59 protein-coding genes and 1 other RNA gene (2 of these 60 only partly in view) are annotated in these 55,468 nt (G+C 64.3%); 20 read left to right on the forward strand and 40 right to left on the reverse strand.

The features are described from left to right. The 15 genes from R3C13_RS11070 to R3C13_RS11140 form a co-directional block, all read right to left on the reverse strand. Positions 1–87 carry the 5' portion of a hypothetical protein gene (locus tag R3C13_RS11070; protein WP_371310886.1) on the reverse strand. Its footprint begins 840 nt before the window's first position, so 87 of the gene's 927 nt are visible here — the first part of the coding sequence; the start codon lies at positions 85–87; its stop codon lies off the left edge, out of view. Positions 88–205: 118 nt separating this feature from the next. Then, entirely contained in the window at positions 206–622 is a 417-nt protein-coding gene (locus tag R3C13_RS11075) for a Fur family transcriptional regulator (protein WP_371310887.1), read from the reverse strand. A gap of 15 nt (positions 623–637) precedes the next feature. Beyond that, entirely contained in the window at positions 638–1,834 is a 1,197-nt protein-coding gene (locus R3C13_RS11080; protein ID WP_371310888.1) for a winged helix-turn-helix domain-containing protein, read from the reverse strand. Beyond that, positions 1,831–2,376, reverse strand: a complete 546-nt coding sequence (locus tag R3C13_RS11085; protein ID WP_371310889.1) for a methylated-DNA--[protein]-cysteine S-methyltransferase — start codon at positions 2,374–2,376, stop codon at positions 1,831–1,833. The genes R3C13_RS11080 and R3C13_RS11085 overlap by 4 nt, the downstream gene beginning before the upstream one ends. A gap of 42 nt (positions 2,377–2,418) precedes the next feature. Next, complete coding sequence (locus R3C13_RS11090) at positions 2,419–3,303, reverse strand: dienelactone hydrolase family protein (protein WP_371310890.1); 885 nt, start codon at positions 3,301–3,303, stop codon at positions 2,419–2,421. Positions 3,304–3,414: 111 nt separating this feature from the next. Further along, positions 3,415–3,870, reverse strand: a complete 456-nt coding sequence (gene rimI, locus R3C13_RS11095; protein WP_371310891.1) for a ribosomal protein S18-alanine N-acetyltransferase — start codon at positions 3,868–3,870, stop codon at positions 3,415–3,417. Continuing rightward, entirely contained in the window at positions 3,867–4,511 is a 645-nt protein-coding gene (gene tsaB / locus R3C13_RS11100; RefSeq protein WP_371310892.1) for a tRNA (adenosine(37)-N6)-threonylcarbamoyltransferase complex dimerization subunit type 1 TsaB, read from the reverse strand. The genes rimI and tsaB overlap by 4 nt, the downstream gene beginning before the upstream one ends. A 9-nt stretch (positions 4,512–4,520) precedes the next feature. Further along, the gene (locus R3C13_RS11105) at positions 4,521–5,120 is read right to left on the reverse strand and encodes a malonic semialdehyde reductase (RefSeq protein WP_371310893.1); all 600 of its coding nucleotides are present in this window, start codon (positions 5,118–5,120) and stop codon (positions 4,521–4,523) included. Between the two features lie 40 nt (positions 5,121–5,160). Beyond that, complete coding sequence (locus R3C13_RS11110; RefSeq protein ID WP_371310894.1) at positions 5,161–5,733, reverse strand: NifU family protein; 573 nt, start codon at positions 5,731–5,733, stop codon at positions 5,161–5,163. 89 nt (positions 5,734–5,822) lie between these two features. Further along, complete coding sequence (locus R3C13_RS11115) at positions 5,823–6,884, reverse strand: hypothetical protein (protein ID WP_371310895.1); 1,062 nt, start codon at positions 6,882–6,884, stop codon at positions 5,823–5,825. Between the two features lie 192 nt (positions 6,885–7,076). Then, a complete protein-coding gene (locus R3C13_RS11120) occupies positions 7,077–7,547 on the reverse strand; it encodes a copper chaperone PCu(A)C (RefSeq protein WP_371310896.1) in 471 nt (156 codons plus the stop codon). A gap of 84 nt (positions 7,548–7,631) precedes the next feature. Continuing rightward, on the reverse strand, positions 7,632–8,684 hold the full coding sequence (trpS, locus tag R3C13_RS11125) for a tryptophan--tRNA ligase (RefSeq protein ID WP_371310897.1): 1,053 nt from the start codon (positions 8,682–8,684) through the stop codon (positions 7,632–7,634). A gap of 24 nt (positions 8,685–8,708) precedes the next feature. Beyond that, positions 8,709–10,265 (reverse strand): murein biosynthesis integral membrane protein MurJ, encoded by a 1,557-nt coding sequence (murJ, locus tag R3C13_RS11130; RefSeq protein WP_371310898.1) that lies wholly within the window; start codon positions 10,263–10,265, stop codon positions 8,709–8,711. A gap of 22 nt (positions 10,266–10,287) precedes the next feature. Next, on the reverse strand, positions 10,288–13,137 hold the full coding sequence (locus R3C13_RS11135; RefSeq protein ID WP_371310899.1) for a [protein-PII] uridylyltransferase: 2,850 nt from the start codon (positions 13,135–13,137) through the stop codon (positions 10,288–10,290). 32 nt (positions 13,138–13,169) lie between these two features. Further along, a complete protein-coding gene (locus tag R3C13_RS11140; RefSeq protein WP_371311036.1) occupies positions 13,170–13,640 on the reverse strand; it encodes an Lrp/AsnC family transcriptional regulator in 471 nt (156 codons plus the stop codon). Positions 13,641–13,750: 110 nt separating this feature from the next. On the opposite strand from R3C13_RS11140, the gene R3C13_RS11145 reads away from it, so the two are divergent. Next, complete coding sequence (locus tag R3C13_RS11145) at positions 13,751–14,953, forward strand: methionine gamma-lyase (RefSeq protein ID WP_371310900.1); 1,203 nt, start codon at positions 13,751–13,753, stop codon at positions 14,951–14,953. A gap of 144 nt (positions 14,954–15,097) precedes the next feature. Here the strand turns inward: R3C13_RS11145 and truA are convergent, their stop codons facing one another. The 9 genes from truA to R3C13_RS11190 all read right to left on the reverse strand — a co-directional run bounded on the left by truA (position 15,098) and on the right by R3C13_RS11190 (position 23,125). Further along, the gene (gene truA / locus R3C13_RS11150; protein WP_371310901.1) at positions 15,098–15,835 is read right to left on the reverse strand and encodes a tRNA pseudouridine(38-40) synthase TruA; all 738 of its coding nucleotides are present in this window, start codon (positions 15,833–15,835) and stop codon (positions 15,098–15,100) included. 4 nt (positions 15,836–15,839) lie between these two features. Next, complete coding sequence (locus tag R3C13_RS11155) at positions 15,840–16,331, reverse strand: GNAT family N-acetyltransferase (RefSeq protein ID WP_371310902.1); 492 nt, start codon at positions 16,329–16,331, stop codon at positions 15,840–15,842. Next, the gene (fmt, locus tag R3C13_RS11160; RefSeq protein WP_371311037.1) at positions 16,328–17,269 is read right to left on the reverse strand and encodes a methionyl-tRNA formyltransferase; all 942 of its coding nucleotides are present in this window, start codon (positions 17,267–17,269) and stop codon (positions 16,328–16,330) included. The genes R3C13_RS11155 and fmt overlap by 4 nt, the downstream gene beginning before the upstream one ends. Positions 17,270–17,294: 25 nt before the next feature. Then, positions 17,295–17,825: a peptide deformylase gene (gene def, locus R3C13_RS11165; protein ID WP_371310903.1), complete on the reverse strand. Its 531-nt coding sequence runs from the start codon at positions 17,823–17,825 to the stop codon at positions 17,295–17,297. Between the two features lie 45 nt (positions 17,826–17,870). Next, a complete protein-coding gene (rmuC, locus tag R3C13_RS11170) occupies positions 17,871–19,211 on the reverse strand; it encodes a DNA recombination protein RmuC (RefSeq protein WP_371310904.1) in 1,341 nt (446 codons plus the stop codon). A 72-nt stretch (positions 19,212–19,283) separates the two neighbouring features. Next, complete coding sequence (locus tag R3C13_RS11175; RefSeq protein ID WP_371310905.1) at positions 19,284–20,240, reverse strand: alpha/beta hydrolase; 957 nt, start codon at positions 20,238–20,240, stop codon at positions 19,284–19,286. 8 nt (positions 20,241–20,248) lie between these two features. Beyond that, the gene (locus tag R3C13_RS11180; protein WP_371310906.1) at positions 20,249–20,572 is read right to left on the reverse strand and encodes a YbaB/EbfC family nucleoid-associated protein; all 324 of its coding nucleotides are present in this window, start codon (positions 20,570–20,572) and stop codon (positions 20,249–20,251) included. An 11-nt stretch (positions 20,573–20,583) separates the two neighbouring features. After that, positions 20,584–22,293 (reverse strand): DNA polymerase III subunit gamma/tau, encoded by a 1,710-nt coding sequence (locus tag R3C13_RS11185; protein ID WP_371310907.1) that lies wholly within the window; start codon positions 22,291–22,293, stop codon positions 20,584–20,586. A 52-nt stretch (positions 22,294–22,345) separates the two neighbouring features. After that, positions 22,346–23,125, reverse strand: a complete 780-nt coding sequence (locus R3C13_RS11190) for a tyrosine-protein phosphatase (RefSeq protein WP_371310908.1) — start codon at positions 23,123–23,125, stop codon at positions 22,346–22,348. 123 nt (positions 23,126–23,248) lie between these two features. Between R3C13_RS11190 and R3C13_RS11195 the strand changes: the two genes are divergently transcribed. After that, positions 23,249–23,806: a YSC84-related protein gene (locus R3C13_RS11195; protein WP_371310909.1), complete on the forward strand. Its 558-nt coding sequence runs from the start codon at positions 23,249–23,251 to the stop codon at positions 23,804–23,806. A gap of 4 nt (positions 23,807–23,810) precedes the next feature. Here the strand turns inward: R3C13_RS11195 and R3C13_RS11200 are convergent, their stop codons facing one another. From R3C13_RS11200 to fghA, 3 genes are read right to left on the reverse strand one after another with little or no spacing between them, the layout of a single operon-like run. Continuing rightward, a complete protein-coding gene (locus tag R3C13_RS11200) occupies positions 23,811–24,602 on the reverse strand; it encodes an alpha/beta hydrolase (RefSeq protein WP_371310910.1) in 792 nt (263 codons plus the stop codon). 4 nt (positions 24,603–24,606) lie between these two features. Then, positions 24,607–26,058 (reverse strand): AMP nucleosidase, encoded by a 1,452-nt coding sequence (locus R3C13_RS11205; protein ID WP_371310911.1) that lies wholly within the window; start codon positions 26,056–26,058, stop codon positions 24,607–24,609. A gap of 56 nt (positions 26,059–26,114) precedes the next feature. Beyond that, positions 26,115–26,960, reverse strand: a complete 846-nt coding sequence (gene fghA, locus R3C13_RS11210; protein WP_371310912.1) for an S-formylglutathione hydrolase — start codon at positions 26,958–26,960, stop codon at positions 26,115–26,117. A gap of 157 nt (positions 26,961–27,117) precedes the next feature. Between fghA and R3C13_RS11215 the strand changes: the two genes are divergently transcribed. Together R3C13_RS11215 and R3C13_RS11220 are read left to right on the forward strand one after the other, a co-directional pair. Further along, positions 27,118–28,209, forward strand: a complete 1,092-nt coding sequence (locus R3C13_RS11215; RefSeq protein ID WP_371310913.1) for a glutathione S-transferase family protein — start codon at positions 27,118–27,120, stop codon at positions 28,207–28,209. Between the two features lie 92 nt (positions 28,210–28,301). Continuing rightward, a complete protein-coding gene (locus tag R3C13_RS11220) occupies positions 28,302–28,679 on the forward strand; it encodes a rhodanese-like domain-containing protein (protein ID WP_371310914.1) in 378 nt (125 codons plus the stop codon). On the opposite strand, the gene R3C13_RS11225 is transcribed toward R3C13_RS11220, so the two are convergent. Genes R3C13_RS11225 through R3C13_RS11245 form a run of 5 tightly spaced genes read right to left on the reverse strand, consistent with a single transcriptional unit; the run spans position 28,676 to position 31,549 of the window. Then, positions 28,676–28,969: a hypothetical protein gene (locus R3C13_RS11225; RefSeq protein WP_371310915.1), complete on the reverse strand. Its 294-nt coding sequence runs from the start codon at positions 28,967–28,969 to the stop codon at positions 28,676–28,678. The genes R3C13_RS11220 and R3C13_RS11225 overlap by 4 nt on opposite strands. Before the next feature lie 14 nt (positions 28,970–28,983). After that, positions 28,984–29,463 carry a RidA family protein gene (locus tag R3C13_RS11230; RefSeq protein WP_371310916.1) on the reverse strand — a complete coding sequence of 160 codons (480 nt, stop codon included), beginning with the start codon at positions 29,461–29,463 and terminating at the stop codon, positions 28,984–28,986. Positions 29,464–29,473: 10 nt separating this feature from the next. Continuing rightward, complete coding sequence (locus R3C13_RS11235; RefSeq protein WP_371310917.1) at positions 29,474–29,851, reverse strand: VOC family protein; 378 nt, start codon at positions 29,849–29,851, stop codon at positions 29,474–29,476. 32 nt (positions 29,852–29,883) lie between these two features. Further along, on the reverse strand, positions 29,884–30,417 hold the full coding sequence (locus tag R3C13_RS11240) for a hypothetical protein (protein WP_371310918.1): 534 nt from the start codon (positions 30,415–30,417) through the stop codon (positions 29,884–29,886). Between the two features lie 25 nt (positions 30,418–30,442). After that, positions 30,443–31,549 (reverse strand): S-(hydroxymethyl)glutathione dehydrogenase/class III alcohol dehydrogenase, encoded by a 1,107-nt coding sequence (locus tag R3C13_RS11245; RefSeq protein ID WP_371310919.1) that lies wholly within the window; start codon positions 31,547–31,549, stop codon positions 30,443–30,445. A gap of 195 nt (positions 31,550–31,744) precedes the next feature. Between R3C13_RS11245 and dapB the strand changes: the two genes are divergently transcribed. The 4 genes from dapB to ssrA all read left to right on the forward strand — a co-directional run bounded on the left by dapB (position 31,745) and on the right by ssrA (position 33,910). Then, positions 31,745–32,566, forward strand: coding sequence for a 4-hydroxy-tetrahydrodipicolinate reductase (dapB, locus tag R3C13_RS11250; RefSeq protein ID WP_371310920.1), 822 nt, complete (start codon positions 31,745–31,747; stop codon positions 32,564–32,566). Positions 32,567–32,664: 98 nt separating this feature from the next. After that, positions 32,665–33,069 carry a PTS sugar transporter subunit IIA gene (locus tag R3C13_RS11255; RefSeq protein ID WP_371310921.1) on the forward strand — a complete coding sequence of 135 codons (405 nt, stop codon included), beginning with the start codon at positions 32,665–32,667 and terminating at the stop codon, positions 33,067–33,069. A 27-nt stretch (positions 33,070–33,096) separates the two neighbouring features. Beyond that, positions 33,097–33,390 carry an HPr family phosphocarrier protein gene (locus R3C13_RS11260; protein ID WP_371310922.1) on the forward strand — a complete coding sequence of 98 codons (294 nt, stop codon included), beginning with the start codon at positions 33,097–33,099 and terminating at the stop codon, positions 33,388–33,390. Between the two features lie 160 nt (positions 33,391–33,550). Next, positions 33,551–33,910: a transfer-messenger RNA gene (ssrA, locus tag R3C13_RS11265) on the forward strand. An 11-nt stretch (positions 33,911–33,921) separates the two neighbouring features. Here ssrA and R3C13_RS11270 read toward each other — a convergent pair. The 4 genes from R3C13_RS11270 to R3C13_RS11285 all read right to left on the reverse strand — a co-directional run bounded on the left by R3C13_RS11270 (position 33,922) and on the right by R3C13_RS11285 (position 38,031). After that, on the reverse strand, positions 33,922–34,593 hold the full coding sequence (locus R3C13_RS11270) for a glutathione S-transferase family protein (RefSeq protein WP_371310923.1): 672 nt from the start codon (positions 34,591–34,593) through the stop codon (positions 33,922–33,924). Positions 34,594–34,672: 79 nt separating this feature from the next. Continuing rightward, entirely contained in the window at positions 34,673–35,890 is a 1,218-nt protein-coding gene (locus R3C13_RS11275) for a Gfo/Idh/MocA family protein (protein ID WP_371310924.1), read from the reverse strand. 105 nt (positions 35,891–35,995) lie between these two features. Next, on the reverse strand, positions 35,996–36,427 hold the full coding sequence (locus R3C13_RS11280) for a hypothetical protein (RefSeq protein WP_371310925.1): 432 nt from the start codon (positions 36,425–36,427) through the stop codon (positions 35,996–35,998). 365 nt (positions 36,428–36,792) lie between these two features. Continuing rightward, positions 36,793–38,031: an aspartate aminotransferase family protein gene (locus R3C13_RS11285; protein ID WP_371310926.1), complete on the reverse strand. Its 1,239-nt coding sequence runs from the start codon at positions 38,029–38,031 to the stop codon at positions 36,793–36,795. A 138-nt stretch (positions 38,032–38,169) separates the two neighbouring features. On the opposite strand from R3C13_RS11285, the gene R3C13_RS11290 reads away from it, so the two are divergent. The 5 genes from R3C13_RS11290 (at position 38,170) to R3C13_RS11310 (ending at position 41,197) form a co-directional block, all read left to right on the forward strand. Beyond that, positions 38,170–38,547 carry a hypothetical protein gene (locus R3C13_RS11290; protein ID WP_371311039.1) on the forward strand — a complete coding sequence of 126 codons (378 nt, stop codon included), beginning with the start codon at positions 38,170–38,172 and terminating at the stop codon, positions 38,545–38,547. Then, complete coding sequence (locus R3C13_RS11295) at positions 38,525–38,998, forward strand: SspB family protein (protein ID WP_371310927.1); 474 nt, start codon at positions 38,525–38,527, stop codon at positions 38,996–38,998. Before R3C13_RS11290 ends, R3C13_RS11295 begins: the two co-directional genes overlap by 23 nt. Positions 38,999–39,007: 9 nt before the next feature. Next, positions 39,008–39,463: a PaaI family thioesterase gene (locus R3C13_RS11300; RefSeq protein ID WP_371310928.1), complete on the forward strand. Its 456-nt coding sequence runs from the start codon at positions 39,008–39,010 to the stop codon at positions 39,461–39,463. After that, positions 39,463–39,894: a PaaI family thioesterase gene (locus R3C13_RS11305; RefSeq protein ID WP_371310929.1), complete on the forward strand. Its 432-nt coding sequence runs from the start codon at positions 39,463–39,465 to the stop codon at positions 39,892–39,894. Before R3C13_RS11300 ends, R3C13_RS11305 begins: the two co-directional genes overlap by 1 nt. A gap of 70 nt (positions 39,895–39,964) precedes the next feature. Continuing rightward, positions 39,965–41,197: a cytochrome P450 gene (locus R3C13_RS11310; protein WP_371310930.1), complete on the forward strand. Its 1,233-nt coding sequence runs from the start codon at positions 39,965–39,967 to the stop codon at positions 41,195–41,197. A 5-nt stretch (positions 41,198–41,202) separates the two neighbouring features. Here the strand turns inward: R3C13_RS11310 and R3C13_RS11315 are convergent, their stop codons facing one another. Next, complete coding sequence (locus R3C13_RS11315) at positions 41,203–41,490, reverse strand: TMEM165/GDT1 family protein (RefSeq protein WP_371310931.1); 288 nt, start codon at positions 41,488–41,490, stop codon at positions 41,203–41,205. 190 nt (positions 41,491–41,680) lie between these two features. Between R3C13_RS11315 and R3C13_RS11320 the strand changes: the two genes are divergently transcribed. The 5 genes from R3C13_RS11320 (at position 41,681) to R3C13_RS11340 (ending at position 49,659) form a co-directional block, all read left to right on the forward strand. Then, entirely contained in the window at positions 41,681–43,810 is a 2,130-nt protein-coding gene (locus R3C13_RS11320) for a DEAD/DEAH box helicase (protein ID WP_371310932.1), read from the forward strand. Positions 43,811–43,970: 160 nt separating this feature from the next. Then, a complete protein-coding gene (gene gyrB / locus R3C13_RS11325) occupies positions 43,971–46,397 on the forward strand; it encodes a DNA topoisomerase (ATP-hydrolyzing) subunit B (protein ID WP_371310933.1) in 2,427 nt (808 codons plus the stop codon). 6 nt (positions 46,398–46,403) lie between these two features. Further along, positions 46,404–47,105 (forward strand): hypothetical protein, encoded by a 702-nt coding sequence (locus R3C13_RS11330; RefSeq protein ID WP_371310934.1) that lies wholly within the window; start codon positions 46,404–46,406, stop codon positions 47,103–47,105. Between the two features lie 1,296 nt (positions 47,106–48,401). Then, on the forward strand, positions 48,402–49,097 hold the full coding sequence (locus R3C13_RS11335) for a pirin family protein (RefSeq protein ID WP_371310935.1): 696 nt from the start codon (positions 48,402–48,404) through the stop codon (positions 49,095–49,097). A 79-nt stretch (positions 49,098–49,176) separates the two neighbouring features. After that, the gene (locus R3C13_RS11340; RefSeq protein ID WP_371310936.1) at positions 49,177–49,659 is read left to right on the forward strand and encodes a hypothetical protein; all 483 of its coding nucleotides are present in this window, start codon (positions 49,177–49,179) and stop codon (positions 49,657–49,659) included. Between the two features lie 2 nt (positions 49,660–49,661). Here the strand turns inward: R3C13_RS11340 and R3C13_RS11345 are convergent, their stop codons facing one another. From R3C13_RS11345 to queC, 3 genes are read right to left on the reverse strand one after another with little or no spacing between them, the layout of a single operon-like run. Next, the gene (locus R3C13_RS11345) at positions 49,662–50,081 is read right to left on the reverse strand and encodes a 6-carboxytetrahydropterin synthase (protein WP_371310937.1); all 420 of its coding nucleotides are present in this window, start codon (positions 50,079–50,081) and stop codon (positions 49,662–49,664) included. Continuing rightward, on the reverse strand, positions 50,036–50,683 hold the full coding sequence (gene queE, locus R3C13_RS11350; RefSeq protein WP_371310938.1) for a 7-carboxy-7-deazaguanine synthase: 648 nt from the start codon (positions 50,681–50,683) through the stop codon (positions 50,036–50,038). Before queE ends, R3C13_RS11345 begins: the two co-directional genes overlap by 46 nt. Next, positions 50,680–51,399 (reverse strand): 7-cyano-7-deazaguanine synthase QueC, encoded by a 720-nt coding sequence (queC, locus tag R3C13_RS11355; protein ID WP_371310939.1) that lies wholly within the window; start codon positions 51,397–51,399, stop codon positions 50,680–50,682. Before queC ends, queE begins: the two co-directional genes overlap by 4 nt. Before the next feature lie 210 nt (positions 51,400–51,609). On the opposite strand from queC, the gene R3C13_RS11360 reads away from it, so the two are divergent. Together R3C13_RS11360 and R3C13_RS11365 are read left to right on the forward strand one after the other, a co-directional pair. Next, complete coding sequence (locus tag R3C13_RS11360; RefSeq protein ID WP_371310940.1) at positions 51,610–54,156, forward strand: TonB-dependent receptor; 2,547 nt, start codon at positions 51,610–51,612, stop codon at positions 54,154–54,156. A gap of 217 nt (positions 54,157–54,373) precedes the next feature. Beyond that, positions 54,374–55,468 carry the start of a TonB-dependent receptor domain-containing protein gene (locus tag R3C13_RS11365; RefSeq protein ID WP_371310941.1) on the forward strand. 1,905 nt of this gene lie beyond the right edge of the window, so only the first 1,095 of its 3,000 coding nucleotides appear in the window; it begins with the start codon at positions 54,374–54,376; the stop codon falls past the right edge of the window.

Genomic DNA, 55,468 nt, shown 5'->3' on the forward strand with positions numbered 1-55,468 from the left:
GTGCAGATTGTGGTGGGCGACTATCAGCTCCTTGCCGAACTTTGCGGCCATGGAGGCGTCCCAGTCGGTGAGAATGCGTCCCGTCATGTCCCGAAATCCCCAAAAAAACCAATCTTATCGCGCCTGAAGCCCGAAGGAAATTACGGGAAAACCCTAACAGGTTCCAGTAAATGCCGGCTGAGCGGAAACGGGCAGATTTTACAGACTACTTGTCTTCTTCGCGGATCGGCACGCCGTAAAGCTCCAGCCGGTGGTCCACCAGCCTGAATCCGAGCCGTTTGGCGATTTCTTCCTGCAGCTTTTCGATCTCATCGGAATGGAATTCGACGACTTCGCCGGTTTTCACATTGATGAGGTGATCATGGTGCTCGTCCGGCACTTCCTCATACCGGGCCCGGCCATCGCGGAAATCGTGCGCCTGGATGATGCCCGCATCCTCGAACAATTTGACGGTGCGGTAGACAGTCGCAAGCGAAATCGAGGAATCCTGGGCATTGGCCCGCCGGTGCAGTTCTTCGGCATCGGGATGGTCGGACGCTTCCGACAGGATGCGGGCGATCACGCGCCGCGGCTCTGTCATCCGCAGTCCCTTCTCAACGCAGAGTTTTTCGAGTCGATCCATGACGGTTATCTGCCCTCAGCGCCGCTGGAAGTCCAGATTCAAACGGTCTTTCCTTATAACGGTTTTAACATTTGCCAGCCGCGCGAAGCGGGCAAGTTCGGCATCCAGCTTGTCCGCCCGGGCGCTTGTCCACTGCACGCCGGGCTCGACCCAGAGCTGGTCGACCGTCAACGTCCCGGCCGCGCGGTCGGCCTTGGCCTCGATCCGGCCGACCATCCGGTCGCCTTCCAGCAGCGGATACACATAATAGCCCCAGACCCGCTTGGCTGCCGGCACGAAGATCTCGATGCGATAGTCGAAGCCGAAGAGGCGCTGCAACCGGGCCCGGTCACGAATGACCGGGTCGAAAGGGCTCAATATCCGCAACCGGGATGTTGCTGCCGGGGCGGACATAAGGCGGACTTCCGTGTCTTCCGGTGCCAAAGCATTGACCCAATCGCCCGCTGCGGTCTCGATCCGCACCGGCACGAGGCGTTTCTGCCGCCCGGTCCAATCTTTCACCTCGGCAAGGTCCGCCGCCGCCCAGAAGCGCTGGATGTCTCCTTCCGACCCGAAGCCCAGCCGGTCCAGCGCCTCGCGGCACAGCCAGTCGACCTGGTCCTGTTCGGGCGGTTCGTCATCGCGGTGATGGGCCGGGATGACCCGCTCCGTCAGGTCGTAGAATTTGGTGAAATTCTCCCGGTGCGAGGTCGAGAGGTCGCCCGCATACCAGAGATAATCGAGGCTGAGCTTGTGCGGTGGGCGGCGCCACATTTCGCGCGGGCCTTTAATCTTCGTGTCGAAGGACTTGGTGCTGAGCGGGCCTTCCTTCCGGATCCGCTCGACGATGGCATTGCGGCCATTCGCGTCCAGCATGCCGCGATGCCACTCCCAGCCCCGCACCTTTTCTTCGAGGCGCCGGAACTGGCGGCGCCAATAGGGATAGAACTCCATCGGGATGACCGAGGCGTCGTGCGTGAAATGCTCGAACACGCCGCGGTCCTCGCGCATCAGTCGGTCCAGCATCGGCTCGCGGTAGTTCTGGTTGCGCGACCAGATGATGTGATCGTGCGCCCGCGAGACGACGCGGATCGAATCCAGCTGGACGAAGCCAAGACCCTGAATCAGCGCGGGCAGGTCGAGCGGCCCGGTCGGCGTTGCCGAAAGTCCCTGCGCATGCAGCCACAGCCGCCGCGCATCCCGGTTACGGATTTCCAGCGGCGCTTTCGTCATTCGAACAGGGCCATCTGACCGCCATCCGGAAAGACGCCTTCGCGTTCCAGCAGCGATTTCTTCGTCACCGTGCCGCCCGGTGCCGAAAATCCCCCCAGCCAGCCATTGGCGCCCAACACCCGGTGGCACGGCACGATGAGCGGCCAGGAATTCCGCCCCATCGCCATGCCGATGGCCTGTGCCCCGTTCGGCTTGCCAACGGTCGCGGCGAGGTCGCCATAGGTGACCGTCTTGCCCCAGGCCACTTTGCGCAGGGCCTCATAGGCCTCCTGCTCAAACGCCGAATGCCGATGCATGTCCAGTCGCACCTGATTGAACCCCGTCTCGTCGCCCGACAGGAACGCCCGCAGGGCAGCGATCACCCCGCCGATCTCCTCAGGCACCGACGCCGCGTCGACAGGCTGAGCGCCATGCCGCGTCAGGCGCGCGAGCGATTTTGCCACCGTCGCTTCCGGTAACTGCACTCCGGTCAGCCCGGCGTCCGACCAGGTCAGGCCACAGGCGCCGATCACCGTTTCGAAGAGACAGCTATTCTCGAACATACCGGGAACATTGAAGAGGATTCCGTCAGGAGTCCAGCCCGGTCAGGTGAGGTAGCGCTTGAAGAAATCCAGTGTCCGGCCCCAGGCGAGCGCGGCGGCCTCGGCATCGTAACGGGGCGTCGTGTCATTGTTGAAGCCGTGCTGCGTGCCCGGATAGGTATAGGCCTCGTAGGTCTTGCCCGCCGCATCCAGCGCCGCCTTGTAAGCGGGCCAGCCGGCATTCACCCAGCCATCCGTCTCGGCCATGTGTTCCATCAGCGGCACCTGAAGCGTCGCTGCTTCTTCCACGCTCGGCCAGCCGCCATAATAGGGCACCGCGCAACCGAGCCAGGGCTGTTTCACTGCCATCAGGTTGGTAATCGCCCCGCCAAAGCAGAAGCCGGTGCAACCGATCTTCCCGGTCGTCGCCTCATGGTTGCGCAGGAATTCGGCCGCCGCCATGAAATCGGCCAGCATGTCTTCCGAGGTCCGCTGCTTCTGCAGCTCGCGGCCTTCATCGTCCGTGCCGGGATAACCGCCCAGCGGATAAAGGGCATCCGGCGCAAAGGCGACATAACCAGCCAGCGCGACCCGCCGGGCCACATCCTTGATGTGCGGATTGAGGCCGCGATTCTCATGCACCACGACAACGCCGGGCAAAACATCCGATCCGGCGGGCCGCACGAAATAGCCGGCCATCTCGCCCGCCCCGCGCGGCGACTGGTAAAGCACCATGTCGGCGACAAGACCTTCCTCATCCTCGACCGTCTGCGCCTGCGAATAGTCCGGCATCATGCACGCTGCGAGCGACGACACGGTCAGTCCGCCCACGGCATATGTCTTCAGATTGGCGAAGAAGGCCCGGCGCGACATGCGGCCATGGCAATACGCGTCATACAGGTCGAATACGCCTTGCGGAATCTTCTTGGGGTCCATGCCATCTGCCATTGCGTCCTCCTGCTGTGCGGCGTGAGGGTAGCGCAATCGCAGGTTTTGGGTAGGCATTAGAGGTTCACTTTTTCGTGGCGCTCAGGATGAGTACGCGCTCCGGGCTGCCGCTCACACTCCCAATTTCCGCGACATCAGGATCGCATCGACCGGCACATCCCGGCCCGCCGTATAATAGCGGGGCCGGTGGCCATCCACCGTAAATCCTTCAGCCGCGTAAAGTGCCCGTGCCCCTGCATTGTCTTCAGCGACTTCCAGCGTAATGCGCGCGATACCGCGCTCGCCGAGGCGGCTGACCAGTGCCCGGATCAGCGACGCGGCGAGCCCCTTGCGCCGGTGTTCCGGCGCGGTGGCGACGGTGAGAATGTCCGCTTCGCCCGCCACGGTCTGCGCCGTCACAAAGCCCGCAAGCTCGCCGTCGATTTCGATGCCGAGCGACAGGATGGTCGTGTCGAGCAACATCCCGCGAAACGCCACAGCACTCCAGGGATCGTCGAAACTGCGCATGTGGAGCCGGCTCATGCGGGCGGCATCGTCGGCCCGCAGCACGAGCAGCGGCCAGGTCATTGTCTCGGTTCCGGAAGGGTCGCGTCCGGCTCCCGCGCATAGACCGGGGACGGAGGATGTGCGGCCGGGTCGAACACGCCCCCCTTCAGCGCCGCCGTGATGGCGGACGGAAGCAGGGGCCTGAGGTCCAGCTTCGCCTTCGCCTCGCCCAGCGCATCGGCATTGTCCATGAAGACGGGCGCGTGGAAACCTTCCAGCATGGGCGCCAGCTGGTCCAGCGTGACTTCGACGACCGGCGCAATGCCCTTGCCGCCGCTGATTCCCTGAACCCACCAGGTCTGGTCCGGCGGGCGTTTCTGCCCGGCAAGGCAGGCCATGACCGTCGCTTCCATGCCGGCCGGGATCGCGGCCTCAAGGCTGGTCACACCGACGCACTCCGCACCTGTCACCAATGCGAGGCCGCGCGCATAGGCCACGCCGATGCGGATGCCGGTGAAGCTGCCCGGCCCGGTGACGACGGCAATCCGGTCAAGGTCTTCGAAGGTGACGCCTTCTGTGTCGAGAAGGCGCTGGACAAGGGCCGGCAAATGCTTGTCCTGCCCGCGCGCCATGACTTCGCGCGCATCGGCGACAATCTCGCCGCCGCGCACGAGCGCGGCCTCCATGGCCGTGAACGCGGTATTGAGCCCCAGGACCAGCATATCGTCTGCCTACAGAATCCGGCAGGCTTCCTCGAAATCGAGGCGCGGCGAGCGATCAAAGATCGTCGTGCGGTCGCCATGGCCGATATTGCAGATGAAATTGGACTTCCAGTTCGCCATCTCGCCGCCCTGGCTCTGGAAGAATTCCTTGTCGACGGCTTCATTGTCAAAGCCCGACATCGGGCCGCAGTCGAGGCCAAGCGCCCGGGCGGCCAGCATCAGGTAAGCCCCCTGCAGCGTCCCGTTCCGGAAGGCCGTCGGCTCCTTGATATGGTGGAACCAGCCCTTGGCGCCCGGATTGTGCGGAAAGAGTTTCGGGATCTTCTCGTGAAACTCCATGTCATGGGCGATGATGACCGTCCACGGAGCGTTCAGGGTCTTCTCCCGGTTACCTTCCATCATCAGCGGCAGGAGGCGCTCTTTCGCCTCTTTCGTGCGCAGGAACAGGAAACGGGCCGGCGAGTTGTTGGCGCTGGTCGGGCCCAGCTTGGCAAGGTCGTAGACCGCCCGCATCAGCACTTCCGGCACGTCCTCGTCGCGCCAGCCATTATAGCTGCGCGCATCGCGGAAAATAACGTCCAGCGCGTGATCGTTCACGGGGTGGGCCATGGGCGAATCCTTCTTGCGTTTCTGATTGGGGGGGGACGGCTTACATCACCGCTTCGACGGCGGTGACTTCCGGCACATAGGCCTTCAGCATGTTCTCGATGCCGGCCTTCAGCGTCATGGTGGAAGACGGGCAGCCGGCGCAGGCGCCGCGCATCTCAAGGTGCACAATACCGGTTTCGACTTCAAACTTGTGGAAGGTGATGTCGCCGCCATCCTGTGCCACGGCCGGGCGCACGCGCGTGTCGATCAGCTCACGGATTTCCGCGACGATCTCTGCGGTCGCCTCGTCATAGTCGATGTCCGCTTCGCCGGGATGTCCGGCGCCTTCTTCCACGACCGGCAGGCCGGCCATGAAATGATCCATGATCGCCGCCATCACGATCGGCTTCACATGGCGCCAGTCTTTCGCGGCGGCCTTGCTGATCGAGACGAAGTCGCTGCCGAGGAACACCCGCTCCACGCCGTCCACCTGGAACAGGGCACGGGCGAGCAGGCTCTTGCGCGCACTTTCTGCATCGGGAAAGTCGAACGGCCCCAGCGCGCCGGCCACGTCCTGCCCCGGCAGGAACTTGATCGTATCGGGATTGGGGGTCGGTTCTGTCTGGATGAACATGGGAAGTCGCCGCCTGCCTCTTGAAATCAAAGCTGTCTCAGGCACCAGACATGGCGCCGACCGGCTTCAGGTTCAAGGAAAAAGGGCGGCTACTGGACCGCGCCGGTGCCCGGCTCCAGCTGGGCAACGTCTTCCGTTGCGGGGGCCGCAGGGGCCTCGAGCAGGTCGGCCAGTTCAAGCGACGCCGTCTGCGCATCGCGCAGGAAGAAGCCGAGTGCTGCCAGATGGTTCGACATCAGGGCACCATCGCCCTTCTGGTTCGAGACGACCAGCGGACGGATGCGCGCCGCACGCGACCAGGCCGCTTCGGCCTTGTCCATCGCCGCGCGCAGGCTAGGATCCTGAGCCATGGCCGGGTCCGCCGCGCGGGCCGCCAACAGCATCTGCAGCGCAATATGGGAGCGCGCCTTGGCAGCGTAGAAAACGCGGATGTCCTGCTTGCTGGCGGGCCATCCGGTCGGCTCCTGGTTGATCTGGGTAGACAAATCGTCCTGGTCGGCTTCGGACCAGCCAGCGAACATGCGCAGTTCCTGGGTCAGCGTTTCACGCGCATCGGGCAGGTTCACAAGATCCCGGCGGACGCGATTGTCGAACCGGTTAAGGGCTTCGGCCGCGGCAGTCAGGCGCGGGCGCATGTCTTCCCCCGGCAGGCCGTTCAGCAGGCGGGAGGCCGCTTCGAGGTCATCATCCGGCTGGCCGTCGATGCCGTTGCGGGCAGCAATCATGCGGGTGAATTCGGCAAGGCCGTCTGCCGTGGCCTCCTGCCAGGCCGGCATCGCGGTCAGGCGCGCCTGCGGGTGCCAGTTCGGCTTGTCGGCCGCCCAGCCCTTGCCTTCCAGCTCGCGGGCAATCTTGGTGATCGCCACACCGGCGGCCGGATAGGACCAGTTCTGACCGTCACTGAGCGTGATGTCGGAATCATCGATCCGGTTCGACAGGACCACCGAGACCGGATAGGCACCGACCAGGGCGAGAAAAATCGACAGTTTGAAGAGAAACATGATCCGGCGCCCGAGGCGCTGGAAGAACAACATGATCGGGCTGGGTTCTGCGCCGTCGAAATCGAGCGCTTCGAGTTCGGCGGCCGTGACTTCGCCCGCCTCAGGCCCTTCTTCAAGGTAGGCTGAGTGAATGCGGCTATCAAATGCCATACTCTACGAATCCCTGATGCCGGTGCCGACACTGTTGCGACGAGAACACTATGCGGGGAAATGTGGCCTTTTAACAGCTCATTAACTGTTAAAAGACCGCAACCCACGCACCCGACACGCAAGCGGCGCGCCAGATGCCTGTTTTCATTGCATGAGGATCCTGAAACCCGTCCGGGGACGGACCGGAAAATGTCAGTCGCCTAGCCCTTTGACTTCTGCCGAGGTCACAACGGTCTGGGAATCACCGTCGGCATCGCGGAATTCGAGGGCGATATCGACCGTGTCTCCGGCCGCCAGGCTGGGGTCCAAACCGAACAGCATGAGATGGTTTCCGCCACGCTGAAGCACGATGGGGGCGTCCTCGCTGGCGGTGAAGCTCTCGACCTGGCGCATCTGCATGACGCCTTCATCCATCGTCATCGTGTGCAGCTCCACCCGGTCGGCGGCGTCGGTCGTCGCCCCGATAAGGTCCACAGGCGCGCCCTGCACGGTCACTTTGAGGCCGCCGCCCGTCACGTCACGGCCTTCGAGCGGCATCATGACATAGGCATCGGTGACTTCGATTACGGTGCCTGCTTCAGGCGCCGCCGGTTCAATGGCTGGCGGGGAGCAGGCCGCCAGCGCCAGCGCAGCAGCGGCAGGAACGAGAAGGCGGGTCAGCATGGTTCATTTCCTCTTGGAATTGTGTCTGGCGGAAAGGGAGCACGCCCCTCCGGCGTCTTCAATGTGCCGGATTGGCACGGGGCCTCAGGCGCCCCAGAAACCGACGGTGCGGCGCACCTCATCCATGATCGGCGCCGCGATCGCCCTTGCCCGGTCGGCGCCGTCCCGCAGGACGCGGTCCACCTCAGCCGGATCGTCCATGATCTCGCGATAGCGCGCCGTGATCGGAGCAAGGTGGGCGACCATGACTTCGGCCAGCGCCGGCTTGAACACGCCGAAGCCCTGCCCGGCATACTTTGCCACGACCGCCTCCACGCTCTCGCCGCTGACCGCGCTGTAAATCCCGACAAGGTTCTCGACTTCGGGGCGGCCTTCGAGGCCCTTCACGTCTTCCGGCATCGGGCCAAGCGGATCCGTGGTCGCCTTCTTGATCTTCTTCGCAATCGTGTCGCTGTCATCGACCAGATTGATGCGCGAGAGATCCGACGGATCGGATTTCGACATCTTCTTGGTCCCATCCTTCAGCGACATGATCCGCGCGCCGGGGCCCTTGATCAGCGGTTCCGGGACCGGGAAGAAGTCCGGCACGTTGAAATCGCGATTGAAGCGTTCGGCAATGTCGCGGCTGAGTTCGAGGTGCTGCTTCTGGTCGTCGCCCACGGGAACATGGGTCGCCTTGTAGAGCAGAATATCGGCCGCCATCAGGACGGGGTAAGTGAACAGGCCCACCGAGGCCCGCTCGGCATCCTTGCCGGCCTTGTCCTTGAACTGGGTCATCCGTTCGACCCAGCCCATGCGGGCAACGCAGTTGAACACCCAGGCCAGTTCCGTGTGCTCGCGCACGGCAGACTGGGCGAAAATGATCGAGCGCTTCGGGTCGATACCGGCGGCGAGATAGGCGGCCGCGATCTGGCGCGTATACGAAGCCAGCAGCTCCGGCCCGCCCCAGACATCCGGCGCCTGGGTGATCGCATGCTGGTCAACCACGCAATAGATGGTTTCCCATTCCGTCGCCTGGAGGTCGACGAACTTCTTGAGCGCGCCGAGATAGTTGCCGAGATGCAGGTTCCCCGTCGGCTGGATGCCGGAGAAGATGCGCTTGGGGCCGGAATAGGCAGGGGCGGTCGTATCGGTCATGGGCAGGGCGTGTAGCGGATTTGCTTAGCGGCGCAAGGCCTGCCTGATGTCGCGGATGCGGATTGCGCCGGTGGTGAGGGCCGCCACGGCATAGGCGAAGCCCCCGGCCAGGATGATGATGGCGGCCGCCAGCGCCTTGGAATCCACAATATTTGCGCGGATCCACTCGAAGTTCGCCAGCATGAACCAGACCGCCGCGCTCATGATCCCGCTGGCGAGAATTGACCGCACAACGCGGGACACGAGCACCGGCCCTGGCCGGTACCAGCCCCGCGAATACAGCGCAAAGCCGAGCAGCAGCGCGTTCACCCAGGCCGCAATCGAGGTCGCGATCGCGAGGCCGACAAAGCCGGCCGTGCCCCGCTGGTTCAGCCAGAAGAACAACCCCGCCCCCAGGACCGTGTTGATCGCCACGGACACCAGCGCATAGCGCATCGGCGTCTTCGTATCCTCGCGGGCGAAGAAGGCGGGCGCCAGAACCTTGATCAGCACGAAAGCCGGAACGCCCCATGCGAAATGGAACAGTGCCGCACCCGATTGCGCCGCATCGCTGGCAAGGAAGGCGCCCCGCACGAAAAAGGCGGCGATCAGGAAGACCGGCGCGATCATCAGCGCCGCCGCCGCCGGCAGGGTCAGCGCCATGGCAAGGCCGATACCCTCGTCCATGGTCGACTGGCTGGTGTGGTGATCATCGTTGCGCGCCGCCCGCGAGAGGCGCGGCAGGATCGCGACGCCGACCGCGACGCCCACAAGGCCCAGCGGCAGCTGGTAGAGGCGGTCGGCTGCATACAGCCACGACTTCGCGCCCACTTCAAAACTCGCCAGCGACTGGCTGACGATAATGTTGATCTGTGTGCCGCTCGCCGCGATCGTGCCCGGAATGGCGAGCCGCATCACCCGTCGCACGGCCGGCGTCATCCGCGGCCAGCCGATCAGACTGAGGTTCACTTTCTGACGCTTCACGCCCCACCAGAGCAGACCCGCCTGCAGCACGCCCGCGATGAAATACGCGACCGCCGCCGCCTTGGCCGTCGCCACCGGCTCGACGCTGACAAAGGCCGCCGGAATCAGGCAGAGGTTCAAGAGGGTCGGCGCGCCTGCCGACAGGATGAAGCGCTCAGCCGAATTCAGCACGCCCGACAGCAGCGCCGCCATCGCCATGAAGGTCAGGTACGGCATGGTGATCCGCGTCAGCAGCACCGCCAGCGCATAGGCCTTGTGATTGTCGGCCTGCCCGCCATGGATGACCAGCAGCACCCAGGGCATGAAGATCTGCGCGAGGATCGTCAGCGCCGCCGTCGCCGCGAAGAGCACGCGCAGCGCTTCCTCCGCCACGGCTGCGGCCGCCTCCGGCCCCTCGGCCTCCAGCGTCCGCGCATAAGTCGGCACGAAGGCGGAGGCGAAGGCCCCTTCCGCGAAGATGCGGCGAAACAGGTTCGGGAATTGCTGTGCCGTTGCCCAGGCGTCGCCGATGGGGCCTGCGCCAATGCGCGCCACCAGCAGGATGTCCCGCACCATGCCCAGGATGCGGCTGCCCAGCGTCAGCGATGATTGCACCAGGGTGTTTCGGGCAATGCTCATGTCTTTGTTCGTGCAGGGGTTCTCAGAAACTGTCTACGGCGCGCGACCGCTTCAATTTCCGGGCCGGGGTTTGCGGGGCATCGGGTTCTTCGCGCGCAAGCACGTCGAGAAGGTGGTCACGCAGCGACTCTTTCAGGGCCTTTTCGCGCAGCTTTTCGCCCGCTCGCGTCTGCACATAGAAGGCATCGAACACGCGCTCGCCATAGGAGCCGACATGTGCCGAATGGATCGAGACGCCCGTATCGGCAAGGCACCGCGCCACATCGTAGAGCAGCCCCGGCCGATCCCGCCCGGCAATGTCGATGACCGTGCAGTCGACGGAAATGTCGTCGCGTATCTGCACGGACGGCTGCACCAGGAAGGCCGCCTCGCGCCGCCCCGTGCGGCCTTTCACCACGACCTGCATCGGCGTACCGCCGAGAATACCCATGAGCGCCGCCTCGAGCCGCTGAAGGCGCGGCCCGTCATCCGTGCCAAACGGCTTGCCCTGGATGTCCTGCAGCATGAACACGTCGACGATGCGCGCCGACCGGCTGGTAAAGACCTGAGCGGCGACAATGTTTGCGCCATGATGCGCCAGCGCACCGGCGAGGTCAGCGAAGAGGCCCGGCCGGTCGGCGCCCGAGACGATCAGCACAAGTGCGCCGCCTTCTGCTGCCACACGATGCCGGACAATATCCCCGCCGCCGCCGAGCGCGCCTGCGTGCCAGACGAGGTCGTCGACATCGAAGCCGGTCCAGTAGGCCGATTCCATATCCAGCATGATGGCCGGCACGACACCGATACGATCGGTAACCTCTTCACGGCGGCGCTCGGCCCGCGCTTCCAGTTCGGCCTGCACGCCGGCCTCGTCCGTGCGTCCGCCGCGCAGCGCCGCTGCCGTATTGTGATAGAGGTCAGTCAGCAGCTGGCCCTTCCAGGCATTCCACACGCCGGGGCCGACCGCCATGATGTCGGCGATCGTCAGGATAAAGAGCAGCCGCAACCGCTCCAGCGACCCGACCATGCCGGCGAATTTTGCGACAGTCCGCGGATCTGAAATGTCGCGCTTCTGCGCCGTCTCGCTCATTTCAAGGTGATGCCCGACCAGCCAGGCGACCAGTTCCGTCTCGTCCTCCTGCAGGCCGAGACGATGGCAGGCGCGTGTCGCGGTCTTCGTGCCTTCGACCTGCTGGTCGCCTTTGCCCTTGCCGGTGTCGTGCAACAGCATGGCGAGATAAAGCGCGCGCCGGTTCTCGATCAGGCCGAACAGTTCAAACACCTGCGGCACGGGCTCGATGCGCCGGTGCTCCATCGCGGCGATCGCCTCGACCGCGCGAATCGTATGTTCATCCACCGTGTAGTGATGATACATGTTGAACTGGGTCTGTGCGACGATGCCGCCGAATTCCGGAATGGCGCGGCCCAGCACGCCCGCCTCATTCATCCGCCTCAGGACAAGGCCGGGATCGTCGCCGCCAAGGATCGTGTCGAGGATCAGCTTCCGCCCGTCCGGGCTCGTCCGCGCCGACTCGTTGAGCTTGCGGATGTTCCGTGTCAGCAGGCTCAGCGCGTAAGGATGGATGTCCTTGCCCTCCTGCCGCGCGACGATGAACAGGCGCAGCATGTTGAGCGGATCGCCCCGCATCACCTGGTCGGATTCGACATTGATGCGGCCATTGTCGAGCAGAAAGCCCTTCTGCTTCAGCGGCTGCGGCGTCCGCACAGGCAGGAAGCGGCGCAGCCCCTCGGGCTTTTTCTTGTTGTCCGCTTCCAGTTTCGCCGCGAGGATTCGCGTCAGTCCGCCGACATCCTTGGTGACGAGGAAATAGCGCTTCATGAAGCGTTCGACGCCCTGCTGGCCTTCCCGGTCGCGATAGCCCATACGCGCCGCAATTTCCGGCTGCAGGTCGAAGCTGAGACGCTCTTCCGCCCGCCCTGTCACGAAGTGAAGATGGCACCGCACCGTCCAAAGGAATCGCGCCGCCCGGATGAAGACCGCATATTCATGGTCCGTGAACGGTCCATTCTGCATCACGTCTTCCAGCGTCTTGCCGCCATACATGTGCTTGACGATCCAGTAGAGCGTCTGCAGGTCGCGCAGGCCGCCCTTGCCCTCTTTCAGGTTCGGCTCCACCACATAGCGCGCATCCCCCTGGCGCGTGTGGCGATTGTCACGCTCGGCCAGCTTGTCGGCGATGAACTGGGCGTCATGGCCCTTCACCGCCTGGTCCTGGAATGCAGTCAGCATGTCGTTCGCCAGCGCTTCGTCACCGCAGATGAAGCGCGCGTCCAGCAGGCTCGTCTTGATCGTCACGTCTTCCAGCGCCAGCTTCACGCAGTCGCCCGGCGTGCGGAACGCATTGCCCACTTTCAGCCCCATGTCCCACAGGGCATAGAGCATGTACTCCACCACGCTCTCCGTATGCGGACTGGCCTTGTAGGCGCGCAGGAACAACAGGTCGGTATCCGAAGACGGCGCCATCACGCCGCGGCCGAAACCGCCCGTCGCCATGATCGCCATACGCTCGGCCTCGGTCGGGTTGCGGGCCCGGTGCACGTGCGTGGTGGTGAAATCATAGAGCGCGGCGATGACTTCGTCCTGCACTGCCGAAAGCAGCCGCGCCGTGTCGAGGCCATCGGCGCCCTGTTGCAGGCGCTCCTGCGCAATCATGCGGCCGCGGAACATGGCCCCGTGCAACAGGTCCAGCGCGCGCTTGCGTGCCGCCTGCGGGTTGCCCAGATTGTCCAGTGCCGCCGCGGTCAGCTTCACCCTCAGGGCGCGCCCGTCGATGATGTTCGAGATGCGCCATTTGCCCGGCCGGCGAAACAGCGGACTGCGGGTTTCGAGCAGCGTGGGAGCGCGAATCGGGGCCTTGGGCGGTAGGGTCATGGCGGCATCTATAGCAGGTTCACCCGTGCGGGCTATGCACCCTTTTCCGCGATCACCGGCAGGATGCGGGACTTCTTCACAACCCCATAAGCAAAGGCCGTCTCGATCGAGGCAATGCCCGGCAGCTTCTGGATCGTCTCGCGCACGAGGTGCTCGTAATCGTCGAGGCTGCGCGCCACGATGCGCAGCTCGTAATCCGCCCCGCCGGTCATCAGGTAGCAGTCCAGGACGGCGTCTGTTTCGGCGATTTTCTTCTCGAAGGCCCGCACCGTCTCCTGCGAGTGCTGGGCAAGCCGGATGCGCACGAGGCAGGTAATCGGATAGCCGCAGGCCTTCTGGTCGACGAGGGCCGTGTAGCCCTGGATCACCCCGGCGGCCTCAAGGTTGCGCACCCGCCTGAGGCAGGGCGACGGGGACAGGCCGACTTTCTCAGCCAGTTCGAGATTGGTCAGCCGCCCATCCTGCTGAAGCGCCCGCACAATCTTGGCATCTATGGAGTCCATAAGAGCCATTATTGGCACTTTCTGCTAATAATCAATACATGATTAGATCATTATGGCACCAAACGCCTCGCGACCCGTGCTAGGTTGCTGGAAACTCCGGAGGTTTCCCCATGGCATTCGACGCATCCCGCCCGCTTGGCCCCGCCACCCGCGCCATCCATCACGGCTACGATCCCGCCGAAAACGGCTATGCCCTCACCCCGCCGGTACACCTCACCTCCACCTTCGCCTTCCCGGACGCCCAGACCGGCGGCGCCCTGTTCGCCGGCGAGGCCGAGGGCCACATCTATTCCCGTATTTCCAATCCCACCGTCGCCCTGCTCGAAGACCGCATTGCCAGCCTCGAAGGCGCCGAAGCCGGCCTCGCCACCGCCTCCGGCATGGGCGCCATCTCCTCCCTCATGTGGACGCTGCTGAAGCCCGGCGACGAGATCATCACCGACAAGACGCTGTATGGCTGCACCTTCGCCTTCATGCGCCACGGCCTTGCCCGCTTCGGCATCACCATCACCCATGTTGACCTGCGCGACCCGGCCAACCTCGCCGCCGCGATCAGCGACAAGACCCGCATCGTCTATTTCGAGACCCCGGCCAACCCGAACATGCGCCTCGTCGACATCCGCGCCGCTTCGCGCATCGCGCATGATGCCGGCGCCCTGGTCGTCGTCGACAACACCTATTCCTCGCCGCTGCTCACCCGCCCCATCGAACTCGGCGCGGACTTCGTCGTCCACTCCGCCACCAAATACCTCGGCGGGCATGGCGACCTCGTCGCCGGCATGATCCTCGGACGGAAGGATGCCATTGCCGAGGTCCGCATGGTTGGCGTGAAGGACATGACCGGCTCCGTCATGTCGCCCTTCAACGCCATGCTGGTGATGCGCGGTCTCAAGACGCTGCAACTGCGTATGGCCCGCCATTGCGAGTCCGGCATGAAAGTCGCCGAATGGCTGGAAGCCCAGCCGGGCGTCGAGACGGTCTACTATCCGGGCCTCGCCAGCCACCCGCAGCATGACCTCGCCAGGCGCCAGATGGACGGCTTCGGCGGCATGATCGCCTTCGAACTGAAAGGCGGCTACGAGGCCGGCATCGCCATGATGAACCGCCTCCAGCTCATCCGCCGCGCCGTCAGCCTCGGCGACGCCGAGACGCTGATCCAGCACCCGGCCAGCATGACGCACTCGACCTATACCCGCGAAGAACGCCTCGAACACGGCATCGCGGACGGCCTCATCCGCCTCTCTGTCGGCCTCGAAGACGTGGCGGATATCCTTGCCGACCTCGCCGACGCCCTCGGCTCGAACGAGGGCTGACGGGCGCCTTATTTCAGCGAAGGCGTGAAGGTCCAGACCCTTTTATTGTTCTGCGCTGTCATGATGAACGAGCGGCCGGCCAGGCGGATGAATTCCCGTATCGCCGGGGCGGGCGGCGCGATGACTGGCGAGCAGGGTTCCGCGTCAGTCGTAATCGACCTGCGTCAGGTAGAGCCCATGCGCCGGGGCGATCGGCCCGCATTCGGTGCGGTCGGCAGCGTCGAGAATGTCCTTTGCCCAGCTGACCGGGTGCCGCCCGCGGCCAACTTCCACGAGGCTTCCCACCATGGAACGCACCTGGCGGTGGATGAAGCTCTGCGCCCGGCAGGTGAAGATCACGTGCTCGCCTTCGCGCCAGACCCTGAAGTCGTTGAGCGTCTTAACCGGGGTGGCCGCCTGGCAGTCAGCATCGCGGAACGTGGTAAAATCATGCGTGCCGATAAAGGCCTGCGCCGCCTCGTGCATCTTCCCGGCACTGAGCTTTGACGGAACGCGCCAGGCAAGGCCCCGCTCCAGCGTAAGGTCTGCACGCCGGTTCACGACCACATAGCGATAATGCCGCTCGGTCGCGCTGAAGCGGGCATGGAAAGCCTCGCTGACTTCCTCCGCCGAGAGGACCGCGATGGGGTGCGGACGCAGGTGGAAATTCATCGCGTCGGCCACTTTGCTGCCGCGGTCGATCGAGAGGTCCATATGCGCGACCTGCCCGCTCGCATGCACGCCGCTGTCGGTGCGCCCCGCGCCGAACACTTCAACCGGCGCGCCATCGAGTTTCGTGGCCGCCTCTTCCAGCGCGGCCTGAACCGTCGGCTTGCCGGGCAGCTTCATCCAGCCCTGATACGGGCCGCCATGATATTCGATCAGCATGCGATACCGGGGCACCGGGTCAGCCCCCGAACGCAGCCGGATAGGTGAGGACGCCCGCCACCGGCGCGCCGGGGTTGATCACCTTCGCCATGAAAGCCGGGCCCGACCAGGGCGCCGCAAACGGCGCCGCCGCTTCAGCCGTGAACCCGAATTTCGGATAATAATCCGGATGTCCGAGAACAAAGACGATCGTTTCCGCCCGTGCGCCGAGCGGGATCAACCCCATCCGGATCAGGCCGGATCCGACGCCCTGCCCCTGCACATCCGGCCGCACGCTCATCGGACCAAGGCCGACGCCCGCCGGCACGCCATCGATCAGGATACGGAAAAACTCGATATGGCCGACAATTTCCTCGTTCCGGTGCGCGATCAGCGACAGCAGGCTGTCGCCATCGGCATGCAGGCGCCGCGTGATCGCCCCTTCTTCCTTGCCGCCGAAAGCCGCATCGTTGAGCGCTGCGATGGCGTCCATGTCTTCAGGCCGCGTCAGGCGCATCCACGTTTCCGTCATGACAACACCGTATCCGGAGGAATGGGCACACCGTTAAGGAAAATCTCCGCATCGAGCGGCTTGCCGCCCGGCTTCTGCAGGCGCGTGATCCGCACTGCGCCACCATCGCCGCAGGCAACCAGCAGCCGGTCATCCAGCACCGTGCCCGCCGGCGCCGATGTCTCCCGGCCCGAGCGGCGGCTGCCCAGCAGCTTCAGCCGCACCGGCTCGCCCGCGCCCGGCGGCGTCCACCAGCACCAGGACCCCGGGAACGGCGACAGCCCGCGGATCTGGCAATCCACTTCGCGCGCGGGTTTCGAGAAATCCACTTTCTGATCCTCCGGGCCGAGCTTGTGGGCATAGGTGATGCCCTCTTCCGGTTGAGGCTTCGGCGTAAGGCTGCCATCGGCAAGGCCTGCCAGCGCACGGGGCGCCAGCTCCGCCGCCAGCGCTGCCAACCGGTCATGCACACTGCCCGCCGTATCGTCGAAACCAATCGGTGTACGGAGTGAAGCGAGTACGGGCCCGGTATCCAGCCCCGCATCCATCAGCATGGCATCGACGCCGGTTTCCGCATCGCCCGCCATGATCGCCCGCTGGATCGGCGCCGCCCCCCGCCAGCGCGGCAGGATCGATGCATGCATGTTGAGACAGCCGAGCCGCGGCGCATCGAGAATGGCTTGCGGCAGGATCAGCCCATAGGCCACCACCACCGCCGCATCGAGGTCCAGCGCCGCGAACGCCTCCTGCTCCGGCGCCTTCTTCAGGCTTTTCGGTGTGCGCACTTCCAGGCCCTGCGCCTCGGCAAAGGCGTGAACGGGTGTCGGCGTCAGCTTCTGGCCGCGGCCAGCCGGGCGCGGCGGCTGGGAATAGACGCAGACGATCTCATGGCCTGCTTCCATGAGCGATTTCAGCACGCCGACCGCAATGTCGGGGCTTCCCATGAAGGCGATGCGCAGGGGCATGAGGGCCGGTCCGCCCGGCTCAGGCCGCGTCGTCGCGGATCTTCCGCTTGGTCGCCTTCTTCACCTTGTCGATGGCGCGCTGGCGCTTGAGGCGGGAGAGATGGTCGATGAACAGCGTGCCTTCGAGATGATCCATCTCGTGCTGGATGCAGACAGCATAGAGATCCTCGGCCCATTCCTCGACCAGGTTGCCGTCATAGTCGAGATAACGGATCAGGCATTTCGCGGGGCGCTCGACCTCGTCGAAAATGTCCGGCACGGAGAGACAGCCCTCTTCGTAAGGCTTTGTTTCCTCGACAGTTTCGAGAATTTCCGGGTTCACGAAATAGCGCGGAGCAGGCTCCTCGTCTTCCTTGGCGAGGTCCATCACGATGATACGCAGCGGCACGCCGATCTGGATCGCCGCGAGGCCGATGCCCGGCGCGTCATACATGGTTTCCAGCATGTCATCCATCAGTGCGCGAAGCTCGTCAGTGACGGGGCCGTCGACGGGCTTCGACACCTCTTTCAGGCGCGGGTCAGGAACGGTGAGAATTTCGCGTATAGCCATGCCCGTCAGATAATCGCGGCCTGCCGCCCGGTCAACGGGGACGCCTCATTCCGCCGCGACGGGATCTGCCCCGCCATCGAAGTCCAGTTGGGCGGTTTCCGGCGCATTGGCCCGCGTTTCGATCCGCTTCGGCTCAGCCGGCGCCTTGCCGGGCGGCGCAATCTGCATGTCCTCGAACTTGCGCAGCGTCGGGATCACCCGCTTGTCGAGCGAGCCCATAAGCGAATTATAGCTGTCGACCGAGCCGTTCAGCGATTTTCCCAGCTTCTCGATATGGCCCAGCATGACGCCCATACGGCTGTAAAGCTCGGCGCCAAGATCAGCCGCTTCCATGGCATTCTCGTTCATCTCATGCTGGCGCCAGAGATGCGCGACCGTCCGGGCCAGCGCGATCAGCGTGGTCGGCGTCGTCACGATCACCGACCGGCTCATCGCCTTCTCGATCAGGTCGGGCGAATGCTCGAGCGCCGCGGCAAAGAAGTTCTCGCCAGGAATGAACATGGCGATGTAGTCGAACCGGTTACCCAGATTGGACTGATAGTCCTTCGAGGCGAGTGACTGCACATGCCGCTGCACACTGGCCGAGTGCGCCTTCAGGTGCGCGGCCCGCTCGGCCGGGTCTTCGGAATTCACCGCCGCCATGTACGCGTCCAGCGACACCTTGGAATCGACCACGATCTGGCGAGCGCCCGGCAGATGGATGATCGCATCCGGCCGCTGGCGGCCATTGTCCGTCTGTTCGCTGACCTGTTCGGCGAAGTCGCAATGGCGCGACAGGCCTGCCTGCTCCATCACATTGCGCAGCGTCATCTCGCCCCAGCGCCCGCCACCCTTCGGCGCGGTCAGCGCATTGACCAGCTTCCCGGTCTCTTTCGTGTGGTGCAGCAGGCTCTCATTGATCTGCTTCACCTGCTCCTGGATGGCGGACTTGTCTTCAGTGCGGACTTTCTCGATCGCCTCGATCTTCTGGCGGAAGGTCTCGAAATTATCCCCGATCGGCTTCATCAGCTCACGAAGCTGGCCCTGCGCGCCTTCCTTGTGCTTCTCGAAGGTTTCATTCGCGAGCTGCAGGAACTGCGCATTCGCCTGGCGCAGCACGCCCTGCGCAAGGTCGGAAAATTTCCGCTCGTCCTCCTCGCTGCGGGCGCGTGCGGCGGCCAGCTCCTGCTCCGCCTGACGCACGGCGGCGTCCAGCGTCAGCGCGCGCTGGCGGAATTCCTCCCGCTCGTCGGTCGCGCGTTCGAGGTCCAGCGTCAGCCGCTCGGCCGTCGCCTTGCCCTTCGACCAGGCCAGATAGCCAGCCAGCGCAAAGATCAGCGCGCCGAGAAAGAAAGCGAGGTGTGCGAGGTCAAACGCAGCCCCTGCAATGGTGATGATCGGTTCCATGGAAACGTCCTGACACGATTCTGTTTGGAACGTATCAGGAACACATGCAGCTGTCCATCATCCCACAGACATTCACTCGCCTACGCCAGCGGGCTTGGGCACCCCGCCTTCCACCATATACCACGGCATCGCCCCGGACTCATGCGGCGGCGTGGCATAGAGCCAGCGCAGGGCGTCGAGCGCGGCCTCGTGATAGATCGTGTCATGGCGCGCCGTCGCCGCACGGTTCAGCCAGGTCCAGGTCAGGCCTTCCGGCGCATAGTCCACCAGGGCGTTGATCAGTTCGTCCATGCCGGCCTGCATGGTTCCGCCTTCATTCGCCATGGTGAGATAGATCCGCCGCCCGCTCGGCACCTGTGCCGCCAGCAGGCCCGGCGCCGCGCGGGCAAGGGCCCTGTCATCCCACCAGAGGCTCGGACTGATGCTGATATAATCGTCGAACAGGTCCGGCTGTCTCAGGAACGTCTCGGCGATGAACAGGCCGGCCAGTGACTCGCCGATCACGCCCGTGCGCCCGCCCGTGCGATAGTGCGCCTCAACAAACGGCATGACTTCGGTTTCGATGAAGCGGCGGAACTTTTCCGACTCGCCCGCGGTCGGAAATTCCTCCTTATAATGAGGGTTTGCCGCCGGCGCTGTCAGCTCGTTCTGCCGGTCGACCGTCTCGATGCCGACCACCAGCATCGGCTCCATCGTCCAGCTGAGCGACGCAAGCTGTCCCAGCCCGGCAATATGCTCGAAATCCTGATCCAGCCCGCCATCTATCACATAGAGGACGTTCGGCGGCGTCTCGCTGTCGCCATAGGGCGCGGGTTCCTGCACATTGATCACCCGGTCCATTCCGTAGACGGCCGAATGGATCACATGGCTGGTGCCGATGACAATGGGCGTTGCTTCCGCCGGTGCCTCGGCCTCGCCTGCTGGCTCCACGATTGAAATTGGCTCCGCAGCTGCCGCCGGCTCAGCGGGCTCAACAGACGCACAGGCCACAAGGCCCGCTGAGAAAACGAGACTGGCAAGCGCTTTCATGCGTCTCCTCAGAACGGCAGCTTGAAGCCCGGCATCATGCCGCCGAAGCCGGAAGTGGCGGCCTTCATCGCCTCTTCCATGGCCTGGTCCAGGCGCTTGCGCGCATCGGCATGAGCGGCCTTGATCAGGTCTTCGAGGATTTCCGCATCGTCGCCCATCAGGCTTGGGTCGATGGAAACCGAGACCAGTTCACCCTTTCCCTTCAGGCGCACCTTCACAAGGCCTGCGCCCGCAACGCCATCGGCTTCCGTCGCCTCGATCTTGTCCTGGGCCTCCTGCATCTTGGCCTGCATCTGCTGGGCCTGCTGCATGATCTTGGCGAGGTCTTTCATGGGGACTTCCTTCAGGCTTTACGCCGCGCGTTCAGGTCGATGACATTATCAGCATCCGGCGGAATGACCGGCGCAGCCGGGTCCGTGCTCCCGGCTTCGGCGACATCCACAATGGTTGCGCCGGGCAGGCTTTTCAGCGCTGCCGCCACTGCCGGATGCGCCGCCGCAGAGGCGAACTTTTCTTCCCGTGTACGGATTTCCGCCGCGCGGATCGTCTCGGCCCCGCCGCGGATCTGCTGCACGGACCAGTCCATGTCCGTCTCGCGCTCCAGGAAGGTTTTGAGTCGCGCCAGCAGGTCCGGCGCCGCCTCCTGTTCCAGTTCGCAGGTGAAATGGCCTTCCCGGATCGGCCCCGGCCGCACATAGCGCTCCAGCTCGACCTGAAGATTGATTTCGCGCAGCTCCGCCAACCGCGAGACGATAGCATCAAAGCTCGCCAGCCCGCCGGGCTCTGGCGGGGCCTCAAGGGGTCTGACGGCCTTTCCCGGCAAACTTGCCCTTCCCTCTGCCACCATGCGCGCCGCTTCCTCCGGGGACGGAAGGCCCGCCGCCGCAACGAGGCGCAGGATCACCATGTTGAGCGCTGTCGCCGGGTCCGGCGCCACCTGCAGCACATTGTAACCCGACAACAGGATCTGCCAGGTCCGCGAGGCTTCCGCCGGCGTCTGGCGCTGGGCCAGCGCGCGCGTGCGCTCCACCCAGTCGGCCGGGCCGCCCGGCTGGTAGTCGTCGCCCGTCGCCTGCGCGATGGACACATCCGCAGAAATATCGAGGAGGTCTTTGAGGATAACCGCCGGGTCCGCCCCGCCGCGCACCTGGTCCTGCACTTCCGAAAGCGCCGCTTTCGCATCGCCCGCAATCGCCTTCTCGAACGCATCCAGCAACCGCGAGCGGTCGCCAAGGCCCAGCATGTCGCGCACCGCCGCGCCCGTCACCGCTTCACCGTCCGTGGTCTGAACGATGGCCTGGTCGAGAATGGAGAGGCCATCGCGCACGGAGCCCTCGGCCGCCCGCGCGATCAGCGCGAGGCCCTCCTCGGAAACCTTCGCGCCCTCTTTCTGTGCCACAGCGCCCAGATGCGCGGCGAGCACAGCCGGCTCCAGCCGCTTCAGGTCGAACCGCTGGCAGCGCGACAGCACCGTCACCGGCACCTTGCGGATCTCGGTGGTCGCGAAAATGAACTTCACATGCGGCGGCGGCTCTTCCAGCGTCTTCAGGAGCGCGTTGAAGCTCGCATTCGACAGCATGTGCACTTCGTCGATGATGTAGACTTTGAACCGCGCCGAGCCCGGCCCGTAGCGCGAGCCCTCCAGCAGGTCGCGCATGTCGGCAACGCCCGTGCGCGAAGCCGCGTCCAGCTCGAACACGTCCGGATGGCGGGACGCCATGATCGCCTCGCAATGCACGCCCGGCGGGTCGAGCCTGATGCTCGGGCCGTCATGATCGCTCGACGTGTAGTTGAGGGCGCGGGCCAGCAGGCGCGCAGTGGTTGTCTTGCCGATGCCGCGCACACCGGTCAGCATGAAGGCATGGGCGATGCGGCCGGTCTCGAACGCATTGGATAGCGTCCGCACCATGGCTTCCTGCCCGATCAGGTCTTCGAAGCGCCGCGGCCGGTATTTCCGCGCCAGCACCTCATAGGCACGCGCCTTGCCGCCCTCGTCTCCAAACATGGAGAGCGTGGCATCGTCCTTTTCGGGGGCGGAATCGTTATCGCTCATCGCCGGCGGACCTTAGCGGCTCCTTTCGGACGGGCCAATGGGGCCGGTACCGTCAGCCCACAAGAAGCTTCTCGCGAATCAGATCCTGCTGGGCCGGCGTCACGCCCAGCGTATCGGTGAGATACGTGTCCAGCGAGCCAACCTCCGCCAGAATCGTCGCAAAGGCCTTTTCCAGATAGGGCAACCGCACGCCGATGAAGGGCCGGTAGACGTCGGGGGCATAGCTGCGTCCGATATGGGCATTGAACATGGCGGCGATCTCCTCGATCCGCCCGTCCACGTCGACCGCGGTATTGGTCAGCACATAATCGGCCCGGATATCCTCATCCGACACGCCCAGCACATGGTGCGTCAGCGCGCAGAGAATGCCCGTCCGGTCCTTGCCCGCGGCACAATTCACCAGCCCTGCCTCATCATCGGCGAGTTCCGCAAGATGGGTGAACCAGCCGGCGAACAGCTCCTGGTGATGCGTCTTGAACGGGGCGGCCTGGTAATATTCCACCATCCAGGTCTCGGCCTTCTCCGCATCCGCCTCCAGTTTGGTCAGGAAGCGCGTGTGCGGGGCCTCATGTTCGCGCCCGCCATCATGGGTCAGCGTCAGCGGGGCCGACCAGCGGCCCGGCTGCTTCTCGCGCTCATCCGGCCGGCGCAGGTCTGCCTGCAACGCGATTCCGAGGCCGCGGACATGTTTCAGGTCGTCATGCGTGGCTTCGGCATAGTGCCCGGACCGGAACAGCCGGCCCCGGCGCACCCGCCCCCCATGTTTCGAGGCATAGCCTCCGAAATCCCTGAAATTGCGGACGCCTTCGAGCGGAGTGATACGATCTTTCATGATCCGGCAGCTAGCGCGGCAACACGCACTCGTCTACCGTGCCCCCACGAAAGGGCCACATTCTGGTCAAATCCAGCGGATAATTCCCCGCCCTACCGGTCACAAACCTAAGGAGATTTTCCAATGGCCCGTTTTCGTTCGATGATTGCTGCCGCCGCACTGGCGCTTGGATCTGTCGCCGTTACAGCCTGTTCGTCGCTGCCCGATGAATACGACCGCGCCGAAATCGATTCCGACAGCCGCCAGGCGCTGAACACGCTCTACGCCCAGAACGAGGCCGCCAAGGCCATCGGCAGCCAGGCGCGCGCAGTCCTCGTCTTCCCGTCGATCGTGAAGGCCGGCCTCGGTGTCGGCGGCGCCTATGGCGAAGGCCAGATGATCTCCGGCGGCCGCACGGTCGACTATTATTCTTCCTTCACAGGATCCTGGGGCCTGCAGGCCGGAGCCCAGCAATACGGCTATGCCGTGTTCCTGATGAATGACGACGCCGTGAAATATGTCGCGGATTCCGAAGGCTGGGAAATCGGCGTCGGCCCGACCGTGGTGCTGGTGAATGCCGGTGTGGCCGAAAACCTGTCGACCACGTCCCTCAAGGACGACGCCTATGCCTTCATCTTCAACCAGAAGGGCCTGATGGCCGGCCTCAGCATCGAAGGCACGAAGATCACCAAGCTGAAATAGGACGTCAGCCCGCCGGAAAGGCCGCGCCCAGCCAGTCGAGAATGGCCTGGGCGCTGGCTTTCCAGTGCGGGTCCAGCATCATTCCGTGCGCGCCGGGGCACATGGCCAGCGGCGCATTGTAGCGCGCCGCAAGGGCCTCATGTGATGCCGGCGGGATTGACCAGTCATCCTCCCCGCCCACCACCAGCACAGGACGCGCATCACCGTCCGGCCGGTACGCCGCGGCACGGGGAAATATCTCCGCCATCGCTTTCGGGGATTCGAGGCTGAGCAGGCCATGATACCGGTCCAGCTCCGCCGCGGGCAGGTCCGGCGACAGGAAGAACGGCTCCATCGCCCGGCGCAGCGCGTGAAGGTCGCCGCCGAACTGCCCGCGCAGCAGCGACAGTGGCCGGGTGCGCAACAGCCGCATGACGACGGCCCCGTCCGGCTTCAGCGGCGAAGACGCAAAGAAGACCAGCCCCGCCACGTCCGGCCGGCGGTGGAACATCCGCTCTGACAGGACGCCGCCCATGGAATGGCCGACCAGCACCACGGGCCGCCCGATCCGTTCCATCGCCCCGGCAATGTCGTCGCAATAATCGTCCAGCGTGAAATTGCTGATCCCGTCGGCCCCGCCACTCTGCCCATGACCGCGCAGGCTGACCGCATGAGCTGCCCAGCCCTGCCCGGCAAACCAGGGCAGGTAATGCTCCTCCCAGCACCAGGCCCCATGAAAGGCTCCGTGTACGAACAGGAGATGCGGGCGGCCCTCACTGTCCGCTTCCGGAAATTGGGAGAGAAGCTCGATCTCCATGCGCTTACCGGAACGGCGGCTCGTCGAAGCTGCGCAGCTTGCGGCTGTGCAGCTTGGTGCCCTTGTCGGCGGCGAGGCGTTGCAGCGTGTCGATGCCGATGCGGATATGCTCGCCGATCGCCCGCTCATAGAAGCGGTTGGCTGCGCCCGGCAGCTTGATCTCGCCATGCAGTGGCTTGTCCGACACGCACAGCAAGACGCCATACGGCACGCGCAGGCGATAGCCGTTCGCCGCAATCGTCGCGCTTTCCATGTCGATGGCGATGGCGCGTGACTTGTTGAACCGCAGCGCCGACGCGCTGAAGCGCAGCTCCCAGTTGCGGTCGTCCGTCGTCACCACCGTGCCGGTGCGCAGACGCTTTTTCAGCGTCTTGCCGCTCTCGCCGGTCACATGCGCGGCCGCCTCCTGCAGCGCGATCTGGATTTCCGCGAGCGCCGGGATCGGGATTTCCGGCGGTAGCACGGAATCGAGCACATGGTCCTCACGCAGGTACGCATGGGCCAGCACATAATCGCCGATCGCCTGGCTGTGGCGCAGGCCCCCGCAATGGCCCACCATCAGCCAGCATTGCGGGCGCAGCACGGCGAGGTGGTCGGTGATCGTCTTCGCATTCGACGGGCCGACGCCGATATTCACCAGCGTGATGCCGGCATTGTCGCCCGCGCGCAGGTGATAGGCCGGCATCTGGAACCGCCGCCAGGGCGAGGCATCGATTTCGGCCCGCGACGTCTCGGTCGGCTCGCTGATTTCCAGCCCGCCCGGCACGGAGAGAGACGTGTAGTGCGCGCCATTGCCCAGCTGCTCCAGCGCCCAGTCGCAGAACGCATCCACATAGCGATGATAGTTCGTAAACAGAACATAGTGCTGGAAATGATCGACCGGCGTGCCGGTATAATGCTGCAGGCGCTTCAGCGAGAAATCCGTGCGCAGTGCATCGAACAGGGCCAGCGGATGTTCCGTATAGGGCTCGTAGAGTTCCCCGTCCGCCACTTCGTCGCCGATCTCGGCAAGGTCGGGGCTCGGGAAATGCCGGGCGAGTTCGGCCGGGGAGATTTCCTCAAGGCCGGCGGCCTGTCCCTGCTCCCAGACATAGGCATACGGGATTTCGGAGGTCGAGCGGCCCACCGTGATGTCCAGGTCATAATCCCGCATCAGCGGCGTCAGCTGTTCCAGCAGGTAGGGGCGGAAGAAGTCCGGCCGCGTGATCGTGGTGACATAGGTGCCCGGTTCCGACACCCGGCCATAGGAGCGGGAAATCGGCGGCGGCGGGCCGTCCGGGTCATAGACCATGCGGATCTGCGGATAGCAGAAGGCGCCCGACTTGCGCAGTTTCGGGTCGGGTGCGGTTCCCTTGTGCAGGAAATCGTGAAGGGCGGCGGACTGCGCCTCAACGGCCTCGTGATAGATCTTTTCGAGGGCGTCGATGACGGCTTCAGGTGTGGTGAGTTTCGACATGGCACCCATTCGCAGAGGTGCTGCGCCCTGTCAATCGGGCCACATGCCGTCCCCCGTCAGTCCATCAGGCCCAGCGCGTGATGGGCGATATGGTCGTCCATGAAGGTGGCGATGAAGTAGTAATCGTGCCCGTAACCCTCGCGCATCCTGTAGTCGAGACGCTGGCCATGCGTCTCGCAGGCGCGGGTGAAGATTTCCGGCTTCAGCTCCCGCTCAAGGAAGGTATCGGCCGTGCCGGTATCCACCAGGATCGTCGCCCGGCTCTGGCGCTCCTTCACGAGTTCGGTCGAATCATACTGCTCCCACGCCACCGAGACCGGGCCCAGATAGGCTTCAAACGCCTTCTGGCCCCATGGCACCCGCGCCGGGCTGGTGATCGGGCTGAACGCCGAACAGGTTTTGTACGTGTCGGGATTCTTCAGGTGCAGCGTGATCGCGCCGTGCCCGCCCATGGAATGGCCGAAGATCCCCTGCCGGCCGAGGTCTGCCTTCGGCAGTTCCTTCGCCACCAGTGCCGGCAGTTCCTCGGTGATATACTGGTCCATCTTGTAGTGCGCCGCCCAGGGCGCCTGTGTGGCGGTCAGGTAAAACCCCGCGCCCTGGCCGAGGTCATAGGCCTCGTCGTCGGCAACGCCCTCGCCCCGCGGGCTCGTATCCGGCGCGATCACCATGACGCCATGCTGCGCGGCCGCGCGCTGCAGGCCGGACTTCTCCATCACATTCGCCCAGCTGCAGGTAAGGCCCGAAAGATACCACAGTACCGGCACCGGTCCCGTCTCGGCCTGCGGCGGCGTGTAGACGCCAAACCGCATCGTACAGCCCTGAAGTGCAGACTGATGATCGTAGACGGACAAATTCCCGCCAAAGGACTTCCAGGAAGAAACGGTCGTAAGCTGGGTCATGGGCAGTCTCTGATCCTTCGGCCGGCGGGAAAGCTCGCCCGAACGGGCAACACGTTTCTGCCCCTCACGTCAAGGCCGCAGGTTTCCCCACCGTCCGGGCTTGCCGCATTCCGCCCCCTTGCGGCACAAGTCCTGTGATAAAAAGAGGAAACGCAGGATGGCCCCCTACACGCTCTACGGCGCCGAAGTCAGCTATTTTACCGGCAAGGCACGGGCCTATCTGCGCTGGCGCGGCGTGCCCTTCGAGGAAGTCCTGTCGACGCGTGAGGTCTTCCAGTCCGTCATCCTGCCCAGGGTCGGCTGGCCGGTCATCCCCGTCGCCGCCATGCCGGATGGCGAGATCGTGCAGGACACCGCCGACATCATCGCCCATGTCGAAGCCCGCGAGCATCTCACCCCGCGCGTCCAGCCCGAAGGCCCGCTGCAGCGCTTCGTCGGAGAGCTGCTGCACCTCTATGCCGACGAGTGGCTCCTCATTCCCGCCATGCACTATCGCTGGACCTATTGCGAGACGTGGGCCTATGCCGAGTTCGGCGCTATCTCCGCCCCGCAGGCGAGCCCGGCCGAACAGCTGGAGATCGGCCGCGCCATGGGCCAGATGTTCCGCGGCATGACCCCCATGCTCGGCGTCTCGCCCGAAACCATCCCCGGCATCGAGGCTTCCTACGAGGCCTTCCTCGCCGACTTCAGCGCCCACCTCGAAGCCCACCCCTTCCTGCTCGGCGGGCGGCCGACGCTTGCGGACTTCGCCTTCATCGGCCCGCTCTATGCCCACCTCCTGCGCGATCCCTATCCGGGCGAGCTGATGCGCCGCACCGCCCCCCGCGTCGCCGCGTGGACCGCCGCCACCCATGCCGGCGCAAAGGATGTATCGCCCCTCGCCGCCGACGACACCGTGCCCGACACGCTCCTCCCAATCCTCCGCCGCCAGATGCGCGAGCAGCTGCCGGCCCTCCTCGCCACAAATGCTCTCTTCGCCCAATGGCTCGCCAGCGCCGCACCCGGCGCCGACCTGCCCCGCGGCTTCGGCATGATCCCCATTACCATCGAGGGCCGCACGGGCGAGGCCGCCGCCCGCGCCTTCCCGCTCTACCGCCTGCAGGCCGCACGCGACGCCTACCAGCAGATGGACGCGGCCACCCGCACCCGTGCGGACGCGCTCCTGTCCGAAACCGGCGGCGATGCGCTGAAGACGCTGACCCTGCCCGCGCGCCTCACCCGCCGGAACTACCGCCTCGCGCTTGCCTGAACCGCCGGCTGCATCTGCCGCACCCGCCGCATCTTGCCACCGCCCGCAGAATGCCGGATGCCCTGCGCTTCAGACGCACAGGATCATTTTCCATGTCCCTCCTCGGCAAGCTCTTCGGCGGCGGCAAGTCCAGCGTCGCGACCATCGACCCGCAGACCGCCCATGACCGCGTGCGCAAGAAGGAGCTGATCCTGATCGACGTGCGCACCGAGAACGAATGGCAATCCGGCATTGCCAAGGGCGCCCACACGATCACGCTGGGCGACTCCACCCTGGTCGATCAGGTCTATGGCCTGACCAGGGAAGATCTGAGCCGGCCCGTCGCGGTCATCTGTCGCTCAGGCGCCCGTTCGTCCCGTGCCGCGAGCCAACTCGCTGCCGCGGGCTTCACCGATGTCAGCAATGTCGGCGGCGGCATGATGGCCTGGAACCTTCACAACCTGCCGACCCAGATGCACCGCCGCCGCTAGGCCGGCCGCTGCGGCCACGGCCGCGGGAACGACACGGCAAACCCGTCCTCGATCCAGCCTTCATCCGGCTGGGTGTGCAGCGAGCCTGTATCCTCGAAATACTCAAGCCCCGGCCAGCGCGCCGTCACCTCCGCCTTGAGGCCCGCGTCCAGCCCCTCCGTCATGTGCGCCACTAGCGCCTTCGACCACGGCGCCAGCGCCTGCACCGGGTTGCCCTGCGCCACCGCCCGCTCGATCACCCAGCGGATCGCTTCGGATTTCACCGGCTCGAGGGAGACAGGCTCCTCCATGCCGGGCGGCCGCATCAGCGTTTTACCGCGATGCACTCGATCTCGGTGCCCGCGCCTACAGCGAGGCCCTTCACCGCCACGGTGGACCGTGCCGGTTTCGGGTCAGGCAGCGCGGCATCATAGGCGGCGTTCATTTCGCCATAATGCGCCATGTCATCCAGGAAGACGGTACACTTCACGATGTCGCCGAGGTCTGCATCGAACTGCGACAGGGTCCGCGCCATATTGGCGAAGATCTGCGTCGTCTCCGGCCCCACGCCGCCCGGCACGATGGCATTCGTCGCCGCATCGATCCCCAGCTCACCGGCCAGATAGATCGTGTCGTCCACGCGCACTGCCTTCGAAAAGGGCAAATTCATGCCCTCGATGGCGACGCCCTTGAAGTGCTCCACATCCGGTGAGGAATGCCACGTCACATCGTCCGACTTCACCATGACGCAGGCAGGCAGCGCCAGCGCCGCCATGACCGCGCCGGAGACAAGAATCGTTCGCATAAGGATCTCCTTATCCGCGGCAGAGCGCGCAGAGCTTGTTGCCGTCTGGGTCGCGCAGGTAAGCGAGGTAGAGCCGCTGGTCGCCGCCTTCGCGCCAGCCCGGCGGGTCTTCGATGGGCGTGCCGCCAGCCGCCGCGCCCGCGGCGTGCCAGGCATCGGCCTGCTCCGGCGAGTCCATGGCAAAGCCGATCGTGCCGCCATTGGCATAGGTCGCTTCCTCGCCGTCAATTGGCGTCGTCACCAGGAACACGCCGTCCTTGTGCAGGTAAACCAGCCGCCCCTTCGGATCGAGGATCGCCTCCCGCCCGCCAATTGCCGTGAAGATCGCATCATAAAACGTCTTGGACCGCCCGATATCATTCGAACCGACCATCATGTGGCTGTACATCTTCTGTTCCTCCTTGTGATGTTTATTGGGCTTTAGGGTGACCGCTCAAAATCACCACTCACCCACCGGTCTGTTAAAGTGAAACAAGCTCTAGCAAACGCAAGTAGGTCTATGTGACACTTCCAGGCATTCTTAGGGTCCGTTGAAATTAGGGTAACTTCGCCGGTCAAGTAGGTTTGACGGTTTAACAAATTCCCATGACCGTCACTGTTCTCTATGCGACCTTGATCGTAGCGAGTATCGTCAGCATGGATAATTTTATTGCATACGTCTCTGATAGTCATCGGATCAGTGGTTGGCGCCAAGAAACTCCCAATTGGATCTTGCGCACCGACCTCTCCAATTAGTCTGATCCATGCTCCCGATGTCGATCCACTATCATCCATTCTGCGCATATTTACCGCAAGCTCTACTGCTTTCGCGTGCATCTCGTTGAAGTAGTAGCTTTCAAGTTCAACACTGAAATCTGGAAAACGCGCTGTACCCGCATCGGCGGCCCGAGCGGTTTGAGCAAATATAATCGTCGCCAACTCCAACGACTTTTTTTGAATTTCCAGAAGCAGCAAAGGGTGTTTCATAGAACCAACGCAGTTAGAAAACCACCACACTCCGGATCGACTTGCCCTCGTGCATCAGGTCGAACGCGTCGTTGATCTTGTCCAGCGGCATGACGTGGGTGATCATCGGGTCGATCTGGATCTTGCCGTTCATGTACCAGTCGACGATCTTCGGCACGTCGGTGCGGCCCTTGGCGCCGCCAAAGGCCGTGCCGCGCCAGTTGCGGCCCGTCACCAGCTGGAAGGGCCGTGTACTGATTTCCTTGCCCGCTTCCGCCACACCGATGATGATCGAGGTGCCCCAGCCGCGATGGCAGCATTCCAGCGCCTGGCGCATCACGTCGGTATTGCCCGTGCAGTCGAAGGAATAATCCGCGCCGCCGCCCGTCAGCTCGACAATATGCGCCACCACATCCTTGGTCTTCTTCGGATTGACGAAATGCGTCATGCCGAACTTCTCGCCCCATTCGGCCTTGGAGTCGTTGATGTCGACGCCGACGATCATGTCCGCGCCCGCCAGTTTCGCACCCTGGATCACGTTGAGGCCGATGCCGCCAAGGCCGAACACGACCACATTGTCGCCCACCTGAACCTTCGCCGTGTTGACCACCGCGCCGACGCCCGTGGTGACGCCACAGCCGACATAGCACGCCTTGTCGAACGGCGCGTCCTCGCGGATTTTCGCAACGGCGATCTCCGGCAGCACAGTGAAGTTCGAGAAGGTCGAACAGCCCATGTAATGGAAGATCGTCTGGCCCTTGTAGGAAAAGCGGCTCGTGCCATCCGGCATCAGGCCCTTGCCCTGCGTCGCGCGGATCGCGGTGCAGAGGTTGGTCTTGCCCGAGAGGCAGCTTTTGCACTGGCGGCATTCCGGCGTGTAGAGCGGGATCACATGGTCGCCCGGCTTAACCGATGTGACGCCCTTGCCCACTTCGCGCACAATGCCCGCGCCTTCGTGGCCGAGGATCGAGGGGAAGATGCCCTCACTGTCCAACCCGTCCAGCGTGTAGGCGTCGGTATGGCAGATGCCCGTTGCCATGATCTCGACCAGCACCTCGCCCTCCTTCGGGCCTTCGAGATCGACCTCCACGATTTCGAGCGGTTTCTTGGCTTCAAAAGCGACAGCGGCGCGAGTTTTCATCAATTCTATCCTATGAATTCAGTGACCGGAGCCTTCCCGTAGCCTCAGCGTAGGATTTACCGGAGCGTTCACCGGAGCGTTCGGGCGGGCGATTCCGCGCGACTGTTTCAGCTTCGCAGCGCCAAGGCAAGGCACCAGCCCTCATGGGATAAGTGCCCGGTTTCCCCGCCCCGAAACGCCGCTATAAGGGGCGCCATGAGTTCCGATTCTTTCTCAGTCGCGATTGCCGGGGTGGCCGGCCGCATGGGTCGCCAGCTGGCCGCCGTCGCCCACCGGCGCGGCCTCACCGTGGCCGGCGGGTCGGAGCTTGCCGGCTCGCCCCATCTCGGCAGCGATATCGGCGACCTTGCCGGCATCCCGCACCTTGGCGTTCGGCCGCAATCTGACGCGGTCGCTGCAGCTTCCGGCGCCGATGTCTGGCTGGACTTCACCCGGCCCGAGGCCACCCTCGCCGCCCTCGAAGCCCTCAAGCACACCAGCGTGCGCGCCGCCATCATCGGCACCACCGGCTTCACCGACGCCGAGGAAAAGGACATCGAACGCGCCGCCTCCGGCCTCGTCATTGTCAAATCCGGCAGCTTCGCCCTCGGCATCAAGCTGCTCGAAACCCTCGTCCGCCGCGCCGCCGCCAGCCTGGGCGAAGACTGGGACATCGAAATCCTCGAAACCCATCACAACAAGAAGGTCGACGCCCCGTCCGGCACGGCCCTCATGCTCGGCGAAGCCGCCGCAGAAGGCCGGGGAAAACCCCTGTCAGACCTGCGCGCAGGCCCCTATGACGGGCGCGATGCTGCAAGGGAATCCGGCAAGATCGGCTTCTCCGTGCGCCGCATGGGCGGCGTGATCGGCGAGCACTCGGTCTCCTTCGGCAGCGACACGGAAATCGTGACCCTCAGCCACACCTCGCTCGATCGCTCCCTCTTCGCGGAAGGGGCCATGAAAGCGGCCGCCTGGGCCCTTAACCAGCAGCCCGGCCTCTACAGCATGGACGACGTTCTGGGGCTTTCCGGCAACTAGGTCGACCAAAGGTGCACCCGCTTCAGCTGAATCCGGGTTGACGGGCCTTTTGTGCATGGCAGCATGACAAATTCGTCACATGGACCGGAAAGGCCCGCATGATCGGCATCGTCGTCGTCAGCCACGGCAAACTGTCGAAAGAACTCGTCGCCGCGACCGAACACGTCGTGGGCGAGCAGCCGCGATTCAAATCCATCTCGATCGAGGCCGAGGACGACATCGACGCCCGCCGCGAACAGATCCGCGACACCGCCAAGGCCTGCGACACCGGCCGCGGCGTCATCATCCTCACCGACATGTTCGGCGGCACGCCTTCCAATCTCGCCATGTCGGTCATGAGTTCCGGCAATATCGAGGTGATTTCCGGCGTGAATCTGCCCATGCTCATCAAGCTTGCCGAAGTGCGCCACGACATGTCGCTCGGCGAAGCGGCGCGCGTCGCGGCGGATGCCGGGCGCAAATACATCAACATCGCGTCCGAACTGCTCGCGAAATCCTCCTGATCTCAACTTCCCGACGAGCAGAACGCCGTGACTGAAGCCCGACAGAGCGTCACCATCGTCAACCGCAAGGGCCTGCACGCGCGCGCCTCGGCCAAGCTGTCCAAACTGGCGAGCGAATATGAATCGAAAGTCCTCGTCAGCCATGAGGGCCAGGAAGCCGACGCCCGCTCGATCATGGATCTCCTGATGCTGGTCGCCGCGCAGGGCTGTGAAGTCGAACTCCACGCGAACGGCCCCGACGCCGCAGAAGCCGTCACCGCCCTCGCCAGCCTCATCGCCGACGGCTTCGGCGAACGCGGCGAAGCGGACGTGCTTTACTGATTTTGTCTGCCGCAGACCCCTGCGAAGGTAGGGGTCCATCTCCCAAAATCTCCTCAGCACCTACCGAACCGACTGGAGATGGATACCTGCCTTCGCGGGCATGTTCGGAATATTGGGGACCGGACGGCGTAACCAGTGGTTAACCATCCCACCGCCATTGCCCCTTTCATCGACTCCCGCAGCACCCTATATTGGACCTGTCTTCGGACTATGGCGATAAACGCGCGTGTAATAAGCGGATCGGACCCGGGGGCGGTACCCGGCGGCTCCACCACAAGCAGGTTCAGGCAAGCCTTCGCCTGTTTCTGACGGGGCCGAAACAGTGTCGACGGACGTGTAAAGACGAGGCTTTCGCTCGGCTGGGCTCCGTTAGAAGCCCATAGCAAATAGTTGCAAACGACAATTTTGCTGAAGGCGAACTGATGGCTGCGTAAGCGGTCGGATGTTTTCCGTTTTTAACTCCTAGGGTATCAGACCCCTAGGCGGGGCCCGGAGGCGCCTGGCAACAGAAGCCTCCACCTTCTCTCCTTTTTACAGCAGGATCGTTCCCTTCCCGTCCTTCTCCAGCGCGCGCTGGTAGGACGGCACTTCGCGCATTTTCGCGAGCCAGCGGTGTGCGTTCGGAAAGCGCGCTTCGTCCATGCCTGCCCGGTGCGCGGCAACTTCCATCGAATAGCCCATCACGATGTCGGCCGCGGTCATCCGCTCGCCCGCGAACCAGGCCTGCTTGCCGAGCGTCTTTTCGATCTCGCCCATCAGCGCGGCGAGGCGCGGGCCGAAAAAGGCCTTGTCCAGCCCGCCTACCAGCGCCTTCGCCGCCGGCCGCAGGAAGAAGGGTGCGCGCGCCGTCATCGCCTTCATGACAAAGAAATTGGTCAGCAGTGGCTGGAAGCTGCCCTGCGAGGCGTGGAACCAGAAGAGATAGTCCGCCCGGTCCGGCGTGCCCGGCGCAGGCCGCAGCCGCCCGTCATCATGCTTGTCGCAGACATAATCGATGATCGCATTGGTCTCGGCCAGCGTCACATCGCCATCAGTGATCACCGGCGCCGTGCCGAGCGGCGAGATCGCCTTGTACTCCGCCGGGGCGAGCCGTGTCTTCGGATCGCGGTCGTAGAGTTTCACCTCATACGGAACGTTCAGCTCCTCCAGCAGCCACAGGATGCGGATGGACTGGGACTTTTCGAGATGGTGCAGAATGATCATGGACGGCCTCCCCGGCAGTATCGCTGCCGGAGAACCTAGTCCGCGCGATCCGGAAGGCCAGCCCCCGCCGCGCGGAAACCTAGACCGCCACCACCTCGCCCATCGCGGCAGACCGGTGGATCGCCTCGACCAGCCTGATGTCGCGCAGGCCCATTTCGCCCGGTGTCTTTATGGCGGCGCCCGTCCGGATCGCCTCGGCGAAGTGCTGCACCATACGCGAGAACTGGAGGTTCGAATCGCCAGGCATCAGCACCTCTTCGGTCCCGCCCTTCAACAGCTTCATGGCGTTGCCATCATAGTAGGTCGCGGGCTCCATCAGGAGGATGCCGTCACTGCCGGTCACCTTCACCATGTTGAGATTGTCCGCATTGTAGGACGTGACCAGCTTCGTCACCGCGCCGGAGGGGAACGTGATCTCCGCCTTCACGGTCGAGAAAACCTCGGTGAAGCGCGGATCGTTCGGCACCTGCTCCGTCCAGCCGCGCACGCTCACCGGCACCTCGCCGGAAAGGTAGAGCGCCGCCTGCAGGCCGTAGAGGCCGTAATCTTCCAGTGGCCCGCCGCCCGCCAGCGCCTTCACCAGCCGCCAGTCATTGGACGGATTGTGCGCCCTGTTGGCGGAGTAGTTGTTCGCCGTCTCGATGCTGCGGATCGCGCCTACGGCGCCCGCGCGCATCAGCTCCGTCGCCTTCAGATTGTAGGGTTCGAAATGACAGCGATAGGCGATCATCAGTTTCCTGTTCGCCGCTTCCGACGCCGCAATCATCCGCGCGCACTCACCGGCATTCAGGGCCATCGGCTTCTCGCAGATCACATGCTTGCCGGCCGCGAAGGCAAGCTCCGTCCACTCCGCATGCAGGCCTGTCGGCAGAACGATGTAGACAGCCTCGACCCGGTCATCGTTGGCGATCTGCGCAAACGTCTCGTAGGAATAGACTGCATCTTCCGGCACGCCGTAGGCCGCCGCGACCTTCGCCGCCTTTTCCGGATTGCCCGAAACGACCGCGGCGACATGCGTGCCCTCCGCCGTCGCCAGTGCCGGCAACGCCTTGCCGATGGCATAGCCGCCGAGGCCCACCACCGCGACGCCGACACTGCCCGGCTTCGGCGGGGGCGGCACTTCTTCGGGCAGCGTGCCCCAGTCCGGCCAGGGCATGCCCATCGCGCGGGCAGGAATGGCGGACGGCGCCGCCGTCGCGCAGGCGGCCAGCCAGGGTGACGCCGCCACGCCCGCGCCTGTCAGCTGGAGGAATCGCCGGCGCGATCCTGAATGGTCGGGTCCGGTCGGGTCTGTCATGGCGTCCTCCCTGTTATTATTGTTAGCGCTCCCAATCGTTCGCCAGCAGCGCCTCCGGGTCAAGGCCTCATCCGACACCCGGAAACAATTTCGCGTGAACCTTGTCTATTTGCTGAGGCGGTTGATCTCGTCCCCGACCAGTTCGGCGAGTTCGGGATTCTCAGAGTAGAGCCGCGACATCTCCTTTGAGATCCGCTGCTGCGTGGCCGAAAGTTCCGGCAGCTTGCGCGCAAATGCCTGCATCGCAATCAGGTCGTTCTGCTTGCCGTCGAGCACTTCCGTCATCGCCTCCAGCCCGTCGGCGGATTTCTTGATGTCCTTTGCGGCGGCCTTGGCGCTCGCCTCGTCATGGATCGACTCCAGCGCCGTCGCGATCCGGTCGAACTCGTTGACATAGGCTTCGCTGAGATCGTCGACCGAGGATTTGGCGCTGATATCCTTGCCGCTGACGCCCTCGATCTCGCCGGCCTTCTTGCCACAGCCGCTCAGCAGGAGGGCACCTGCCAGCGCGCCCGATGCGATCAGTCTTGCAATCATGTGTCGTCCCCACGAGTCTGGTTGATCCGGCACCGCACCACACCTCGCGAGGCGCTTCAAGTAAATCGCTCGACACATTCGCGGCCCGCGCCTATAGCCAGCCGCACGGCCCGGACCATCCGGTGAGCCCAGCCATGAAAGGAGACGCGTCATGATCACCGCCCGCTTCTCCACTTTCATCGCAACAGGTTCATATGACTGGATTTTCCTGGCGGCCGCTGATGGCTGCCCTTCGCCGGCGTCTTGCCCGGCCCTCAAAGACTAAGCCCGACCCGCAACGCGACCGCGCCCGAGCGGCCCGTTCCCTGAAAACGAAACTGCCCCCGCATTTGCGGAAAGACATCGGCGCCGACGATGGCTGAGGCTCAGCTGTAGCGCGCTTCGACCTTCGGTCCGTCCTGACCGGACTTCACCGCGGCAAGGCTCGCCTCGAGATCGGCGAGATAGGCGTCGGCCACTTCGGCATGCTTCGGGCTCAGCATCAGGTGCAGGCTCGGCGGTTCCTTCGTCACCGAAGTGAACCAGCCGCGCCGGTAGATCTCGCCATACACCGCGAAGGCATGGGCTTGCGGATGGTAAAAGGCCATCAGGCCCAGCATCGGACTGCCGACGATTTCGAAGCCGAGCCGCTCGACGCCTTCGCTGATCTTCTCGCGTGTCGCGCAGACCTGTCCCTGCAACCGGCGATACCCTTCGACGCCCAGCGTGTTCATCACGCCCCAGGCGGCGGAGATCGCCCCGCCCGGCCGCGTGCCCGCCAGCGTCGGCGTCTTCATCGGCGCCCCGCTCCAGCCAGCAAGGTCGAACGGCATATGGGCATACAGCTCCTCCGAGCGGAACAGCACAGTCGAAGCGCCCTTGGCGCAATAGCCGTACTTGTGCAGGTCCGCACTCATCGAGTGGACAGCCGGCACCTCGAAATCGAACGCCGGGACCGGCACGCCGTTCATCCGCGCAAACGGCGCGAAGTAGCCTCCGACGCAGGCGTCGACATGCAGCCAGACATCCTTCTTCGCGGCGACCTCGCCCAGCTCCGCGATCGGGTCGATGATGCCATGCGGAAAATTCGGTGCCGAGCCGACCATCATCACCGTCGCCGCATCCACCGCTTCGCCCATCGCCGCCGGGCCGGCCTCATAGCTGCCGTCGGTCTTCAACGGCACGCGCCGCACCTCGATGTCCATGAGGTGCGCGGCCTTGTCGAAGGCAAGGTGCGCCGATTGCGGCAGCACGACATTCTGCCCCTCGCGCGGCTTGCCCCGGCTGCGCGCATAATCCCGCGCCGTCTTCATCGCCATGGTGATCGAATCGGTGCCGCCGGACGTCATCGCCCCGGTCGAGCCTTCCGGGCCATGCAACAGGCCGAGGCCCATGGCGATGACTTCCTTCTCCATCTGCGCCAGGCTCGGAAAGGCGAGCGGCCCGAGGCCGTTCTCCGCCATGTAGAGTGTGTAGGCTTCCTGCTGCACCTCTTCGATGTCATGCCCGGCATTGAAGACATAGACCGCCGTGCGCCCGTCCCGCCATTTGGCGTCGCCGCCCCCGCGGGTTATCATCTCGGCGCGCACATCGGCCCAGTCGCGGCCCTTTTCCGGCATCTGCATGGCTGGTTCCTCCCTTTGACTGCAGAGCCTAAGCGCCGCGCCGGACCTTGGCCATAGGGCAGTCCTCCGCAATCCCCGTGCGCAACCTGCCCGCCGCTCACGCGTTGATTCTGGCCGCGCTCCAAGGAGACCACCCTCATGACCGAGAAGAAAAAACCCGAAGATCCCAAAGAGACGCCGGACCACCGGCACATACGCCCGGCGGGGCCAGAAAACATGGAAGACCCGCCCGAGGAGTGGGACAAGGTGGACGAGGAAAGCGACGAATCCTTCCCCGCCAGCAACCCGCCCGGAAACGACTGGAATGCGACGGACGTCCATTCTCGCACCGCAATAGGCGCTGCACATCAGGTTGAGTTCCCTTCCCGCAGCGGGCGACTGCGCGAGGTGCATCTTTTTCCTCGCGCATTGTGCGAAGCCCGTTGCCGTCAACGGGCCGGAGGAATAGTGTGCGGCCTTCTGAGAATAAGAACATCGGGGACGGCCGACCGCCATGACAGACTACATCGGTTATGAAGCGCTGACCCAGGCTGCCATGCGCGGCGTCGTACGCGAGGCGCTGAAGCGGGCGAAAACCAATGGCGGCCTTCCGGGCGACCATCATTTCTACATCACCTACCGCACCAAGGCGCCGGGCGTGCGGATGGCCGATTACCTGGTCGAGCGCTTCCCCGTCGACATGACCATCGTTGTCCAGCACCAGTTCTGGGATCTGGAAGTGCATGACGGCCATTTCGAAATCATCCTGAAATTCTCGGGCGTGCCCCAGCACCTGTTCGTGCCCTATGCGGCAATCACGCGCTTCGTCGATCCGTCGGTCAATTTCGGCCTGACCTTCGAAGCGCCTGACAAGGACGCGGCAGTCATCGCCCCGGCCATCGAACTCAAGACCGAAAGCGGTGCTGCTGCGGCCCCGGCGGTCGATGCCGGCACAGTCGTCAATCTCGACTCCTTCCGCCGCAAATAGGCCGGGCACTTGTCAGAGACTGAAAAGCCCCGCCTCAGCGATGCTGACATGCTGGCCCGTTTCCAGGGCTCGAAGAAACGCCCGCCCTGTTCCGACACGCTCGGCATGCGCCTTGTCGAAGTCGAGCAGGAAAAGCAGCGCATACGGATGGAATTCGACGTTTCCCCCGCCTTCGCCAATCCGACCGGTGCGGTGCAGGGCGGCTTCATCTCCGCCATGCTGGACGAAGCGATGAGCACCTGCGTCATCATCGCCTCCAATGTCACGATGACGGCACCGACGCTTGAAATGAAAACCAGCTTCCTGAAGCGCCTGATGCCCGGCAAGGCCTTTGTCGAGGCCCGCATCCTGCGGCTCGGCAAGTCCGCCGCCTTCATGGAAGCCGAATGCTTCGACCCCGATGGCGCCATGGTCGCCAAGGCGACCGCCACCGCCATCCCCATGCTGTTCAAGAAACTCGGCTGATGAGCTTCGACAAGCGCGCGTACTGGGAAGGCGTGCTGGGCGACGGCACACGTCCTCCGGCCACGGATTTTGTAGGCTTTGACCTCATCGCCTTCGACGTCGATGCCGGCTGGGCCGAGGCGGCCTTCACCCTGCCGGACGAAGCGAAGAACCCCGCCGGCAATGCCCAGGGCGGCTTCATCACCGCCGCCCTCGACGAAATCATGAGCGTCGCCGGCTCCATCGTTCAGGACGGTCCCGCCATGGCGCCCACGCTGCAGATGACCGTCAGCTTCATCCGCCCTGTCCCGGTTGGCACCCGCCTCATCGGCCGCGGCGAGGTGCTCCGCAAGGGCCGCGCCGCCATCTTCACCCAAGGCACCCTCAGCCTCGAGGACGGCACTCTTCTGGCGCAGGCGACCGCCAGCTGCATTCCCCGCTCCCTCGCCTGACGCGGCGACACCCGCGCAAGCACCGCCATCCCGTGCTATCCTTACCGAAAATAATATCGGGAGGAACACCATGGCCGACGATCAGGGCGATACGCCCGCCGTCCCGCAGTCCATCATCGAGGTCTCGGCCTTCGTGCCCGACGCGCGCACCAATCCGCACCCGAAGCTGAAAGCGATCCGCGACAACTGCCCCGTCATGCGCGACGAGATGGCAAAGGTCTGGTTCCTCACCCGCTATGGCGACATCCGCGAAACGGTGAACGACCGCACCTATGTGCGCCACCCGCTGAAGGCCGAGGAAGGCTCGCTCAGCCGCCAGTTCGCCGACGACCGCGAAGATCCGAGCCGCACCAGCATCCTCTTCCTCGACGAGCCGGACCATTCCCGTGTCCGCCCGCCGCTCGCCAAGGCCTTCTACGCCCGCATCAACAGGATGAAGGCAGAGATCGAAGCCATCACCGACGACACCATCGACGCCGCCCCCGCCAGCGGCACGTTCGACCTGATGGCCGAAATCGCGGTGCCGATCCCCGTCACCGTCATCGCCCGCATCCTTGGCGTGGATGAAGAGCGCCTGCCGGAATTCCGCGAATGGTCGGAAGACGTGATCCTCAGCCTCAATCCCGTGCGCACACCGGAAGAATCCGCCCGCATGGAAGCCAGCGGCATCCAGCTCGACAATTACTTCCGGGAACTGATGGAAGCCCGCCGTGCCGCGCCGCAGGATGATCTCATCTCAGACATGGTCCAGCTGCAGGCCTCGGGCGACGCGCCCCTCTCCGACGACGAACTCGGCATCAATCTCGGCGCGCTGCTGGTCGGCGGCAATCTCACCACGACCGACCTCATCGGCAATGGCGTCTGGCTGTTCCTGACCCATCCGGACCAGCTCGCCGCGCTGAAAGCCGATCCGGCCCTGGGCGCGCAGGCAGTGGAAGAAGTGCTGCGCTACGAAGCGCCCGTCTCAGTCACGTCACGCATCCTCGGCCATGACCGCGATGTCGCCGGCTGTCCGATGAAGGCGCACCAGGTCGTCTTCTGCTCCCTCGCCGCCGCCAATCGCGACCCCGGCACGTTCGACGCGCCCGAGGCTTTCGACATCACGAAGAAGCGCCCGAGCCACATCGCCTTCGGCGGCGGCCCGCACATCTGCATCGGTGCGCCGCTTGCCCGCATCGAGGCCCGCCGCGTCTATCAGCGACTGTTCGAACGATTCCCCGACATGACCCTGCCGGAACAGGAGGTCGTCTGGCGCGCCCTGCCTTTCTTCCGTGGGATCGAGAAGCTCGACGTAACGGTCTGACCGCCTCAGCCGAGCACCGGCTTGTAGTGTTCCCAGATCGTCCACAGGCCGATCAGCACGAAGCCGATGCCCGCGATCAGCTTGAACGGCACCATGGTCAGATACCGCTCCGCCAGCGTGCCGAGCCCCACCGCCAGCGCCGTCGACGCCACCAGCGCCGCCGCGGCCGCCACGAAGACCAACAGGCGCGGCGTCTTGTTCTCCGCCGAGAACAGCACCGTCGCGAGCTGCGTCTTGTCGCCCAGTTCTGCAAGGAATACGGTTGTGAAGATGGTAAAGAAGGCGCTCAGCATGGATGGGGGTCTCCGGCGGAATCGGTCTGGCGCCCGTCAAACACCATTCCGCGCTGGCCTGCCAGCCTTTCCTGCCTGCGCGATGCGTGTGGCGCAGCGCCCGAAAACGTGCCATAGGGCCGCAAAACCCCTCTGACAGGTCGATCGAGCCTCGAAGACGATCCCTGTTTACCCTGCCGAAAGCGCGCCCATGACCGCCCCCCAATCCCTTCCGCCGGCCCTTGCCGATGCCCTCGCCCGTCGTGGCTATGAAACCCTGACCCAGGTCCAGTCCGCCGTCCTCGCGCCGGAACTGGCCGGACAGGATCTGCTCGTTTCGGCCCAGACCGGCTCCGGCAAGACGGTCGCCTTCGGCCTCGCCATGGCCGCCGAACTGTTCGCCGGCGAAGAGCGCCTGCCCCCGGCAGACCTGCCGCTGGCCGTCATCGTCGCCCCGACGCGCGAGCTGGCCGTTCAGGTCGCGCGAGAGCTGACCTGGCTGTACGGCCCGGCTGGCGCCCGCATCGCCACCTGTGTCGGTGGTATGGACATGCGCGACGAGCGCAAGGCCCTCGCCCGCGGCGCCCAGATTGTCGTCGGCACGCCGGGCCGCCTCTCTGACCATATCCGCCGCGAGTCCCTCGACACGTCCGGCGTCCGCGTCGTCGTGCTCGATGAGGCCGACGAGATGCTGGACATGGGCTTCCGTGAGGAACTCGAGCACATCCTCGAAGGCACGCCGGAAACCCGCCGCACCCTGATGTTCTCGGCCACCGTGCCGAAAGGCATCGCCGCCCTCGCCGCCCGCTACCAGCGGGACGCCGTGCGCGTCACCACCGAAGGCGAACAGCGCCAGCATGGCGACATCGAGTATCGCGGCCTGATGGTCGCGCCGGGCGACGAGGAAAACGCCATCGTCAACATCGTGCGCGCCTCCGACAGTGAAGGCGCTCTCGTCTTCTGCACGACGCGCGCCGCGGTGAACAAGCTGATGAGCCGCATGGGCAATCGCGGCTTCCATGTCGTCGCCCTCTCCGGCGAGCTCAGCCAGAAAGAGCGTTCCAACGCGCTGCAGGCCCTGCGCGACGGGCGCGCCCGCGTCTGTATCGCCACCGACGTCGCGGCTCGCGGGCTCGACCTGGAAAACCTTGGCCTCGTCATTCATGCGGACCTGCCGCGCGATCCGGCGACCCTGTTGCACCGCTCGGGCCGAACGGGCCGGGCCGGCCGCAAGGGCGTCAGCGTACTGATCGTCAATCCGAAGGCCCGCCGCCGCGCCGAGCGCCTCCTCTCCGACGCAAAGATCGAGGCAAGCTGGGGCCGCCCGCCATCGGCCGAAGAGATCAACGCCGCCGACGATGCCCGCCTTCTGGCCGATCCCGCCTTCTCGGCAGACCTTGCCGAAGCCGACGCCGCCCTCGCTGCCGCGCTTATCGAACGCCACGGCGCAGACGCTGTCGCCCGGGCCTTCGTCGCCAAGGCCCGGGCCGGCCGTTCCGCCCCGGAAGACCTGCGCGAGGTCGACATGACCCCGCCGAAAGCGCGCCGCGAGCGCGGCCATGAGGATGGCCCGCGTGAGCCCCGCGAAAAGCGCGGCAAGGCCGAGCGCAAGGGCTTCGACGATGCCGTCTGGGTGCGCCTCAATGTCGGCCGCAAGAAGAATGCCGAAGCGCGCTGGATCCTGCCCGTCCTGTGCAAGGCCGGCGGTCTCTCACGTGACGACATCGGCGCCATCCGCATCAATCCCGGCGACACGCATGTGGAGCTGACCCGCGACGCGGCCACGCGCTTCTTCGACGCCCTCGGCAATGGCGGCACGCTCGAAAAGGGCCTGCGCGCGGAACCGCTGGACGGCGCGCCCCAGCCGTGGCGCCGCGATGCCGAAGACGACCGCCCGCCGCGTGAACCTCGCCATGCTAAGGGAGACAAGCCCCGCGCCCGCCGCGAAGACCGCGCCCCGCGCGAAGAAGCCGGTGACCGCAGCGACCGCCCCGCCCCGCACCTGCGCAAGAAATACGACCCGGACGCGCCGCGCGACTTCTCCGGAAAGAAGCCCTACAAGAAGAAATCCTTTCCGAACGATGCCCCGCCCGCCGCACGCGAGTCCTCGCCGCAGACGGACTATATCCAGGACGACCGGAAAAAGCCCCACAAGGGCGATTTCAAGCCCGGCCCGAAAGGCGGCAGGAAACCCTCCGGAAAGCCCGGCAAGGCGCCCCCGGAAGGCGGCTGGAAGCCTCCCATGAAGGCCGCCGCCAAGCGGTCGAAACCCGCTTCCGGCGCGCCCAAAAAGCCCGCCAGCGGCCCCAAAAAAGCGTGGAAAAAAGCCCCGCGCGGCTGATCCCCGGCCCGGGTTTCTGAAATACCTGGGAATAAGCCTGTAATTCCTTGTTTTTGCAGCAGATATATAGCTGCAAAATAAGCCCTGCCGCTGTTCCCTCGGCGGGGCCGATCCCTTATATTTACTGCGAATCTCAAAAGAATCGAACGGGAGGCCGAGCATGGCCGATGACGCGCTGGATAACGGGCAGGAATATGGTGCTGGCTCCATCAAGGTCCTGAAGGGCCTGGAGGCCGTGCGCAAGCGTCCCGGCATGTATATCGGCGACACCGATGACGGCTCGGGCCTGCACCACATGATCTACGAAGTGGTGGACAATGCCATCGACGAGGCCCTTGCCGGCCATGCCGACCGCGTGACCGTCACTCTGTACCCGGACGGCTCGGCCGAGATCACCGACAATGGGCGCGGCATCCCGGTCGGCATGCACCCGACCGAGGGCGTCTCCGCCGCCGAAGTGATCATGACCCAGCTGCATGCGGGCGGAAAGTTCGACCAGAACTCCTACAAGGTCTCCGGCGGCCTGCACGGCGTCGGCGTGTCCGTCGTCAACGCGCTTTCCGACTGGCTGGAGCTGACCATCCACCGCGAAGGCCACGAGCATTTCGTGCGCTTCATCAATGGCGGCGTGGTCGAGGCGCCGCTGGAAACGCGCGGCGAAAGCCCGAAGCGCGACAATGGCAAGCCCTATTCCGGCACGGCCGTGCGCTTCCTCGCCTCCCCGGCCACATTCACGAAGACCGATTACGACCGCAAGACGCTGGAACACCGCCTGCGCGAGCTGGCCTTCCTGAACTCCGGCGTGCACATCATCTTCCGTGACGAACGCGAGGCCGAGCCCTACGAGATCGACCTGATGTACGAAGGCGGCGTGAAGGCCTTTGTCCAGCACCTCGACAAGACCAAGAACAAGCTGATCCCCGAGCCGATCTACGCGATCAGCGAGAAGGACGGCATCACCGTGGAAGCGGCCCTCGAATGGACCGACAGCTACCACGAGAACGTGCTCTGCTTCACCAACAACATCCCCCAGCGCGACGGCGGCACCCACCTGGCCGGCTTCCGCGGCGCGCTGACGCGGATCATCAACAAATACGCCAACGAAACCGGCATCGCGAAGAAGTCGAAGGTCGAAATCTCAGGCGACGATGCGCGTGAGGGCCTGACCTGCGTGCTCAGCGTGAAAGTGCCCGACCCGAAATTCAGTTCCCAGACGAAAGACAAGCTCGTCTCCTCGGAGGTGCGTCCGGTGGTCGAGAGCCTGATGGGCGAGAAGCTCGCCGAATGGTTCGAGGAACACCCCAAGGAAGCCCAGGAAATCATGGGCAAGATCGTCGAGGCCGCCGCCGCGCGCGAAGCCGCCCGCAAGGCCCGCGAGCTGACGCGCCGCAAGTCCGCGCTCGACATCACCAGCCTTCCCGGAAAACTGGCCGACTGCCAGGAGAAAGACCCGGCGAAATCCGAACTCTTCATCGTCGAGGGCGACTCGGCCGGCGGGTCCGCCAAGCAGGGCCGCTCGCGCGACAACCAGGCCATCCTGCCGCTGCGCGGCAAGATCCTGAACGTCGAGCGTGCGCGCTTCGACAAGATGCTCTCGTCCGACCAGGTCGGCACGCTGATCATGGCGCTCGGCGCCGGCATCGGCCGCGACGAGTTCGACATCAACAAGCTGCGCTACCACAAGATCATCATCATGACCGATGCTGACGTCGACGGCGCGCACATCCGCACCCTCCTGCTCACCTTCTTCTATCGTCAGATGCCGGAGCTTATCGAGCGCGGCTATCTCTACATCGCCCAGCCGCCGCTCTACAAGGTGACGCGCGGGCGCTCGGAACGCTATGTGAAGGATGACGGCGAGCTCGAAACCTACCTCATCAGCGAAGGCACCGACGGCGAGGCCTGGATCCTCGGCGACGGCACCACGATCACCGGCGAAGACCTGCGTGACCGCGTGCGCCAGGCCTCGAACTTCCAGGCGAACCTGCGCCGCCTTGCCCTGCGCGCTTCGGGCGACCTGATCGAACAGGCCGCGATCGCCGGCGCGCTGGCCGAAGGCGCGGGCGAAGCCGAAGCCGCGAAGACGGCCGAGCGCCTGAACCGCTTCGCCGAGGAAGGCGAGGACACATGGGCTGGCCGCTTCGTCGAAGGCGCGCTGGTGCTGCAGCGTTCGGTGCGCAGCGTCGACGAGACGATGACCCTGCCACCCGCCCTGATCGCCAGCCAGGACGCCCAGCGCCTCGCCGAGCGCGCTGCGGGCCTGCGGGAGCTGTACGATGCGCCCTCCATCCTCCGCCACGAGAAGGGCGGCGAGATCACCGTGCACGGACCAAGCTCGCTGCTCTCCGCCGTGCTGGAAAGCGGCCGCAAGGGCATCAAGATCCAGCGCTACAAGGGCCTCGGCGAAATGAACGCTGACCAGCTCTGGGAAACCACGCTCGATTCCAACGCCCGCACCCTGCTCCAGGTCAAGGTCGAACATGCCGACGAAGCCGACGACCTCTTCACCAAACTCATGGGCGACGTGGTGGAGCCACGCCGGGAGTTCATCGAAGAGAATGCGCTGGATGCGGAGGTGGATGTTTAGGCTGCTATGGAATGGCTAGATAAGGTTCAAATCTATTTTGTTGGTAACCCAAACACAGCTCCAAACGGTTGGATATACAACTATCAAACTCTTGTGGCGGGGCTACTCGCTTTCATTGCTGCATTCGTGGCAGCATTGTTGTTGTGGCAGCAACATAGGGAACTGATTGACCGCCGCTATCGCGCTCTGCGCGCCAGCCTTCCTTTAGCTTTGAGCGAGTTGCACGATTACACGCAGGAATGCCTTCAGCTTTTATCAAATGCAATCAAGTACAAGCAGGACCCTACGGCTAAGTTGGATGGATCGCTTCCTGCATTGCCTCCCACTGCACTTTCAACAATCACCGAACTGATTGCATTTGCGAACAAACAAGATGCAAAGATGCTTCAGGCGATATTACGACAAGTGCAAATACAGAGATCAAGGTTACATTCGCAATTCCGCGAAATGGTAGCGAAAACCGATGATGCAATGGCACCAAGCTACCATCAGCTTAAAGACGATGTCTTGGACGCTTTTGTTATTCAAAAAATGGCCAATCACCTTTTTCCTTATGCTCGCTGGGAAGTGGAACACGTCCCGCAAGAAATCGACATTTCGAGATCACACGAATATTCCATGGCGACAATTTTCCCCGAAACCTTCAGAGAATATGTGTCCGAAAACCTCGGCAAAATGGTCGTGCGTGCGTTCAAAGACCGCACCTAACGGTCCCAATGTGTCTATGCAAGAGCGCGGCCGGGCTACGACAGGCGCCTGATCCCTTAGCGGTCCCTTCCCCGAAGACCCCAGCAAAGGCAGGAGGCCATCTCCTGACATTTCCTCTGGCACATGAGGTGCCTTCCGGAGATGGATACCTGCCTTCGCAGGTATCTGCGGATGGCGATTCACTCCCCTTCTCGTCCTGCCCGGCGGCGGTAAGCCGTCTGGGCATCCATCTCCGGAAAAATTCCCAAGCGCGTCATCCTCCGTGGGCGTCACGCATCCTGACGCACGCGCGGCCGCGTTCAGCAATGGGGCCCCAGACCGCTGCGCGGCCGGGGGTGACGCCCCGGGGAAAGACGGGTGCGTTCTCCCCCCCTCCCCCGTGGGAGGGGGGCCGGGGGTGAGGGGGCGCGGCGGCAAATTCGGGGCACGCGGGGAAAGACACGCCACTGCTGAGCCTGCAGCGCATCGCGGCCGGCCCGCCCTGCCGCAACTTCGTCGCCCCTCTCCCCTGCCCTGAAGGTGAGGGGACGGAAACTCAATCCGGCAGGCCATGCGCCCGGCGCACACTGCCCGCACGATGCACCCAGGCCTCAAACCCTATTTCGATCATGTCTGGCCGCTGTTCTGGCCCTGGCTGATCTGGAACCTTGTCCGCTTTGCCAGATGGCATGAGCGCACGGGCCTCAACGCGCTCCTCGCCGTCGACTGTTTCGGCAATATCCGCATCACCATGCTCTGCGATCCGCCGCCTGCGGAGGATTTGTATGTGTATGACGCGCCGGCGGTTCCGCGCTGGGAGCGGCTGGCAATTCAGCCCCTTCTCCTTGGGGAGAAGGGGTTGGGGATGAGGGGTCACGGCATTGCGGCAAGTGCAGAACGTGCTGAAACGCCGCGTCCCCTCACCCCAACCCCTCTCCCGAGGGAGAGGGGCTTTGCACCCCGCGCCCCTCCGGAGCCTTCCCGGAGCCTCACCGTAGGATTCACCGGAGCCTTCCGGAACGCGCGCGCCCCGCCCTCTAATCCTCCCCCGCGCGCGGGGGAGGTGGCCGCGAAGCGGTCGGAGGGGGCGCGTGCCGCAAGTCCGGATTTCCCCCTCCGCCTCACTTCGTTCGGCACCTCCCCCGCACGCGGGGGAGGATAAGGAAGGAAATTTTCTGAACTGACCGGACGGCCCCGCCGCTCCGGCCGCACGTGCTGGCGCTCACTTTATCGTGACGCAGCCCTGCAAATGCGAGGCATTGACGCGCCTGCCCCGCGCCCCATCTTCGCGGCCAACCCGAACTTCAGGAGAGCCCGATGATCGAGCTGCGCCCCTTTGACCGCCTTGGCCGCTTCCGCAATGAGTGGCTCGACGCCAATTACCACTTTTCCTTTTCCGGCTATCACGACCCGAACCGCATGGGCGAAGGGGCGCTGCGCGTCTGGAACGACGACACGATCCAGCCGCACACCGGCTTTCCGCCGCATGGCCACCAGTCCATGGAAATCATCACCTATGTCCGCAAGGGCGCCATTACCCATAAGGATTCCATGGGCAATACCGGCCGCACCGAGGCCGGCGACGTGCAGGTGATGAGCGCCGGGGCCGGTGTTCAGCATTCGGAATGGAATGCCGACGACGAGACCTGCACCCTGTTCCAGATCTGGATCCTGCCTCGCACCGCCGGGGGCCAGCCCGGCTGGGGTGCGATGAAGTTCCCGAAGGGCGACCGGTCCGGCAAATGGGTGGTCTTCGCCTCAGGCGACGGGGCGGACAGCAGCCTGCCGATCAAACAGGACGCCCGCGTCATGGGCGCGACGCTGAAGGCCGGCGAACAGCTCACCTATGAGGTAAAGCCCGGCCGCCATGGCTATCTCGTGCTCGCCGCCGGCTCGGTCGAGCTCAACGGCCACACGCTGAACGCCCGCGACGGCGCTGCCATCAAGGGCGCGGAAACCCTGACGCTGACTGGCGTCGAGGAAGCCGAAATCGTGTTTGTGGACACAGTTTAAGGTCCGGTCACGTCAAGGTGACTTCGGCTGCGACGGGGGTGCGTGTTAAGTTGAATGGGAAACGAATGGAGGTTTCATCATGAGACTTGTTCCCCTCGCCGCCCTCGCCCTTCTTGTAGCCCCGGCGGCTTTTGCGACTGAAATCAATATCGGCATATCGGATGAGTTGCAGACCACGCTGAACGACGACCTTGGCGCCAAGGAAGGCGCCTTCCTTCAGCGCGAAGTGCAGGACGATCTCGAACAGGCCCTCGCCCGCGCGGGTCTCGACCCGGCCCGGATCGACGTCACCATCGTCGATGCAAAGCCCTCCAAGCCGACCTTCAAGCAGCTGGGCGACCGGCCGGGCCTGTCCTATGGCGACTCGGTCAGCCTTGGCGGCATGCACCTCACCGCCGTGGTCTATGACGAGGCCGGAACCCCGACCGCCGATCTCGACTATGACTGGTACGAGAACGATCTGCGCTATGCAGGCCTGTCGACCTGGCAGGATGCCCGCCGGGCGTCGCGCCTGTTTTCCACCAAGCTCGTGAAAACGCTGAAGGCCGACAGCGGCAGCTGAGCCTAGAGGACCAGTTCGCACCGCTCGTTAAGGCTGGGGCGCGCCAGAGCGACGCGCTTCAGCCCCGGCAGGCTTGCCGCAAGGTCGGCTGCGGCCCAGAGGCAGATCCGCTCCAGCGTCGGCACTTCCAGGCCTTCGATCTCGTTCAGCAGGCGATGGTCCAGCTTCGCGGCGGTCGCATTGAGGCAGGCCGTCAGATGGGCGAAATCCTCCACCCACTGCTCGCCCGGCTTCACAATCCCCGCCACCGTGGCCTGCAGCTGGAACGAATGCCCGTGCATGTGCCGGTAAGGATGCCCCTCCGGCTTGCCGCCCATATAATGGGCCGCCTCGAAATACACCGCCTTCGAGATTTCGAACACGCGGCCCTCGGGGCTTAAGGAAGCCCGGTCAGTTTGTGTGTTTGCAAGCTCAGTCGCCATTGGGGGTACTTCAGACAATATTCTGCTGCCGCCTGCACATTGCGGGCCGCATGGGGGTCGTCTTTCGGTTGCAGGAAAAAGTGCTGGAAGTCCAGTTGAATGAACCGTTCCGGCTGCGCTTCCGGCTCGTCCTGAGGGTAGACCAGCTTCAGTTCATTGCCCCGTTTCAGCACCAGGTCCGCATTCGCTTTCGGGCTGACGCAGATCCAGTCGAGGCCTTCCGGCGGCTCCACGGTTCCATTGGTCTCGACCGCGACCTCAAAGCCCTGCTCATGCAGCGCCCCGATCAGAGGCGGGTCGAGCTGCAGCAGCGGTTCCCCGCCGGTACAGACAACATAACGCTTCCCGCCCGGCTCGGCATTGGCGCACCAGATCGAGGCGACCAGCCCGGCCAGCGTCTCCGGCGTCCGGAACTTGCCGCCATTCTCGCCGTCGGTGCCGATGAAGTCGGTGTCGCAGAAGCGGCAGACGGCCTCGTCCCGGTCGCGTTCGAGGCCGCTCCAGAGGTTGCAGCCGGCAAAGCGCAGGAACACCGCCGCCCGGCCGGTCTGGGCCCCTTCTCCCTGTAACGTATAAAACGCTTCCTTGACGGTGTAGGTCATTGCGCTGCCCGCCAGCGTTCCCAGCCCGCCTTGCGCAGCTCGCAGGCCGGACAGGTTCCGCAGCCATAGCCCCAGTCATGCCGGTGCGCCCGGTCTCCCAGATAGCAGGTGTGGGTCTCTTCCACGATCAGGTCGACCAGCGGCTTGCCGCCGAGATCGTCCGCCATCGCCCATGTCCCGGCCTTGTCGACATACATCAGCGGCGTCTCGATCCGCATCGGCTTGTCGAGGCCCAGCCGCAGCGTTTCCGCCTGCGCCTCGATCGTGTCGTTCCGGCAGTCGGGATAACCGGAATAGTCCGTCTCGCACATCCCGCCCACCAATACGGAAATGCCCCGGCGCACCGCCAGCGCCCCGGCCAGCGTCAGGAACAACAGATTCCTCCCCGGCACGAAGGTCGATGGCAACCCCGCCTCGGAGGTCTCAATGGCGACCTCATGGGTCATCGCCGTCTCGCCGAGCCCCTTCAGCACGCCGGCATCGACCAGATGGTCGTCTCCCAGCCGCTCTGCCCAGCCGGGGTTCAGCGCGGCGAGGCCCGCTCTCACCTTCGCCCGGCAGGTGAGTTCGACGGCATGGCGCTGGCCATAATCGAAACCGATTGTCTCGACCCGGTCGAACCGGTCGAGGGCCCATGCGAGACAGGTCGCCGAGTCCTGCCCGCCGGAGAACAGGACCATGGCATTTTCGGCCTTCGGAGGGTGTCGTTGCGTCATCCGGCGGCTGTATCAGCCGGAACGGGCTGGGCCAAGACTGGATTGAATCAGTTGCAGAAAAGACACCCCGGCGGAGACTTTTGCAGCATCGTGGCGTGGTGGATTGACACAGACCTTCACTCAAGACCTCATAAAGACTGGAAGTCTCCAAAAGAGAGACTCCGGCAAAAAAAGCACCGCCCAAACGAGGCGGATGAGGAGAGGAAACGCATGAAACTCAACAGACAGTCGAAGTGTATCTTGTCGGCAGGCGTCTCGGCGCTGGCGATCGGACTTATTGCAGGCCCCGCGATCGCCCAGGAAGCGACCGACGATCAGGATAACGCCCGCCGTCTCGACACGGTGAAAGTCACGGCCACCCGGCGTGAAGAGAGCATCATTGATGTTCCGCTCGCCGTGACGGCTCTCAGCCCGCAGGAAATCGAACGTCAGGGCGTCGCGGACATCCGCACCCTCGACAGCCTGTCGGCCAGCTTCAACATGAACTCCACCCAGACCGAATCCCAGGGCACCAGCCTCCGGATCCGCGGCGTGGGAACGACCGGCAACAATATCGGCCTTGAAAGCGCCGTCGCCGTCTTCCTCGATGGCGTCTACCTGTCGCGCCCCGGCGTCGCTCTTGGCGACCTGGTCGACCTCCAGCAGATCGAAGTCCTGCGCGGCCCGCAGGGCACGCTGTTTGGCCGCAACACGTCTGCCGGCGCTCTCAACATCACGACCAAGTCACCCAACCTGCAGGAAGAGGAATTCTACGCGAACGTCACGGCAGGCAATCTCGGCCTCTTCAACGTGCAGACCGGGTTCAATATTCCGGTTGCCAAGGACAAGTTCGCCGTCCGCGTTTCGGGAGCCTATCGCGAGCGTGACGGTCTCGTGGAAAGCAGCACCGGCGCAGTCAGCAACGACCGCGACCGCTGGATGATCCGCGGCCAGGCGCTCTGGCAGATGACCCCGAACGCGACCCTGCGCATCATCGCCGATGCCTCGGAAGCCAACGAGCATTGCTGCGACGCCCCGATCATTACCGACCCGCTCGGCGATGCAGGCATCTATACTGTCGTTGGCCTGCCGGCGGACGGTGGCGCTCCCGAAACGGGCGCCAACACACTCGATCGTCGCGTGTCGAATGGCGAGCAGTTCGCCAACCCATTCGAGCAGAGCGGCATTTCCGCAACCCTCGAATGGGATCTTGGCCCGGCCAACCTGACCTATATCGGCGCGACACGCGGCTTCAAGGCACAGTCGATCCAGCATTCGGACTTTGTCGGACTGGACGTCTTCTCTGTCGGCGACGCGTCCGCTCCGCTGGCCCCTCCCGGGGTCGAACCCTCCTATGACGACATTCAGTCCATGACACATGAGCTGCGTCTGCAGGGCCTGGCCTTCAATGACCGGCTCGACTGGCTGGTAGGTGTCTACTATTCCGAGGAGGAAATCGAGGAGAAGTCCACGATGACGCTCGGCGCGGATTACGGCCGGTACGTCTCCGCTCTCCTGGCTGCCTCTCCGGCAGTTGGACCTGTGGTCGTTGGTACACCGATCAGCGGCGGCGGCTTCGGCGGCAACGTGCCGTTCGTCATGGCCGGCGGCGTGGATCCGGCCGGAAACTACGCCACCAACGTGTTCACGCAGGATTCGGAGTCGATCTCGATCTTCACCCACAACGTCCTCGCCGTCACCGACCAGCTCGACCTGACGGTTGGCCTGCGTTATGTGGAAGAGAGCAAGGATGGCGCCTTCGTCCAGCCGGCGGCAAACTCGCAGGCCTGCGAAAACATCGCCAACGCCATCGTGGGCAACGCCTATCCGGCAACGCTTGCACCGCTCGGCCCGACGGCGCTTGCCATCACCTGCTTCCCGTTCATCACGGAAGCGGACCTGCCGGCAGCGGCGTTCCTGCCTCTGCCGCGGACCTTCGACGAGAAGTTCGAGGACGACGAACTCGTCTACACGGTCAAGCTCGGCTACAAGATCAACGACAATATGAACCTCTATGGCGGGTTCACCCACGGCTTCAAATCGGGCGGCTTCAACCTCGACCCGACGGCGGCCGCAGGTGGCGCCAGCCCGGCGTTCAAATCTGAAAAAGTCGATGCCTGGGAAGCCGGCCTCAAAGGTCTCTTCAATGATGGCCGCGGCCGTTACGACATCGCGGTCTTCCTGCAGGATCTGGAAGACTTCCAGGTGCTCGAATTCACGGGCGTCCAGTTCCAGACCTTCAACGTCGGCAAGGCACAGAGCTCCGGCTTCGAGATCGAGGCACAGAACGCGTTCACGGACATTTTCAGCATGAACGCCGCCCTGACCTATACCGATGCTCATTATCCGGACGATTGTGTGCCGGGCGGATACAACCCGGTGAACCCGGATAGCCGCCTGTGCGGATCCTCCCTGACCAATGCACCGGAATGGGTCGGTATTCTCGGCGCAACGCTCGAGAGCACCTTCGACGGCGGCATGGGCTGGTTTATGACCGGCAATGTGCGCACGGAATCGGAGCGCCGCACCTCGACGCAGTCGGTGACCGAAACAGGGGCTCCGCTGTTCGGGGACATCCAGGACAGCAACACCAAGGTGAACCTGCGGGCCGGTATCTCCGCTCCGGACGAGCGTTGGGCAATCGAAATCTGGGGCAACAATGTCACAGACGAGCAGACCAAGAACGTCACCTTCTCGATCTCGCTGCGCGGTCCTGCCCGCGGCGTGTTCATCCAGGAACCCGCCACTTATGGCGTGACACTCCGGACCCGCTTCTAGGCGATTTCCGGAAAATTATTTCAACCGGGCGGCGTTCCAATGGGACGCCGCCCATTTTTTTTGCGTTGACGTTGCGTCCACCGGGCCTTTCCGACCCTCTGCAAATATTGACATTACAAGACCTCCTCCTCGACAATGAATTTGAAGCTGGTGCGAAGAATGCCGGCTCGAATTTCTCGACCGGTAATCCCGCCGGCCCGAGGGGAGGAAATCAAAAATGCGAAATTTCAGAGACTCGAGGTCCGTCTGGCTGGCTGGCGCTTCTGCGCTGGCAGTGAGCCTGATCGCACCGGCAGCCGTCGCCCAGGAAGACACTGACGACAGCACCCGCACCCTGGCCACCGTGACGGTGACCACCCAGAAAACCGAACAGTCCATCCAGGATGTTCCGATCGCCGTTTCGGCCTTCGATGAAGATGCACTCAACCGCCTCCAGCTGACCGGCGGTCCGGACCTCGTGAAAGCGGTGCCAAACGTTTCATTCACGAAGGGCCAGTTCACCGGCGGCAACTTCAAGGTCCGCGGCATCGGCAACGACGCGGTTGCCCAGTCCTCCGACGCCGGCGTCGGCATTCACCAGAACGACGTGCCGCTCAGCGCGAATTTCCTGTTCGAACAGGAATACTTCGACATCGAACGGATCGAAGTGCTGCGTGGCCCGCAGGGAACCCTTTACGGCCGGAACGCCACCGGCGGCGTCGTGAACGTCATCACCCGCAAGCCTGCCCTGGGTGAATTCCAGGCCGATGCCGAACTGACCTACGGCAACTACAACACGTTCAAGGGCAAGGGCATGATCAACCTGCCCCTCGGCGACAAGCTCGCCCTGCGGGTTGCCGGCGCCATGACTAAGCGGGATGGCTATACGACCAATACGGTCAACAACAGCGACATCGATGGACGCGACCTGTGGTCGATTCGTACGACCCTTGGTTTTGAACCCACCGAGAATTTCCGCGGCTGGATTTCCTGGGATCACTTCGAGGAAGACGACGACCGCCAGCGCTCTGGCAAGCAGCTCTGTAAGAAAGACCCGCTCAAGACGAGCTTCTCCAATATTCCGATCACCGGCCTCGACCTGTTCGTGACGTCACTCGGCTGTCAGGACGCACCGCTCGGCGACAGCTATGAGAAGGTGAACTCCGTTGCCACGCTCTTCGGCGGACTGGGCATTGCTGCCGGCCTGCTCAACGGCGACGTTTACACCTCGGCGCTCGATCCCAACCTGCGCAACATCCAGTCGGCGGGTACGCCGATCTACCAGGCCGAGCAGGATCTCTATACGCTCAAGCTCGAATACGATATTACCGAC

Origin of the sequence: Hyphomonas sp. (assembly GCF_041398385.1) — a bacterium.
Lineage (GTDB): Bacteria > Pseudomonadota > Alphaproteobacteria > Caulobacterales > Hyphomonadaceae > Hyphomonas.

Bases quoted from the DNA above. Each gene is read 5' to 3' on its own strand.
- R3C13_RS11075 (WP_371310887.1), bottom strand. From the start codon at position 622: ATGGATCGACTCGAAAAACTCTGCGTTGAGAAGGGACTGCGGATGACA.
- R3C13_RS11080 (WP_371310888.1), bottom strand. From the start codon at position 1,834: ATGACGAAAGCGCCGCTGGAAATCCGTAACCGGGATGCGCGGCGGCTG.
- R3C13_RS11085 (WP_371310889.1), bottom strand. From the start codon at position 2,376: ATGTTCGAGAATAGCTGTCTCTTCGAAACGGTGATCGGCGCCTGTGGC.
- R3C13_RS11090 (WP_371310890.1), bottom strand. From the start codon at position 3,303: ATGGCAGATGGCATGGACCCCAAGAAGATTCCGCAAGGCGTATTCGAC.
- rimI (WP_371310891.1), bottom strand. From the start codon at position 3,870: ATGACCTGGCCGCTGCTCGTGCTGCGGGCCGACGATGCCGCCCGCATG.
- tsaB (WP_371310892.1), bottom strand. From the start codon at position 4,511: ATGCTGGTCCTGGGGCTCAATACCGCGTTCACGGCCATGGAGGCCGCG.
- R3C13_RS11105 (WP_371310893.1), bottom strand. From the start codon at position 5,120: ATGGCCCACCCCGTGAACGATCACGCGCTGGACGTTATTTTCCGCGAT.
- R3C13_RS11110 (WP_371310894.1), bottom strand. From the start codon at position 5,733: ATGTTCATCCAGACAGAACCGACCCCCAATCCCGATACGATCAAGTTC.
- R3C13_RS11115 (WP_371310895.1), bottom strand. From the start codon at position 6,884: ATGGCATTTGATAGCCGCATTCACTCAGCCTACCTTGAAGAAGGGCCT.
- R3C13_RS11120 (WP_371310896.1), bottom strand. From the start codon at position 7,547: ATGCTGACCCGCCTTCTCGTTCCTGCCGCTGCTGCGCTGGCGCTGGCG.
- trpS (WP_371310897.1), bottom strand. From the start codon at position 8,684: ATGACCGATACGACCGCCCCTGCCTATTCCGGCCCCAAGCGCATCTTC.
- murJ (WP_371310898.1), bottom strand. From the start codon at position 10,265: ATGAGCATTGCCCGAAACACCCTGGTGCAATCATCGCTGACGCTGGGC.
- R3C13_RS11135 (WP_371310899.1), bottom strand. From the start codon at position 13,137: ATGACCCTACCGCCCAAGGCCCCGATTCGCGCTCCCACGCTGCTCGAA.
- R3C13_RS11140 (WP_371311036.1), bottom strand. From the start codon at position 13,640: ATGGACTCCATAGATGCCAAGATTGTGCGGGCGCTTCAGCAGGATGGG.
- R3C13_RS11145 (WP_371310900.1), top strand. From the start codon at position 13,751: ATGGCATTCGACGCATCCCGCCCGCTTGGCCCCGCCACCCGCGCCATC.
- R3C13_RS11155 (WP_371310902.1), bottom strand. From the start codon at position 16,331: ATGACGGAAACGTGGATGCGCCTGACGCGGCCTGAAGACATGGACGCC.
- def (WP_371310903.1), bottom strand. From the start codon at position 17,825: ATGGCTATACGCGAAATTCTCACCGTTCCTGACCCGCGCCTGAAAGAG.
- rmuC (WP_371310904.1), bottom strand. From the start codon at position 19,211: ATGGAACCGATCATCACCATTGCAGGGGCTGCGTTTGACCTCGCACAC.
- R3C13_RS11175 (WP_371310905.1), bottom strand. From the start codon at position 20,240: ATGAAAGCGCTTGCCAGTCTCGTTTTCTCAGCGGGCCTTGTGGCCTGT.
- R3C13_RS11180 (WP_371310906.1), bottom strand. From the start codon at position 20,572: ATGAAAGACCTCGCCAAGATCATGCAGCAGGCCCAGCAGATGCAGGCC.
- R3C13_RS11185 (WP_371310907.1), bottom strand. From the start codon at position 22,293: ATGAGCGATAACGATTCCGCCCCCGAAAAGGACGATGCCACGCTCTCC.
- R3C13_RS11190 (WP_371310908.1), bottom strand. From the start codon at position 23,125: ATGAAAGATCGTATCACTCCGCTCGAAGGCGTCCGCAATTTCAGGGAT.
- R3C13_RS11195 (WP_371310909.1), top strand. From the start codon at position 23,249: ATGGCCCGTTTTCGTTCGATGATTGCTGCCGCCGCACTGGCGCTTGGA.
- R3C13_RS11200 (WP_371310910.1), bottom strand. From the start codon at position 24,602: ATGGAGATCGAGCTTCTCTCCCAATTTCCGGAAGCGGACAGTGAGGGC.
- R3C13_RS11205 (WP_371310911.1), bottom strand. From the start codon at position 26,058: ATGTCGAAACTCACCACACCTGAAGCCGTCATCGACGCCCTCGAAAAG.
- fghA (WP_371310912.1), bottom strand. From the start codon at position 26,960: ATGACCCAGCTTACGACCGTTTCTTCCTGGAAGTCCTTTGGCGGGAAT.
- R3C13_RS11215 (WP_371310913.1), top strand. From the start codon at position 27,118: ATGGCCCCCTACACGCTCTACGGCGCCGAAGTCAGCTATTTTACCGGC.
- R3C13_RS11220 (WP_371310914.1), top strand. From the start codon at position 28,302: ATGTCCCTCCTCGGCAAGCTCTTCGGCGGCGGCAAGTCCAGCGTCGCG.
- R3C13_RS11225 (WP_371310915.1), bottom strand. From the start codon at position 28,969: ATGGAGGAGCCTGTCTCCCTCGAGCCGGTGAAATCCGAAGCGATCCGC.
- R3C13_RS11230 (WP_371310916.1), bottom strand. From the start codon at position 29,463: ATGCGAACGATTCTTGTCTCCGGCGCGGTCATGGCGGCGCTGGCGCTG.
- R3C13_RS11235 (WP_371310917.1), bottom strand. From the start codon at position 29,851: ATGTACAGCCACATGATGGTCGGTTCGAATGATATCGGGCGGTCCAAG.
- R3C13_RS11245 (WP_371310919.1), bottom strand. From the start codon at position 31,549: ATGAAAACTCGCGCCGCTGTCGCTTTTGAAGCCAAGAAACCGCTCGAA.
- dapB (WP_371310920.1), top strand. From the start codon at position 31,745: ATGAGTTCCGATTCTTTCTCAGTCGCGATTGCCGGGGTGGCCGGCCGC.
- R3C13_RS11255 (WP_371310921.1), top strand. From the start codon at position 32,665: ATGATCGGCATCGTCGTCGTCAGCCACGGCAAACTGTCGAAAGAACTC.
- R3C13_RS11270 (WP_371310923.1), bottom strand. From the start codon at position 34,593: ATGATCATTCTGCACCATCTCGAAAAGTCCCAGTCCATCCGCATCCTG.
- R3C13_RS11275 (WP_371310924.1), bottom strand. From the start codon at position 35,890: ATGACAGACCCGACCGGACCCGACCATTCAGGATCGCGCCGGCGATTC.
- R3C13_RS11280 (WP_371310925.1), bottom strand. From the start codon at position 36,427: ATGATTGCAAGACTGATCGCATCGGGCGCGCTGGCAGGTGCCCTCCTG.
- R3C13_RS11285 (WP_371310926.1), bottom strand. From the start codon at position 38,031: ATGCAGATGCCGGAAAAGGGCCGCGACTGGGCCGATGTGCGCGCCGAG.
- R3C13_RS11290 (WP_371311039.1), top strand. From the start codon at position 38,170: ATGACCGAGAAGAAAAAACCCGAAGATCCCAAAGAGACGCCGGACCAC.
- R3C13_RS11295 (WP_371310927.1), top strand. From the start codon at position 38,525: ATGACAGACTACATCGGTTATGAAGCGCTGACCCAGGCTGCCATGCGC.
- R3C13_RS11305 (WP_371310929.1), top strand. From the start codon at position 39,463: ATGAGCTTCGACAAGCGCGCGTACTGGGAAGGCGTGCTGGGCGACGGC.
- R3C13_RS11310 (WP_371310930.1), top strand. From the start codon at position 39,965: ATGGCCGACGATCAGGGCGATACGCCCGCCGTCCCGCAGTCCATCATC.
- R3C13_RS11315 (WP_371310931.1), bottom strand. From the start codon at position 41,490: ATGCTGAGCGCCTTCTTTACCATCTTCACAACCGTATTCCTTGCAGAA.
- R3C13_RS11320 (WP_371310932.1), top strand. From the start codon at position 41,681: ATGACCGCCCCCCAATCCCTTCCGCCGGCCCTTGCCGATGCCCTCGCC.
- gyrB (WP_371310933.1), top strand. From the start codon at position 43,971: ATGGCCGATGACGCGCTGGATAACGGGCAGGAATATGGTGCTGGCTCC.
- R3C13_RS11330 (WP_371310934.1), top strand. From the start codon at position 46,404: ATGGAATGGCTAGATAAGGTTCAAATCTATTTTGTTGGTAACCCAAAC.
- R3C13_RS11335 (WP_371310935.1), top strand. From the start codon at position 48,402: ATGATCGAGCTGCGCCCCTTTGACCGCCTTGGCCGCTTCCGCAATGAG.
- R3C13_RS11340 (WP_371310936.1), top strand. From the start codon at position 49,177: ATGAGACTTGTTCCCCTCGCCGCCCTCGCCCTTCTTGTAGCCCCGGCG.
- R3C13_RS11345 (WP_371310937.1), bottom strand. From the start codon at position 50,081: ATGGCGACTGAGCTTGCAAACACACAAACTGACCGGGCTTCCTTAAGC.
- queE (WP_371310938.1), bottom strand. From the start codon at position 50,683: ATGACCTACACCGTCAAGGAAGCGTTTTATACGTTACAGGGAGAAGGG.
- queC (WP_371310939.1), bottom strand. From the start codon at position 51,399: ATGACGCAACGACACCCTCCGAAGGCCGAAAATGCCATGGTCCTGTTC.
- R3C13_RS11360 (WP_371310940.1), top strand. From the start codon at position 51,610: ATGAAACTCAACAGACAGTCGAAGTGTATCTTGTCGGCAGGCGTCTCG.